This window comes from Janthinobacterium sp. LPB2021202312-11-4, from assembly GCF_037049705.1.
GTDB lineage: Bacteria > Pseudomonadota > Gammaproteobacteria > Pseudomonadales > Pseudomonadaceae > Aquipseudomonas.
In genome coordinates this window covers 1-57,671 of record NZ_JBAGKV010000012.1, presented here as the reverse complement: position 1 = coordinate 57,671, position 57,671 = coordinate 1, and the positions used below count along the sequence as shown (strand labels likewise).

The 57,671-nt window shown below is 61.4% G+C and carries 40 protein-coding genes (1 of these 40 running past the window's edge); 9 read left to right on the top strand and 31 right to left on the bottom strand.

The features are described from left to right. The 7 genes from V5E99_RS14740 to V5E99_RS14710 all read right to left on the bottom strand — a co-directional run. Positions 1–449: the 5' portion of an NADH:ubiquinone oxidoreductase subunit N gene (locus V5E99_RS14740; RefSeq protein WP_201199503.1), read on the bottom strand. 187 nt of this gene lie to the left of the window's left edge; 449 of the gene's 636 nt are visible here — the first part of the coding sequence; the start codon lies at positions 447–449; the stop codon falls past the left edge of the window. 82 nt (positions 450–531) lie between these two features. Beyond that, complete coding sequence (locus V5E99_RS14735; RefSeq protein WP_499803084.1) at positions 532–1,980, bottom strand: efflux transporter outer membrane subunit; 1,449 nt, start codon at positions 1,978–1,980, stop codon at positions 532–534. Further along, positions 1,977–2,870, bottom strand: a complete 894-nt coding sequence (locus tag V5E99_RS14730; RefSeq protein ID WP_499803083.1) for an efflux RND transporter periplasmic adaptor subunit — start codon at positions 2,868–2,870, stop codon at positions 1,977–1,979. The genes V5E99_RS14735 and V5E99_RS14730 overlap by 4 nt, the downstream gene beginning before the upstream one ends. After that, complete coding sequence (locus V5E99_RS14725) at positions 2,867–3,076, bottom strand: DUF1656 domain-containing protein (RefSeq protein WP_499803082.1); 210 nt, start codon at positions 3,074–3,076, stop codon at positions 2,867–2,869. The genes V5E99_RS14730 and V5E99_RS14725 overlap by 4 nt, the downstream gene beginning before the upstream one ends. After that, on the bottom strand, positions 3,073–5,145 hold the full coding sequence (locus tag V5E99_RS14720) for an FUSC family protein (RefSeq protein WP_499803081.1): 2,073 nt from the start codon (positions 5,143–5,145) through the stop codon (positions 3,073–3,075). The genes V5E99_RS14725 and V5E99_RS14720 overlap by 4 nt, the downstream gene beginning before the upstream one ends. After that, the gene (locus tag V5E99_RS14715) at positions 5,142–5,570 is read right to left on the bottom strand and encodes a MarR family winged helix-turn-helix transcriptional regulator (RefSeq protein WP_499803080.1); all 429 of its coding nucleotides are present in this window, start codon (positions 5,568–5,570) and stop codon (positions 5,142–5,144) included. The genes V5E99_RS14720 and V5E99_RS14715 overlap by 4 nt, the downstream gene beginning before the upstream one ends. Positions 5,571–5,699: 129 nt before the next feature. After that, positions 5,700–7,175: a Fic family protein gene (locus V5E99_RS14710; RefSeq protein WP_499803079.1), complete on the bottom strand. Its 1,476-nt coding sequence runs from the start codon at positions 7,173–7,175 to the stop codon at positions 5,700–5,702. Positions 7,176–7,406: 231 nt separating this feature from the next. On the opposite strand from V5E99_RS14710, the gene V5E99_RS14705 reads away from it, so the two are divergent. Continuing rightward, positions 7,407–7,745: a hypothetical protein gene (locus tag V5E99_RS14705; protein ID WP_499803078.1), complete on the top strand. Its 339-nt coding sequence runs from the start codon at positions 7,407–7,409 to the stop codon at positions 7,743–7,745. Positions 7,746–7,802: 57 nt separating this feature from the next. On the opposite strand, the gene V5E99_RS14700 is transcribed toward V5E99_RS14705, so the two are convergent. Both V5E99_RS14700 and V5E99_RS14695 read right to left on the bottom strand, forming a co-directional pair. Next, on the bottom strand, positions 7,803–8,048 hold the full coding sequence (locus tag V5E99_RS14700) for a DUF2789 domain-containing protein (protein WP_499803077.1): 246 nt from the start codon (positions 8,046–8,048) through the stop codon (positions 7,803–7,805). 116 nt (positions 8,049–8,164) lie between these two features. Next, positions 8,165–8,626: an aminoacyl-tRNA deacylase gene (locus V5E99_RS14695; RefSeq protein ID WP_499803076.1), complete on the bottom strand. Its 462-nt coding sequence runs from the start codon at positions 8,624–8,626 to the stop codon at positions 8,165–8,167. Positions 8,627–8,825: 199 nt separating this feature from the next. On the opposite strand from V5E99_RS14695, the gene V5E99_RS14690 reads away from it, so the two are divergent. The 3 genes from V5E99_RS14690 to V5E99_RS14680 all read left to right on the top strand — a co-directional run bounded on the left by V5E99_RS14690 (position 8,826) and on the right by V5E99_RS14680 (position 10,923). Beyond that, positions 8,826–9,359: an NfeD family protein gene (locus V5E99_RS14690; RefSeq protein ID WP_499803075.1), complete on the top strand. Its 534-nt coding sequence runs from the start codon at positions 8,826–8,828 to the stop codon at positions 9,357–9,359. A 2-nt stretch (positions 9,360–9,361) separates the two neighbouring features. Then, positions 9,362–10,120: a slipin family protein gene (locus V5E99_RS14685; protein ID WP_499803074.1), complete on the top strand. Its 759-nt coding sequence runs from the start codon at positions 9,362–9,364 to the stop codon at positions 10,118–10,120. A gap of 434 nt (positions 10,121–10,554) precedes the next feature. Beyond that, on the top strand, positions 10,555–10,923 hold the full coding sequence (locus V5E99_RS14680; protein ID WP_499803073.1) for a DUF6124 family protein: 369 nt from the start codon (positions 10,555–10,557) through the stop codon (positions 10,921–10,923). A gap of 129 nt (positions 10,924–11,052) precedes the next feature. On the opposite strand, the gene V5E99_RS14675 is transcribed toward V5E99_RS14680, so the two are convergent. The 6 genes from V5E99_RS14675 to V5E99_RS14650 all read right to left on the bottom strand — a co-directional run bounded on the left by V5E99_RS14675 (position 11,053) and on the right by V5E99_RS14650 (position 25,736). Next, the gene (locus V5E99_RS14675) at positions 11,053–11,997 is read right to left on the bottom strand and encodes a sulfotransferase family protein (protein WP_499803072.1); all 945 of its coding nucleotides are present in this window, start codon (positions 11,995–11,997) and stop codon (positions 11,053–11,055) included. Further along, the gene (locus V5E99_RS14670; protein WP_499803071.1) at positions 11,985–12,770 is read right to left on the bottom strand and encodes an aspartyl/asparaginyl beta-hydroxylase domain-containing protein; all 786 of its coding nucleotides are present in this window, start codon (positions 12,768–12,770) and stop codon (positions 11,985–11,987) included. The genes V5E99_RS14675 and V5E99_RS14670 overlap by 13 nt, the downstream gene beginning before the upstream one ends. Positions 12,771–12,785: 15 nt before the next feature. Then, positions 12,786–14,303: a TolC family protein gene (locus V5E99_RS14665; RefSeq protein ID WP_499803070.1), complete on the bottom strand. Its 1,518-nt coding sequence runs from the start codon at positions 14,301–14,303 to the stop codon at positions 12,786–12,788. A gap of 40 nt (positions 14,304–14,343) precedes the next feature. Next, the gene (locus V5E99_RS14660; RefSeq protein WP_499803069.1) at positions 14,344–22,887 is read right to left on the bottom strand and encodes an Ig-like domain-containing protein; all 8,544 of its coding nucleotides are present in this window, start codon (positions 22,885–22,887) and stop codon (positions 14,344–14,346) included. A 48-nt stretch (positions 22,888–22,935) separates the two neighbouring features. Then, a complete protein-coding gene (locus V5E99_RS14655; RefSeq protein ID WP_499803068.1) occupies positions 22,936–23,781 on the bottom strand; it encodes a sulfotransferase family protein in 846 nt (281 codons plus the stop codon). A gap of 383 nt (positions 23,782–24,164) precedes the next feature. Then, entirely contained in the window at positions 24,165–25,736 is a 1,572-nt protein-coding gene (locus V5E99_RS14650) for a glycosyltransferase family 39 protein (RefSeq protein WP_499803067.1), read from the bottom strand. A 197-nt stretch (positions 25,737–25,933) separates the two neighbouring features. Here V5E99_RS14650 and V5E99_RS14645 point away from each other — a divergent pair, with 197 nt between their 5' ends. Both V5E99_RS14645 and V5E99_RS14640 read left to right on the top strand, forming a co-directional pair. Continuing rightward, positions 25,934–26,557, top strand: a complete 624-nt coding sequence (locus V5E99_RS14645) for a phage tail protein (protein ID WP_499803066.1) — start codon at positions 25,934–25,936, stop codon at positions 26,555–26,557. 54 nt (positions 26,558–26,611) lie between these two features. Beyond that, positions 26,612–26,923 (top strand): hypothetical protein, encoded by a 312-nt coding sequence (locus V5E99_RS14640; RefSeq protein WP_499803065.1) that lies wholly within the window; start codon positions 26,612–26,614, stop codon positions 26,921–26,923. Here the strand turns inward: V5E99_RS14640 and V5E99_RS14635 are convergent. Genes V5E99_RS14635 through V5E99_RS14620 form a run of 4 tightly spaced genes read right to left on the bottom strand, consistent with a single transcriptional unit; the run spans position 26,916 to position 31,647 of the window. Continuing rightward, positions 26,916–27,434, bottom strand: a complete 519-nt coding sequence (locus tag V5E99_RS14635; protein WP_499803064.1) for a GNAT family N-acetyltransferase — start codon at positions 27,432–27,434, stop codon at positions 26,916–26,918. The two genes, V5E99_RS14640 and V5E99_RS14635, sit on opposite strands and share 8 nt — an antisense overlap. Before the next feature lie 17 nt (positions 27,435–27,451). Then, positions 27,452–29,548, bottom strand: a complete 2,097-nt coding sequence (locus V5E99_RS14630) for an efflux RND transporter periplasmic adaptor subunit (protein WP_499803063.1) — start codon at positions 29,546–29,548, stop codon at positions 27,452–27,454. Continuing rightward, positions 29,549–30,868, bottom strand: coding sequence for an efflux RND transporter periplasmic adaptor subunit (locus V5E99_RS14625; RefSeq protein WP_499803062.1), 1,320 nt, complete (start codon positions 30,866–30,868; stop codon positions 29,549–29,551). Next, complete coding sequence (locus V5E99_RS14620) at positions 30,865–31,647, bottom strand: efflux RND transporter periplasmic adaptor subunit (RefSeq protein WP_499803061.1); 783 nt, start codon at positions 31,645–31,647, stop codon at positions 30,865–30,867. The genes V5E99_RS14625 and V5E99_RS14620 overlap by 4 nt, the downstream gene beginning before the upstream one ends. Positions 31,648–32,143: 496 nt before the next feature. Here V5E99_RS14620 and V5E99_RS14615 point away from each other — a divergent pair, with 496 nt between their 5' ends. Then, entirely contained in the window at positions 32,144–32,368 is a 225-nt protein-coding gene (locus V5E99_RS14615) for a PIN domain-containing protein (RefSeq protein ID WP_499803060.1), read from the top strand. Positions 32,369–32,385: 17 nt separating this feature from the next. Then, on the top strand, positions 32,386–32,829 hold the full coding sequence (locus tag V5E99_RS14610; protein ID WP_499803059.1) for an NYN domain-containing protein: 444 nt from the start codon (positions 32,386–32,388) through the stop codon (positions 32,827–32,829). Here V5E99_RS14610 and V5E99_RS14605 read toward each other — a convergent pair. From V5E99_RS14605 to V5E99_RS14550, 12 genes are all read right to left on the bottom strand, one after another. Beyond that, positions 32,810–34,231, bottom strand: a complete 1,422-nt coding sequence (locus V5E99_RS14605; protein WP_499803058.1) for an efflux transporter outer membrane subunit — start codon at positions 34,229–34,231, stop codon at positions 32,810–32,812. The two genes, V5E99_RS14610 and V5E99_RS14605, sit on opposite strands and share 20 nt — an antisense overlap. 68 nt (positions 34,232–34,299) lie before the next feature. Continuing rightward, complete coding sequence (locus V5E99_RS14600) at positions 34,300–35,370, bottom strand: HlyD family secretion protein (protein WP_499803057.1); 1,071 nt, start codon at positions 35,368–35,370, stop codon at positions 34,300–34,302. Between the two features lie 26 nt (positions 35,371–35,396). Beyond that, positions 35,397–36,932, bottom strand: a complete 1,536-nt coding sequence (locus tag V5E99_RS14595) for an MFS transporter (RefSeq protein ID WP_499803056.1) — start codon at positions 36,930–36,932, stop codon at positions 35,397–35,399. Positions 36,933–37,129: 197 nt separating this feature from the next. Next, positions 37,130–38,050: a LysR family transcriptional regulator gene (locus tag V5E99_RS14590; protein WP_499803055.1), complete on the bottom strand. Its 921-nt coding sequence runs from the start codon at positions 38,048–38,050 to the stop codon at positions 37,130–37,132. 162 nt (positions 38,051–38,212) lie between these two features. Beyond that, a complete protein-coding gene (locus tag V5E99_RS14585; protein ID WP_499803054.1) occupies positions 38,213–39,079 on the bottom strand; it encodes an ABC transporter permease in 867 nt (288 codons plus the stop codon). 20 nt (positions 39,080–39,099) lie between these two features. After that, positions 39,100–39,960, bottom strand: a complete 861-nt coding sequence (locus V5E99_RS14580) for an ABC transporter ATP-binding protein (protein WP_499803053.1) — start codon at positions 39,958–39,960, stop codon at positions 39,100–39,102. A 5-nt stretch (positions 39,961–39,965) separates the two neighbouring features. Further along, a complete protein-coding gene (locus tag V5E99_RS14575; protein WP_499803192.1) occupies positions 39,966–40,961 on the bottom strand; it encodes an ABC transporter substrate-binding protein in 996 nt (331 codons plus the stop codon). 34 nt (positions 40,962–40,995) lie between these two features. Next, positions 40,996–41,883 (bottom strand): TauD/TfdA dioxygenase family protein, encoded by an 888-nt coding sequence (locus V5E99_RS14570; RefSeq protein ID WP_499803052.1) that lies wholly within the window; start codon positions 41,881–41,883, stop codon positions 40,996–40,998. Between the two features lie 187 nt (positions 41,884–42,070). Beyond that, the gene (locus tag V5E99_RS14565) at positions 42,071–44,617 is read right to left on the bottom strand and encodes an EAL domain-containing protein (RefSeq protein ID WP_499803051.1); all 2,547 of its coding nucleotides are present in this window, start codon (positions 44,615–44,617) and stop codon (positions 42,071–42,073) included. Positions 44,618–45,075: 458 nt separating this feature from the next. After that, complete coding sequence (locus V5E99_RS14560) at positions 45,076–46,443, bottom strand: HlyD family type I secretion periplasmic adaptor subunit (RefSeq protein WP_499803050.1); 1,368 nt, start codon at positions 46,441–46,443, stop codon at positions 45,076–45,078. Next, entirely contained in the window at positions 46,433–48,589 is a 2,157-nt protein-coding gene (locus V5E99_RS14555) for a type I secretion system permease/ATPase (protein WP_499803049.1), read from the bottom strand. The genes V5E99_RS14560 and V5E99_RS14555 overlap by 11 nt, the downstream gene beginning before the upstream one ends. 42 nt (positions 48,590–48,631) lie before the next feature. Then, positions 48,632–49,984: a TolC family outer membrane protein gene (locus V5E99_RS14550; RefSeq protein WP_499803048.1), complete on the bottom strand. Its 1,353-nt coding sequence runs from the start codon at positions 49,982–49,984 to the stop codon at positions 48,632–48,634. 359 nt (positions 49,985–50,343) lie between these two features. Here V5E99_RS14550 and V5E99_RS14545 point away from each other — a divergent pair. Then, positions 50,344–57,671, top strand: a 7,328-nt coding sequence (locus tag V5E99_RS14545) for a retention module-containing protein (RefSeq protein ID WP_499803047.1), incomplete at its 3' end; no start/stop codon positions are given.

The following is a 57,671-nucleotide window of genomic DNA, read 5'->3' as shown; positions in this document are numbered from 1 at the left end:
CGGGCGTTGTTGAGCCAGTGCCAGCCTTCTTCGGTGACTTGCTTGTCGAGGGCCAGGCATTGGGTTTTCAAGGCTTCGAGGCTTTTTTCCAGCGGCGTGCCGGTGAGTTCGCCCATGACTTCCTGGAACGTGCGCCCCGGCTGCCAGTAGCTGCCCCAGAAGTAGCGATCAAACACCGTTTCGACCCGGCGCAGCGCGACTTTGGTGTCCCAGATCAGCACCAGGGTCTTGCCTTGTTCGAGGTGTCTTCGCTTGATCCGCGTGCCCTGGACCGACGCCCAGGCCACCACCACGATGGACATCACGGCAATCAGAGCCGAGGCGCTGTCGAGGAACACCAGGGCCTTGTCGATCTGATGGGCCAGCATGATGCCGTAGAAATAGGTGGCCGACAGCAAGACCAATGCCGCAATAGCGCACCAGAAGCCGGGAGCATAAGGGTTTTTCATTATTAGAGTCCCCATGACCAACGCGAGCCTTGATTGACGGGTTCGCTGTGCGATCCCGTCAAATCAAAGCATAGCAACGGCCTCAGGGTTTGCCGGGCTGTGACGCTTGCGTTCGTCCGCTTTCCCAACCGCCACCCAAGGCGAGGAACAAATCGATCTGGCTCATCGCGACCTGGGTGTTGGCCGACGCCAGTTGCGCGGTGACATCGGTGTAGGTGCGGGTGGCTTGCAGGTCGGCCAGGAACGACGCGCGGCCGGCCTGGAAGAAGCGGTGGGTCTGGTCCGCCGCCTGTTGCGCCGATTGCTCGGCATCGGCCAGGGCATCGCGACGTTGCAGCAACGCAGAGTACTGGGCCAGACCGGTTTGGGTTTCGCGAATCGCGTTGAGTACCACGCCATCGAAGTGCGCCAGCGCGCCTTGGGTCGAGGCTTCGGCTTCGCGGATGCGCGCGCGGGAGCCGTTGGACGGCACGGTCCAGCTCAGCAACGGGCCGAAGCCCCAGCGATTGGTCTGCGGCTTGCCGAGATTTTCCAGGGTGCCGACGGTGCCGATGGATGCGCCGATGCTGATGTCCGGGTACAACTCGCCGGTGGCGATGCCGATGCCGGCGGTCGCGGTGGCCAACCGGCGTTCGGCCTGACGCACATCCGGGCGGCGTTTGAGCAGCGTGGCGCCGTCACCTACCGGCAACAATTGCGCGATTTTCGGCAGTTCGGCGCAACTGTCGGTGCCGGCCGGCAGTTGATTCAGCGGTTTGGCCAGCAACATCGACAAACGGAACAACCCGGCCTGACGCGACGCTTCATAGCGCGGCATGTCGGCGCGCAAGGATTTGAATTGGGTTTGCGAGCGGGTGACCTGGGTTTCGTCGCCGCGCCCGGCATCCCGCAGACGCTGGGTCAGGGTGGTGCTTTGGGCTTGCAGGTCGAGGGAATGCTGGGCGATTTCCCGCTCTTCGTTGGCCGCGCAGACTTGGGTGTAGGCCCGGACCACGTCCGCTACCAACGTGATGCGCGCCGTGTCCGCAGCCGCTTGGGTCGCATCGGCATTGGTCTTGGCCGCCTCGATCCCGCGCTGCAACGTGCCGAACAGGTCGAACTGATAAGAGGTGGTAATACCGATGTCGCCGACATTCGCCACCGGCACTTTCTCCGGCAGCAGGAACGCTTCGCCGGATTCCTGCAACCGCTGGGCGCCCATCTTCACGCCGCCGCTCCAGCCGCCCGCCGCTTGCGCTTCATCGACCTGCGCCCGGGCCCGGGACAGGTTCGCCGCCGCCACGCGCAAATCGGTGTTGGAGGCCATGGCCTGCTGCACCAATTGGTCGAGACGCGGGTCCTGGTACAGGCGCCACCAATCGCTGGGCACCGGCGCCGAAACGACGTCTTTATCGACCACCGCCAAATTGCCCTGAAAGTCGTCACGGTGCACGGCCGCTTCGCCCGGCAAGTGATAATCCGGCCCGACCACCTGACACGCCGACAGCAACAGGCCTAAACCGGCCACCGCCAAAGCCGAGGCTTTGCTCATTTCGCCGGCTCCTCGGTGTTGTCTTTGTCGTCGATGATCGACACCGTCGCAGTGCGCCCGGCAATCATGCGGAAATCGGCGGGCACGTCGTCGAACGCGATGCGCACCGGAATCCGCTGGGCCAGCCGCACCCAACTGAACGCCGGGTTGACGTTGGGCAACAGGTTGCTGCCGCTGCTGCGGTCGCGGTCTTCGATGCCGGCGACGATGCTTTCCACATGCCCGCGCAAACGAGCGCGATCGCCGATCACCCGGATATCCACGCCCATGCCGACGTGAATGCCGTCCAGTTTGGTTTCTTCGAAATAGCCGTCGATGTGGAACGAATTACTGTCCACCACCGACAACACCGGCCGCCCGGCGGTGACGAATTCCTGATTACGCGGGGCCCGGTCGTTGATGTAGCCGTCCACCGGGCTGCGGATGGTCGAGCGGTCGAGGTTGAGCTGCGCACTGTCCACCGCCACCTGAGCTTCCATCAGCGCCACTTCGGCGCGGGCGACCTTGGACTGGCTCTCTTCCAGTTGCTCGCCGGGCACCAGATTGCCCAAGCCACGGTTACGCTTGGCTTCACGCTGGGCCTGGGCCAGGGTTTCCTGGCGGTCGGCAACCGCCGCTTTGGCTTGGCGCAGGGCCAGTTTGAAACGGTCCTGGTCGATGCTGAACAGCACCTGACCGCGTTTCACCAACTGGTTGTCGCGCACATCCACTTGCTGGATCAGCCCGGACACGTCCGGGGCGATCTGCACGATGTCGGCGCGGATGTGCCCGTCGCGGGTCCACGGGGCAAACATGTAATACATCACCATGCGCCAGACCACGACGACGGCGAAGGACACGATCAGCAGGGTCAGCAGCACGCGACCAATGGTCAAAAAAGGTTTTTTCATGTCATCAGGTATCGACTGAGTGAGTCCACGGCGCCGAGCAGCAAAGCGTAGAGAGCCACGTTGAACAATGCCCGGTGCCAGACCAGACGGTAAAAGTGCAGGCGCGTGAGCACCCCGTGCACCAACAGGTAAAACACATACGTAATGCCCACCAGCACCAGCAGCGTGGGCAGGAACACCCCGCTGATATCCAGATCACCAATCATAAAGGCGCTCCATCGATGCCATGGGGCAGCGGTTCTTCGAGGTCAGCCGTTCCGACGAATTCAACCCCGGGCAACAAGGCCAGGCGCAACCCGCTCAAGGCGTGCAGCAAATGTAGACGGGTGCCGTCATCGCATTCGGTGGTGAGGGCGCGACGGGTGCGGTCCAGGGTCATCAGCAAGGGACTCGGCGCCGGTAAACGCTCGCCGGCCTTGAGGCAGGCCTTGAAGTACTCACCGACCTCGGCCACCACTTGCTGCAGCAGCACTTGCGCGACACCCACCACTCGCGGCGTATAGGCGAGCAAGTCGAGCAGGTTCAGCGCCACCCGCAGTTCGCGCAGGGCCACGCCGGTGTCCTGGCCGGTCAAACCCAGGCGCGGCAAGTGCTGCATCAGCCGGTCGAGCATCTGCACGCCGAGCTTGCGGTGTTCGGACAGCGTCGCCGGTTCGGTCAGGCTGACAATGTCTCGCCAGCTAAAACGGGTCAGGCGCTTGGCCGCCAGTTCCGCACCGAATGGCCGGGCAATCAGGGTCCAGACAAAGGCAAACAGCAAGCCAATCGGCCCCGCCAGGTTGGAGTTGGCGAAGCTGAGAAAGTCCGCGTCATAGGCACCCTGGATGCTGATAAACGACGAGGTGTTCACCAGCGTCAGCAGCATCCCGAGGTAAAACTGCGGCTTGACCGTCAGGGTGCCGATGCAGATGAACGGCACGGCAAACGCCAGCACCAGCATCGGGAAGTCATGCAGGTTCGGCAGCACCAGGAACAGGTACAGACTGGCAAACAACACCGACATCGCCGTCCAGAAAAAGAACCGGTAAATCTGCGGCGCCGGGTCGTCCATCGAAGCGAAAAAACTGCACGCCACCGCCGCCAGAATCACCGCGCTGCCGCCGTCGGTCCAGCCGAGCAGAATCCACAACACCGAGGCGACGATGATCGCTGTGACCGTGGACATCGCCGAATAAAGCATCAGCCCACGGTCGAGAAACGGTGTCAGGCGACCGAGGCGCCAGTGCCGATAGACCGCGCGCCAACTGTCCTGGCTGTCGCACTGGATGGCGTATTGCAGGCTGCGGCAGTCCTGCCACAAATCGATCCACTCGCCGAGACGATACAAGGCGTTGGAGAACAGCAACTGCTTGCGATCATTCAGCGCCTCGGCACTCGGTTGCAGGGCTTCGAGCTGATCTTTCAGCGCTTGCCAGCGGTCGAGGTCGGCGTCTTTGTGATTGAGCCATTCGGTGCTCGCGGCCAGCAGCGGCGCGAACTTATCCACAAGCTCAGGCGTGCGGCGTTCGAGGGCGTAGAGCGCGTCGTCGAGAGCATCGATCACCGGCAACAAGTGAATCATCCGCCCGCGCAATTCCTTGGTGTTGCGCACCGTTTGCGGCCGCGTGCCTTCGTGGGGCAACTGGCCGATCATCAGTTCCAGACTGTTGAAGGTCGCGACCATGGCGGCGCGCAGGGTGCTGACTTCCTCCGGTTTCACCTCGCGGGTGAGGAAGCGCAGGCTGTAGGTCGAGGCGTCGGCGAACCATTTATTCACCGAATCGTTGAACACCGGCGCCAGGCGCCGGGGCCAGAACATCGCGCCGACCACCGCTGCGACGGCGATGCCGAGGAAGATTTCTTCGGTGCGCGCCTCGGCGATGTCCCACACCGCCAGCGGGTTATCCAGCACCGGCAGAGCGATCAGCGGCAAGGTGTACCCGGCGAGCATCAAGGCGTAGCTGTTGGCGGTGCGCAGGTGCAGGGACAGGAACAGCAAGGTCCCGGTCCACAACGCGATGATCACCACCAGCACCCACGGGCTCTGGACAAACATCGGCACAAAAAGAACCGCCGCCGCCGCGCCCATGAACGTACCGACGGCGCGGTACAACGCCTTGGAACTGGTGGGGCCGACAAACGGGCTGGACACGATATACACCGTGGCCATCGCCCAATACGGACGCGGCATCTGCATCAGCATGGCGATGTACAACGCGGTCATCGACGCGGCGAAGGTGCGCACGCCGTAGAACCAGTCCCGCGCCGGGGGAACACCCGTCCAGAACCCGCTCAAGGAACGATCACCGACGGATGCTGAGCGGCTTCAAACGCCTTGAGCACACGCAGCGCGGCTTCCAGATCGCTCTGATCGATGCCTTCGAGCACTTCGTGGCGCAAACGCACCAACTCGACTTCAACGGCCTGCACCAACTCGCGGCCGGTGTCGGTCAGGCTCAGGCACTTGGCGCGGCGGTCATGGGCGTCTTCCGTGCGACGCACGTAGCCCGAATGGCACAGCTGATCGAGCAAACGCACCAGGGACGGACTCTCCATCCCCGCCGCCTGCGCCACCGTCACCTGCCGCACACCCTCCCCCAAACGCCCGATCATCAACAACGGGACGGCGCAGGCTTCGGAGATTCCATAGTTGACCAGCGTGGTCTGGCAGATCTTCCGCCAATGCCTGGCGGCCACCACCATGGCACTGCTGATGTTCATCTGGAGAGCGTCGAGGTTTTTTGGCACGGGGGAATGACACACTGTTAGCTTGCTAACTATCAATATCGCATTCGAGGGAAAGGGTGGTCAAGTTTTGAAACAAATTCGCTTCTAGAAGGAGACTGACGGTTATGCGTCCGTCATCAATCTCCCGGCTTCCTCCTCAATAAACGCAAAAACCTCTTCCGACACGCTGTACTGAAACTGCTTACGCCGATGCTTCGAGACCTTGCCATCGTTGTCCAGGCACATCATCACCAACTTCGACAAATCACTCCCCCGCACATCGAAACGCTGATTCACCGCTTTGATCACCCGGTCATAACGATCCAGAAACTCGGTTTCCTCACGCAGTTCAACCTCCAGCGCCCGCCGTGCCATCCGCAAAGTGAATTCGACGCAGCGGGTCGCGTCCCAGAAGCGATAGATCGAAGGATGCCCGACGAACTCGAAAGCCATTTGGTCAGCATCCAGCCAAGTGACATTCCAGAAATCACGGGCAGGTTTTGAGAAGTCCTTCAGTGCTTCGAGGTAGTTCGCCTCTTCGTGCTTCATGGCCACGGAGACGGGCAGCAGCAAACCGTTTTCCAATGCACCGGAATGGCAAAGCGTCTGATGGATCAGGAAACGTGAAAGTCGACCATTGCCATCCATGAACGGATGAAGGAAGACGAACCCGAAAGCAGCCACGGCCGCCGCCACCAGCGGATCGACTTGCCTTGAAGACTGATTGGCGAAGGCCATCAACTCTTCCATCAATTCACGACACAGGTCCGGTGCGGGCGGTACGTAGCTGACGCCTGCGGCACCACGCAGACCGTTGTGCAGGTGATTCTGTTCGTGGCGAAACAGGACAGCTTTGTCGAAAGGATTGGAAACGGTGCTGTTTTGCAGTTCGACTAAATAGTCTTCGCTCAACTCACGTCCTTCGTGAGCCTGGCGCAGCAGTTGAACAAAGCGCCGCGATTTTTCCTCGCTCGGTTCTTCTTTCTCGATGGCGAAGGAATCGCGGGTTTCGTGCAGGTAAGCCCAGTTGATGGCGCGGTCCATCATCTCGGGTGGCAGGGTGGCCATGAAGGCTTTGGCTCGACCGAGGATGTCGAGACTGAGCAGGGTTTCGAGTTCGGGGGTTCGTTCTACGGTGGCGCAGTAGTGCATGGAACCCAAGCCATTAAAATCGACGCGCCAGCGGCTATTGCGCAGGGCTGGACCCGTCACATAGCGCTTGGGATCGAATAGCGCGACAACACTGCCCCGAACCGGTATCGAATACTCAAGTTGTTGGCCGGTGAAGCTCTCCCACAAAAAGCAGGCTTTGCGAATAAATACGCCATTCGGTGATTTGGCCAACTCATCCAGCAATTGCTTAGCAGAAACAGCTTCAAGTGCCTGGGCAAGAATGCAAAGGTTGACGCCCTCGTGCTTGAGGGCAAAAAGAATATGCTCAAGCATCGAGCCTTGAGCTGGAGCCACTGCCTGTGGAACAGCCAAACAATCACCGATCAATGTGATACGAGTGACTGGCTTGATCATCGCCGCGCGTTGGGGTGCGAACGCTTTGAGATTCAGCGCATCACGTAGGTAGGCGTATCCAACGAAAGGCATGGCGAGCGTCCACAGAAAAAATTCACTTTGGCGATTAAAGCCCAGATTTTTTTACCACTCACCAGATTTTTTTACATTTCAGCCTTTTCCTTCAGATTTTTTTACACCTCCTTCTTCAACAACGCATCCAACCGAGGGGGAGATAATAAAATCTTGAAACACATTGGCGATCAGCGACAGGGGCCTCGTCGCGCATGCTCAACGCGATCAGATCAATGTGGAGATTGTGCAATGAACACCAAACCCATCCGAGCCGATAAGGACCTCACCAATGCGCTTTTGCGCATTGAGCAGTTGTGGGGAGCGGCATCGAACTCCGCCGAAGGGGATGAGCTTGAAGTATTGGCCATGTTGGTAGAAAAGTACGAAGAAGAGCACTTTCCGATTCCGGCTTCCAATCCCGCTGAATCCATCAAGTTTCAAAAACAGCGCGAGTCGCGGGAGCACGAAGCGTTTTTACAGCGAAAAGTGGACATCGCACGAGCGTCCATCAGCTCAGGTGAAAACCTGACCCATGAAGAAGTGGAAGCAGAGTTTTCCGCCAAGCGATTGAGAGTGGCTGAAGAGTAAGGGTTATTGCTCACACTTCCCGACAATGGCCACTGGAGAGTGAAAAACTCCTCAGAGTTACACCCCCCGCCCCTTCCTCATCAACACATCCAACTGATCCACCACCTCCGCCCAATCCGCGTCATCCAGAATCTCGTCCCGCAAAAAAGCGGCCTGGCTCTCGGTCCAGAAAAACGCATCCGCCAGGTGCAGTTCGGGTTTGAGGGGTGAATGGGTGGCGATGAATTGGTCGATGCTGACCGGGTCGCTGGCCAGGCCGAGTTGTTTGAACAGGGACGGCAGGCTGTGGGTTGGGGATTGCATGTTGGGCTCCTGGGTGGCTGGAAAATTGTTCGCGGGCAAGCCTCGCTCCTACGGATATTTGCGGACCTGTAGGAGCGAGGCTTGCCCGCGAAGGCGATATCACTGACACCGTAAACCTAATGACTCACCTCGCAAACCTGCGCATGCGGCACCATTTTCAGAAACTCCGGCATGCTCATGTGCAGCAGGTTGTGATGGTTACCGGCCTCCAGATAAATATCTTTCTGCCGCGTCAGCAACGGATCGATGACCATGTCCAGCCCATAGGATTCACCCAGCGCCGGCACCGCGCCGCGTTCGCAGTCGTTGAACAGGTGCGCCAGGGTGCTTTCCCGGGTGATCTGCCATTCGCCACTGCCGCGTACTTTGCTCAGGTCCAGGTGACGGCTGGCGGGGAGCACGGCCATCAGGTAATGCCCGTGGTGGTCGTCGAGGATCACCGATTTGGCCACCCGTTCGGCAGGAATGCCCGACACGCGCGCCGTTTCAAGGCTGCTGGCCGAGTGCGGGTGGGTGACGATGTCGAATTCGCAGTGGGCCCGATTGAGGCTGTCCTGCACGGTTCTTGCCATACGCATGATGCACCTCGGTGTCCGCTGCAAGCACAAACGGACGATGGTTAAACCCGTTCTCTTCCTTTGAAAGTCTAGGTCCGCCGGGGCAAACCGGTGGGAAATCTGCCCGCCGGGGTCGCCGCGACAACTGCTCAAAATTCGTACAGCCCACCGCTCAGCTAGACTGTATACAGAACCACCCACGACTCTCCCGGAGGGTCACGTGAACACTCGTTGTGGTGCCATTGCGCTGTTGTTGGCCGTGAGCGGATCGGTTTTCGCGGCGGACACCGCTGTGCTGTTGATCCCCGACCCCCTCGGCTTCTGGCTGATCGTGTTCGGCATCGCGTTTCTGGTGGCTGAGGCGACCTTGCCCAATTACGGCGTGATCGGCCTCGGCGGGCTGGTGATGTTTGTGGCCGGCGCGGTGATTTTGACCAACGCCAACATCCCTGTGCCATTGATGATCGGCCTGGGCTTGATCAGTGTCCTGTTGCTGATCGCCCTGCTGATCCGCGCCCTGAAAACCCGACCGCGCCGCGTCGTCAGTGGCGATGCCGGGTTGCTCGGCAGCGTGACGCCAGTCACCGGGTTGCAAGGGACAAACGCCTGCAGCGGCTGGGTGCAATTGCAGGGCGAACGCTGGCAAGTGCACAGCGCCACGCCGTTGCAGCCGGGCCAGAACGTGCGCGTCGTGGCCCGCAAGGGATTACTGCTGCAAGTGGCCGCGGCTGACGCGGCGCCGGTTGGAGAATAGTCATGGGCCTGCAAGTCGGTGTTGCCGCGCTGTTGCTGTTGGTGATTGCCCTGGCGGGGTCGACCTTTCGCATCCTGCGCGAATACGAGCGCGGGGTGGTGTTCCAGCTCGGGCGCTTCTGGCAGGTCAAGGGGCCGGGGCTGATCCTGCTGATTCCGGCGGTGCAGCAAATGGTCCGCGTCGACCTGCGCACCATCGTCCTCGACGTGCCACCGCAAGACGTGATCACCCGGGACAACGTCTCGGTGAAGGTCAACGCCGTGCTGTATTTCCGCGTGCTCGATCCGCAGAAAGCGATTATTCAGGTTGAAGATTTCCTGATGGCCACCAGCCAATTGGCGCAGACCACGTTGCGGGCGGTGCTGGGTAAACATGAACTGGATGAGTTGCTGGCCGAGCGCGAACGGCTGAACGTGGATATCCAGCAGGTGCTCGACGCCCAAACCGACAACTGGGGCATCAAGGTCGCCAACGTTGAAATCAAGCACGTGGACCTGAACGAATCGATGGTGCGCGCCATCGCCAAACAGGCCGAAGCCGAACGGGAACGGCGGGCCAAGGTGATTCACGCCGAGGGCGAATTGCAGGCGTCGGAAAAACTCATGCAAGCGGCGGAGATGTTGGGGCGGCAGCCGGGGGCGATGCAGTTGCGGTATATGCAGACGTTGAGTTCGATTGCCGGGGACAAGAGTTCGACGATTGTCTTTCCGTTGCCGATTGAGTTGTTGAAGGGGATGGCGGATTTGTCGTCGAAATTGTGAGGAAGATCAAAAGATCGCAGCCTTCGGCAGCTCCTACAGGGGTTACGCGTACACCCGTAGGAGCTGCCGAAGGCTGCGATCTTTTGATCTTTCCTACATTCACCAACGTCCGGCAATCCCGTCGGAGATTTCCTTCAAGTTGTAGCGGCGTTGGTGAACTTGTTCCGGCCCGAAGCCAGGTCTAGTCTGGGTTTGTCACTGAATAAAACGGTGACACGGACGTGCAAGTCCGACGAAACTGTTTAGGTCGCAATTGCCATACATCTCAATGAGCATTTATTGGCTCACTGCTTTATGGCGGCTGCGCGCAGGAGATCCTCGGATCTGCTGGGTGTCCTAAACAGTCCCGGTCTTGCACACCTGCGCTCGGCCGCCACCCTCTTCGCGTGCAAGCGAATGGTGACGGCTCCCAACTTACTGTTTAGGAATTTTATATGCACAAAGTGACTCCGAATCCTCCAGAAAACTCTGGAACCGACTCCGAAGAAGAAACCGAAAAATTCAAAGAAGCCGCCGACCGCGCCTTCGCCCACTACTTCCCTCCGGCTGACGAAAAACCAGCCAAACGCCGTAAATACCACCTCTTCGCCGTCGCCCCGGACATCAACGACCCCGAAGCCATGTTGGCCAATGCCTCCGAGGACTTGCTGTCCATCAGCGCGATTGCGGCCAACCTGGCAGATGATGTGGAAGGCACACGCCGCTCCGTCGCCCTCGCGATCAGCCGCCTGAGCGATGGCGTGCAATTGTTGGTGGAGCGGGTGCTGGATTACCACGAGGCGATGGCTGAGGCTAAGGTCTAGCCGATAAATTTTCGGCGAATTGAAGGCCGCCTTCGCGGGCAAGCCTCGCTCCTACAAGAGATTCAGGTCGGACACAAAATTTGTATTCACTGAAGATCAACTGTGGGAGCGGGCTTGCTCGCGAAGGCGTCAGACCTGCCGACGCCGTTCCAGCGCCTCATACGGCCCCCGCGCCCAACGCTCTACCCGTTCAACCAACAGCGCCGAAGCCTCGCGGCGCTTGCTCTCACTGTCGCCAACAAACACTTGCGACGGCTGTTTCGCATGCTGCCCCACCGCCGCAAACACCTGCTCACGCTGCACGTCATCCAGGCCAAAAAATTCAGCCAAACGCCCAGCCATCGCCCCCGGCAATTCACGGTAATTGACCGCCAACCCGCCAAACTCAAGGCACTGCGCCAACCCCCATTCGAGCAACCGCCCCACCCGTCGGGCGATGTAATCTTCGCGGCCATCAACGGGTAAATCATCGTCGAGCCCACTTGCCCCGATCATCCCCGGCACCATGTGCATGCCCGGCCGGCGCAGGTGTGAGACGGCGATTTCCAGCGGATCGCGGTACACAAACAGCCATGGCGTCTCAGGGAAACTCGCGCGCAACAGCGGTAATTCAGCGATGTTCCAGGCATCGAGTTTGATCACCAACCGCTGCTCCGAACCCACGCGACGCTGGCCGTAAGCGGACAACAACCCTTCGAGGGCCGCCCGTCGCTCGACGGCCGGCAAACCACTGCGCAGCAACGCGTCCAGCGGCGGCGGTTCGCTGATGACGATGTGATCATCGAGGCGCGCAAGCATCTGACTGATCAACGTCGAACCACATCGCGACGCATGAAAAATAAACGCACTCGGCGCCAACCCAGGACTCATCGCCTGCCAGTCGCCGAGAACAGACAACGGCGTTTGCCGACGAAACGCCTGGTTGAACGGCAGCCGCAACGCATCCTCCACCGCCTCGCGAAAAAACGGCTGATGCAGCGGCGTCTCACCGAACCAACACCAATCCACCAGCCACTCGCCCGCCTGCTGCCAGACCCGAATCGGCAGCCAGCCGTCCAGGTTCAGGCGTTCCATTGTTCATTCCATTGGCGGCGGCCATTGCGCATCGCGGCGCGCAGCTCTTCGCGGGAAAACACCAGGCCTCGCTCGGCCGCCAGTTCCAAAGTACGCGCGATAAAAACTTCAGTGTCCGCCAAACCCTGCAACACGTTCGAAAGCAGCGGATCACTGGCCACTAATTGCTGAAATTGCCGCAACGCCCCGTCCCCATCCGCAGGCAAAGGCGTGGTCGATAAGCCGTCGATAATTGCCCGCTCCAGCCAAACGCCGGGACGGCAATCGAGCACTAAATGAACCCGCGCCGAACAATCGCGATTGTCCACGCGATGAGGCCGCGACAAATCGAGAAACCAGCACTCACCGGCAGCCATCGGCATGCGCTGACCGTCGAGCCAAAAATCCACTTGAGGCGGGCTGAGCAGCGGAATGTGCAGGCGCAGATCGGCGTCGGGCTCGCCGAGGTCATAGTCGCGGTGTTCGTGGATCTGTCCGCCCGGCCCGAGCCGCAACAGCCGCGCCGAGACAATCTCCAAGGGCAGATCCCGCAAACCCTGCTGCCACCGCACATCTCGCCGCCAAGGTGCGCGCAATAGCGGCTCACCCGTGCCGGGAGACAGTTCGGTCAACGCATCCGCCGCCGAAATCAGCGCCACGCCGCTCCAGTCGCCGGCGTAGTAAGCGCTGTTGAAATGACCGTGCCAATCGTCCTCGCCAATCGCCGCCAACGCCTGCAACAGCAACGGTAAATTCACCGTCACCGGCAGGCGCGAGAACGCCGCTCGGCTCATCGCCAGGGCAGCGAGTTACTGGGCCGGCGCTTGCGGCGGCACTGGTACCGCGATGTTGCCCGACGCCCACGCGGCTTCACGGTTGGCCAACGCGGTGGCGATGGACTGGACTTGGGTGGATTGCACTTCGTCCGGCATCGGGTCGAGGCCGGCACTGGCGAAGATCTGACCGTAAGCGTTACGCAGATCGGCGTAGGACAAGTCCCGACGCAAGTCCGCTTGCAAGGTGTTCAGTTCGCCCTGGATCAAGTCCAGTTCGCCCAGGCCTGCCGCTTGATGACGGTTGCGCAATTGCCCGAGGATTTGTCCGTCGATGCTCGACAGTTCCTGGTTGGTCTGGAACTGATGCAGCGCTTCCTGGTAGTTGGCGTTGGCCACGTAGAGCTGGGCCAGCACTGCGATGGACATCGCCTGACGACGGGCCTTGGCCACTTCTTCGCCGGCCTTGGCCACGTTGATCGCCGCCGGGGCGGAGATCACGTTGAACAGGTTCCAGGTCAGCTTGACCCCGTAGTCGGCCCACTTGTCGTTGACCAGAAACGAGTTGCTGTCGTAATGCCCGCCGGCCGAAAACTCCAGCCCCGGCAACAGCCGCAGCATGGCTTTACGGGTTTCGGCGGTGCTGATGCGGGTCTGGTAATCCTGCTCGCGCAGTTCCGGACGGCTGGCCAGGGCTTCGTGTTCGAGGCTGGCCATGCCGACTTTCAGTTGCGGAATCGTGTAGTCGTCCGGGGTCGCCAGTTTCAGGTCGGTGCCCATCGGCAGGTTGATCAGGGTCGCCAGTTCGGTTTTGGCCAGGGACAGCGCGCGGCGCTGCTCTTGCAACTGACGGGTCGCCTCGATCAGCGAGCGCTGGTAACCCAGGGCCACCACCGGGTCGCCGATGCGTTGTTCGCTCATGCTCTGGCTGTTATTGCGCGCCGTGTCGACCCGGGCCATCAGGCTGTCGATCTGCGTCAGCAGGCGTTCGGCGGCCACCGCACGCCAGTAGGCCGAGCGCACGTCCTGGACGATGGTGTTGATCACTTTGCGCCGACGTTCCTGAACGATTAGGCGTTGGTCGCCCTGCTGCTTGGCGCTGATGTAGCTGACGCCGAAGTCGAGGACGTTCCAGACCATGGTCAGGTCGGCGACTTTGCGGTCACGGTCCTGGGAGGTCGACGGTTCCAGGGACTGGGTGCCGGTCAGCACACTCTGGCTGCTGGAGGCACCCTGGTTGTTACGCCCGACATAGCCGGCATCCAGCGCCATGCGCGGCAGCATGTCGAAACTGGCGAGGTCGAGTTGGCGCTTGGCCAAGGCCTCTTCCATGATCTTGAGCCGGCCTTCGAGGTTGTATTTCACCGCGCGGGCCATGGCCTGGTGCAAAGTCAGTGGCCCACTGAGGGGCTCCTGACCGGTGTACATGTTTTGCATGTCGCTTTTGGCACGCTGTTCACTTTCGCTACGCTCAATCGGTTCACTTTTGACTGCGCATCCGCTGATCGCCAACGCCAGTAAGCTGGCGCCGAATAACTTATGACTTTTTTTCATCCTTGGACTGCCCCTGGGTGACGCACAGAATTAAGTTTTTTCAAGCCTGCATTTCGCTGATGCCGGCCTGCATGAATGCTGCCGCCAGGCTGTCGACCTGACGTTGTTCAGTGTCTTTGAGCTGTTGCAATTGCTGGCCCAGTGTCGGCGCGCCGAACACCCCGCGCAGCCCTTGGGCCGCATCCGCGCCCCGGATCGAATGATTGCCAAAGGAATTCAGCGAATCGCGCTCGGCGCTGGTGTCCTGGTTGAACAGGCTCGACAACGTACTGCTGCCGAACACCCCGCCATCGCCACCGCCGAAACCGAGGAAGCCATGGCCCGTGCCATCGCCGCCGCTCTCGCTGCTGCTGAACACTTGCGCGATAAAGCTCGGTGCCAGCGCCCCACGGTTGATGAAGATGTCCCCCAGCGGCCGGATGCCGTTGCCAATGACCCGGTCTTCAAACAACGGGGTAAAGGTCAGCGGTGAACCCAGCGTGCCGGTTGGCGCGGCGAAGATGATCGGTTGCAGCGGCACGTTCGGTTGATCAAGCACGACCACCGGTTGCGAGACGCGGAACTCCGGGTCCGGCGACACAATCGGCGCGGTCGGCGCCGGCACGGTGTTGATCGCAAAGTTGTTCGACTGGCTGGTGCCGCTGCCGGCGTTGCCCGAACCGTCGCTGACGCCGGCGACGTTCAGGCTGATCGCGTTGTTGGCGTTGTTGAGGTTGCTGGTGGGCGTCAGCGTCGCGGTCCAGGTTTTGCCGCCGTCGTTGCTCGACAGGTTGGACAAGGTGCCGTTGGCCACCGTGACGTCGGACAGGTCGAAACCGCTCACCGCTTCGTTGAAGGTGAAGGTCACCAGTGAGGTCTGGCCGACACCGATGTTCGGGTTGGCCACCACCACCGTGGCGGTTGGCCGTTCGCCGTCGATCACGTAATTGTTGGAGACTGCCACGCTGTCGCCGCTGTTGCCCGCCAGGTCGGTGACGTTGCTGGTGTCCAGCGCAATGAAGTTGCTCGGGTCGGTGATGCTGGCGGTCGGCGTGAAGGTGCCGGTCCAGGTTTTGCCGCCGTCGCTGCTGGCCAGTTGGGTCAGTTCACCGTTGGTGACGCTGAGGTCCGACAGGTCGAAGTTGTTCACCGCTTCGCTGAAGGTGATGGTCACCAGCGTGCTCTGGCCAATGCCCAGGTTCGGGTTGGCGACCACGATGGTGGCCGTCGGCCGGGTGGCATCGAGCGCGTAATTGTTGGAGATCGCGATCCCCGCGCCAGCATTGCCGGCGGCGTCCACCACGTTGCTGCTGTCGAGCAGGATCAGGTTGGTGGTGTCGTTGATGTTGGCGGTCGGGGTCAGGGTCGCCGTCCAGGTTTTGCCGCCGTCACTGCTGAGCAGATTGGACAGGTTGCCATTGGCGACGCTGAGGTCCGACAGGTCGAAACCGGACACCGCCTCGGTGAAGGTGATGGTCACCGTGGTGGTTTCGCCGATGCCCAAACGGTTATCGGCCACGACGATGGTCGCGGTCGGCCGCGTCGTGTCGATGGCGTAGTTGTTGGAATCGGTCACGCCCACGCCGCTGTTGCCCGAGCCGTTGATCACGCCGCTGTTGTCGAGGCTGATCAGGTTGGTGGTGTCGGTGATATTGGCGGTTGGGGTGAAGGTCGCGGTCCAGGTGATACCGCCGTCGCTGCTGCTCACCGCGCTCAACGTGCCGTTGGCCAGGGTCAAATCCGCGTTGGTGAAACCGCTGACCGCCTCGGAGAAGGTGATGGTCACCAGCGAGGTTTCACCGACCTTGAGGGCGTTGTCGGCGACCACGATGGTGGCCGTCGGCACTTGGGTTTCCACTGAGTAGTTGGCGGAATCGGTGGTGCCCGCGCCCGCGTTGCCGGCCAGGTCCGCGACGCCGGTGTTGTTCAGGGTGATGACGTTGCTGGTGTCGGTCAGGCCATTGGTCGGGGTGAAGGTCGCCGTCCAGGTGATGCCGCCATCGCTGCTGCTCACCGCGCTCAACGTACCGTTGGCGATGGTCAGGTCACTGTTGTCGAACCCGCTGACCGCTTCGCTGAAGGTGATGGTCACCAGCGAGGTTTCGCCCGGTTTGAGGGTGGTATCGCTCAGCACGATGGTCGCGGTCGGACGCTGGCTGTCGATGGCGTAGTTGTTGGAGTCGGTGGTGCCGCTGCCGCTGTTGCCGGCCAGGTCCTGCACGCCGGTATTGTCCAGGCGCACGAGGTTGCTGGTGTCGGTGATGCCGGCCACAGGCGTCAACGTCGCGGTCCAGGTGATCCCGCCGTCGCTGCTGCTGACGTTGCTCAGGGTGGCGTTATCGATCAGCAGGTCGGCATTGGTGAACCCGCTGACCGCCTCGCTGAACGTGATGGTGACCTGCGTGGTTTGACCGACGCCGAGTGCCGCGTCGGCCACCACGATGGTCGCGGTTGGGCGCGCGGTGTCGATGACAAAGTTATTGGAATCGGTGGTGCCCGCCCCAGCGTTGCCCGAGGCGTTTTGTACACCGCTGTTGTCCAGGGTGATCAGATTGGTCGTGTCGGTGATGGCGTTGGTCGGGGTGAAGGTCGCCGTCCAGGTGATGCCGCCGTCGCTGCTGCTCACGGCTGTGAGTGTGCCGTTGGCGATGGTCAGGTCGGCGTTGCTGAAACCGGTCACCGCTTCAGAGAAGGTCACGGTCACCAGCGAGGTTTCACCGATGTTCAACGCGGTGTCGGCGACCACGATGGTGGCGGTCGGCAGCAAGGTGTCGATGGTGAAGTTGGCCGTGTTGGTGATACCGGTGCCCGCGTTGCCGGCCAGGTCGGTCACGCCGCTGTTGTTCAGGGTGATGAGGTTGGTGGTGTCCTTGATGCCGACGGTCGGCGTGAAGGTGGCGGTCCAGGTGATGCCGCCGTCGCTGCTGCTGACCGCGCTCAACGTACCGTTAGGCACGCTCAAATCACTGTTGTCGAAGCCGCTGACGGCTTCGCTGAAGGTGATGGTCACCAGCGAGGTTTCACCGGCGCTCAGGGTCGTATCGCTCAACACGATGGTGGCCGTCGGCCGCAGGCTGTCGATCACGTAGTTGTTGGAGTCGGTGGTGCCCGCGCCCGCGTTGCCGGCCAGGTCTGCGACGCCGGTGTTGTCCAGGGTGATGACGTTGGTGGCGTCGTTGATGCTCACCGTCGGCGTGAAGGTCGCGGTGTAGGTGATGTTATCGCTGGTGGTCAGGTTGCTCAGGGTGCCGTTGGCGACCGAGAGGTCTGCGGTGGTGAACCCCGTCACTGCTTCGCTGAACGTGATGGTGACCAACGAAGTCTGGCCCAGCGCCAGCGAGGTATCCGCCACGACAATCGTCGCCGTCGGACGCACGGTGTCGATGGCGAAGTTGTTCGAGTCGGTGCTGCCGCTGCCGACGTTGCCCGAAGCATTTTGGACGCCGCTGTTGTCCAGGGTGATCAGATTGGTCGCGTCGGTGATGGCGTTGGTCGGGGTGAACGTTGCCGTCCAGGTGATGCCGCCATCGCTGCTGCTCACGGCTGTGAGTGTGCCGTTGGCGATGGTCAGGTCGGCGTTGCTGAAACCGGTCACGGCCTCGGAGAAGGTCACGGTCACCAGCGAGGTTTCGCCGATGTTCAACGCGGTGTCGGCGACCACGATGGTGGCGGTCGGCAGCACGGTGTCGATGGTGAAGTTGGCCGTGTTGGTGATACCGGTGCCCGCGTTGCCGGCCAGGTCGGTCACGCCGCTGTTGTTCAGGGTGATGAGGTTGGTGGTGTCCTTGATGCCGACGGTCGGCGTGAAGGTGGCGGTCCAGGTGATGCCGCCGTCGCTGCTGCTGACCGCGCTCAACGTACCGTTAGGCACGCTCAAATCACTGTTGTCGAAACCGCTGACGGCTTCGCTGAAGGTGATGGTCACCAGCGAGGTTTCACCGGCGCTCAGGGTCGGGTCGGCCAGGACGATGGTCGCGGTTGGGCGGACCGTGTCGATGACGTAGTTATTCGAATCGGTGGTGCCGCTGCCGGCGTTACCCGCCGTGTCGCTGACCCCGGTGTTGTCCAGGGTGATCAGGTTGGTCGCGTCGTTGGTGCTGGCGCTTGGCGTGAAGGTCGCGGTCCAGGTGATGCCGCCGTCGCTGCTGCTCACGGCGGTGAGTGTGCCGTTGGCGATGCTCAGGTCGGCGTTGGTGAAACCGGTCACCGCTTCGCTGAACGTGATGGTCACCAGCGAGGTTTGGCCAATGCCCAGCGCGGTATCCGCCACCACGACAGTCGCGGTTGGGCGCACGGTGTCGATGGCGTAGTTATTCGAATCGGTGGTGCCCACCCCAGCGTTGCCCGAGGCGTTTTGCACACCGCTGTTGTCCAGGGTGATCAGGTTGGTCGCGTCGGTAATGGCGCTGGTCGGGGTGAAGGTCGCCGTCCAGGTGATGCCGCCGTCGCTGCTGCTCACCGCTGTCAGTGTGCCGTTGGCGATGGTCAGGTCGGCGTTGCTGAAACCGGTCACGGCTTCGCTGAAGGTGATGGTCACCAGCGAGGTTTCGCCGATGTTCAGCGCGTTGTCGGCCACGATGATGGTCGCCGTCGGCGCCAAGGTGTCGATGGTGTAGTTGCCGGAGTTGGTGGTGCCTGAGCCCCCGTTGCCGGCCAGGTCAGCTACGCCGGCATTGGTCAGGGTGATGACGTTGGTGGCGTCATTGAGGCCAGCGGTCGGGGTGAAGGTCGCGGTCCAGGTCACGCCGCCGTCGCTGCTGCTGACGGCGGTCAATGTGCCGTTGGCAATCGTCAGGTCGGCGTTGGTGAAACCGGTCACCGCTTCGCTGAAGGTGATGGTCACCAGCGAGGTTTCACCGGCACTCAGGCTCGGGTCGGCCAGGACGATGGTCGCGGTTGGGCGGACCGTGTCGATGACGTAGTTATTCGAATCGGTGGTGCCGCTGCCGGCGTTGCCCGCCGTGTCCGCGATCCCGGTGTTGTCCAGGGTGATCAGGTTGGTCGCGTCGTTGGTGCTGGCACTTGGCGTGAAGGTCGCGGTCCAGGTCACGCCGCCGTCGCTGCTGCTCACGGCGGTCAGTGTGCCGTTGGCGATGCTCAGGTCGGCGTTGGTGAAACCGGTCACGGCTTCGCTGAAGGTGATGGTCACCAGCGAGGTTTGGCCGATGCTCAGCACGGTGTCCGCCACCACGATGCTGGCCGTTGGGCGCACGGTGTCGATGGCGTAATTGTTGGAGTTGGTCGAGCCTGTGCCGGCATTGCCGGCCTGATCCTGTACGCCGGTATTGTCGAGGGTGATCAGGTTGGTCGCGTCGTTGGTGCTGGCGCTTGGCGTGAAGGTCGCGGTCCAGGTGATGCCGCCGTCGCCGCTGCTCACCGCTGTCAGTGTGCCGTTGGCGATGGTCAGGTCGGCGTTAGTGAAACCGGTCACCGCTTCGCTGAAGGTGATGGTCACCAGCGAGGTTTCGCCGATTTTCAGCGCGTTGTCGGCCACGACGATGGTCGCGGTCGGGCGCACCGTGTCGATGGCGTAGTTGTTGGAGTTGGTCGTACCGCTCCCGGCATTGCCGGACAGATCCTGCACGCCCGTGTTGTCCAGGGCGATCAGGTTGGTGGTGTCATTGATGCTGGCGCTCGGGGTCAGCGTTGCGGTCCAGGTGACGCCACCGTCAGCGCTGCTGAGCCCGGTGACCGAGCCGTTGGCCACGGTCAGGTCGGCCGTGGTGAAACCGGTCACCGCTTCGCTGAAGGTAATGGTCACCAGTGAGGTTTCGCCAATGCTCAGCGCGTTGTCGGCCACGACGATGGTCGCGGTCGGGCGCACGGTGTCGACCGCGTAGTTGTTGGAATCGGTGGTGCCCGTGCCGGCATTGCCCGCCGCGTCACTGACCCCGGTGTTGGCCAGGGTGATCAGGTTGGTGGTGTCAGTGATGCTGGCGGTTGGCGTGAAGGTCGCCGTCCACGTGATGCCGCCGTCGCCGCTGCTGACCGCACTCAACGTGCCGTTGGCGATGGTCAGGTCAGCGTTGGTGAAACCGGTCACGGCTTCGCTGAAGGTGAAGGTCACCAGCGAGGTTTCACCGATTTTCAGTGCGGTGTCCGCCACCACGATGGTCGCCGTCGGGCGCTGGGTGTCGATGGCGTAGTTGTTCGAGTTGATCACACCGAGCCCGGCATTGCCGGACAGATCCTGCACGCCGGTCTTGTCCAGGGTGATCAGGTTGGTCGTGTCAGTGATGCCAGCGGTCGGGGTGAAGGTCGCGGTCCAGGTCACGCCGCCGTCGCTGCTGCTCACAGCGGTGAGTGTGCCGTTGGCGATGGTCAGGTCGGCGTTGGTGAAACCGGTTACGGCTTCACTGAAGGTGATGGTCACCAGCGAGGTTTCGCTGCTGTTCAGCGCGTTGTCCGCGACCACGATGGACGCCGTCGGCGCCACGGTGTCGTGGATCACGTAGTTGTTGGAGGTGCCGGAACCGGTGCCGACGTTACCCGCCAAATCCTGCACGCCCGTGGTGTCGAGGGTAATGGAGTTGGTCGGGGCGTTGATGTTACCCGCCGCCGTCAGGGTCGCGGTCCAGGTAATGCCGCCGTCGCTGCTGCTGACTGCGCTCAGGGTACCGTTGGCCACGGTCAGGTCGGCGTTGGTGAAATTGTTCACGGCCTCGCTGAAGGTAATGGTCACCAGCGAGGTGCCGCCGGAGTTCAGGTTGGTGTTGCTGACCACGATGCTGGACACGGTCGGCGGGGTCACGTCCGGTGCGTAGTTGGTATTGATCACGCCGCCGTCGTTGAAGATGTTGCTTACTGCGGCCGGGGAGGCACCTGTCGCGCCACCGCCCAATGCCGGGCCACCCGTACCGCTGCCGCCGACATTGCCGGTCATGGCGCCAAAGTTGGCCGCCGTCATCAACAGGGTGCCTTTGTTCCAGATCGCGCCGACGCCTTTGCCGCCCGCGCCGCCAGCATCGGCTGAACCGCCCAGGCCGCCACCGCCACCGCCGCCACCGCCGGCCCCGACGTTGTTGGAGATAACCGAAGTACCGACAACCGTCAGGGTGCCGGTCGATGCGTTGTAGATACCGCCAGACGCCGCAGCGCCGGCCCGACCGGGCTTGTCCCAACCGGAGCCACCGCCACCGCCACCGATGGACAGGGTGCCGTTGTTCGCCGTGCCACCGGCGGCGCCGCTGCTGTAATCGGCAGCACCGACGCCGCCTGCGCCGCCCGAGGAGCTCCCCCCTCTGCCGCCCATGTAATTGGGGTTGTACCCCCCGCCATTGCCGCCCTGGTTGGCCGAGCCACTTGTGCCGCCATAAACGCCAGTGCCGAACCCCGAAGTGCCGCCGTGACCACCGGCTTGACCACCCAGCGCACCGCCACCGCCACCGCCACCGCCGACTGCACCGCCGACGTAAGGTGAGGTCACGCCGCCACCGCCGCCGCCGCCCGAAGCCGCGTTTGAGGTCACCGTGACGTTTCTGAGGGTCAGGTTGCCGGCGTTGGAAATACCGCCACCCATGGAGGCGGTGCCGTCTGTGCCCGCCGCCGCGCCCGCACCGGTGACCAGGCCCTGCTTGATGATCAAGCCGTCGAAGGTCGCAGTGACGCCGGCGCTAACCTGCACCACGCGGGTTTTGTACTGGCCATTGAGGGTGACATCGGCGACGCCGTCGTCATTCAAGTCACCATCAATCGTGACGTTCTTGGTGATCGCCAGTTGCGAGTTCAGCCCGATAATCATGCTGGTGCTGAAGGTGACGGTGTCACCGGCCACGGCAGTAGACAGGGCGGTACGCAAAGAACCCACGCCGCTGTCGCTGTTATTGAGCACGGTCAACGTCGCCAGGCTGTACTGGTAGCCGGCCATGGACGCGGAGGACAACACGCTGCGGCTTTCGATACTGCCGGTGGCGATTTCCAGGTTCCAGTCGCCGCCCACGCCGGTCCGGTTGGTGGACGCGGCGATATCGCGGCCGGTGAGTTGCGCCAGGGAATCGACAAAACTCACGCCGCGCTCCCCGGCGCCGGTATTACAGGCGTAGATCAGGATGTCGCCACCGACGTTCATGTCCTTGCCGATCTGCGCCAGTACGTCGCTGCGAGCGGCGACGTTGTCGGCCGACAGGTAGCTGTTGCCCAGCCACAGGTCGCCGGCACTGCCGTGGGCGATGATCTGCACCGAACTCACACCCTGGTGGGTGTCGAGGTAAGCGGCGATCTGCTGCAAGCCGTCCTTGGTGGCGTCCAGCGTCACCACTTCGGTGCCTGGCGCCACACCTTTGAGCAGGCTGTCGGTGTCTTTGATTCGCGAATCGACGAACACCACGCTTTGGCCGGGTACGGCGGTGGGTGTTGCCGCAGGTGCGGGGGTCGCGGCGGAGGTATTGTCCGCTTGGCCATGGGTGTCTTTGCTGGCGGTCGCATGATCCGCCGCCGGCGCCTTGGCGGCGTCAGCCGTGGGGTGACTGTCGGGCTGGGCCGCATCGGCCACGGTGGCCGCGACCGCGCCGTCGAACAGCATGCGCGGTTCCAGGGACATGATCATCGGCGATGCCAGTACGCGCGCGCCCTGGGCCTTTTTCGACTTGCCGTTGCTCCACCACATACTGCTCACCCGAACTCGAACTTTATTACCGCAATTAAAAAGCCGCGATCAATTGATCGCGGCGTCGGATTTCATACGAATGACATTGGCGGCGCTGGAGGACCCATCGTGCCAAAAGGACAGCTCTGCATATTTGTCGAACAGGTCCGGCGGCAGGATCGTGCGCCGATTCTCCAGCGCCACTTGGCGCTTGACCCGATGCAACCCCGAAACACCCAGTGCCTGGTCAAACTCCGGCGCGTCGTAGACGAGGTTGTTGAAATCATGCTCGAACCACGGCTCGCCGATGAATTCGTAGACCAGTCGCAGCACCCGCTCGGGCGCCTGGCTGAGCAGGTCGTAATCGACGATCAGCAGGGAGTCGGCGTTTTCGCCGTAATAGGCTTCCTTCAACGCCGTCCAGGCAAAACCCACCAGGCGATTGCGCTGGGCCAGGGTTTCACAACGGCTGTAGACGGTGTTGCGTTCCACCTCGTCGTTGAACAGCTTGGTGTTCTCGAACGGGTTGGCGCGGTACAGGCGTTCAAGGCTGTCCATCACCCAGGCGACGTTGCGCACACAGGCAATGGTTTTGGCGGCGGGGAAGAGTTCCTTCAACGCAGGCAGACGCGAACACCACTGGCGATTGGTATCGAAGATGACGGGTTTATTGGCCAGGTCGGCGTAGTAGGAGTCGAACAGGCCGCGCAACAGGCGACGACGCAAGGGCGTGTCGATCACCGCACCGAACTCGCTGCCGGCGCTGCACTGGTCGAGGACGCTGGTAAAAAGCGAACCAACCGGGCTGGTCATGCCGGCATGAAAACGTGGGTTTTGCAGCAATATGGCCGACAGCAGGGTGGACCCTGAGCGTGGCAAGCCGGAGATAAAGTGGAACTGCTGCAATCCCTTCACCAGTCGAAAGTCCTTTTGTAGGACAAAGCGTAGTCTATGTAGGGGGATTCGACTAGTGGTGTTTTGATATCAAATCGGAGCTGAAACGATAAAAACCGCGACGAAAATCACCGTACTGCAGGTGAAGCGTTTAAGCGGCCGGTAAAAGGCCGACCAACGGTCGGGGTGGCTAGAGCAGCCGAGATACCGCTATGCCGGCCACGATAACGGTAAGCGCCAGCACGGCTGCGATTGGTGGTGGGCGATCCATCTCTTCAGCCCGCGCGGCAACAGCCCGGTGTAATTACTCAATGCTGGCTCGATCCGAAGGTTGTTTAGGCATATTGGCTTCCTGCGGGGGGGCACGGGTCGCGGTGGGGAGTAGGTCTCACCCTACCCAACCCTCACGGCCGCACAAACAACCGTGCCCGAACATCCCCAACCCGCTTCTCGCTGAGGTTTTGCCAGCCGGCGGGCAATGACGGGAATTCATCCGGCATTTGCGCCGAACCGATCAGCCAGACGCGGCCTCCGCTTTTAAGCAAATCACCGAGACTGTCTACGTAGACATCACTCGCCATTAACGTACCGAAACCATAGGCATTCGGCCGGCTCGATGCACCATCGGCCAAGGGCGGGGTGTACAGCAGGGGGTTGGCGTCGGTGCGGTTGTAATAGACGTAAACGAGGTACCAGAGCATGTCGCCCGTCACAATCTGGTCCCCGGGGGCGAAATGCTGATTGACGTAGTCGACCATCACGCTGAATTGTTCGTCGGGAGTGGCCGAAGCGTTGTTCTTGACCCCTACCAGTTCAACCCCGATGAACAGCAGCAGAATGGCCAGCGCCAGCACCCGGAAACCTGCGTACAAACGATCAACCGCCAGCGCCACCAGCATCGGCAAGCCGAGTGCGAAGGCGGTCAAATAACGTTCAATGAACACCGGCGAGACGAACGACACCGCGAACACCAGCAGGATCGGCAGCAGGCTGAACAGCGCCAGCAGGACGCTGCCGCGAACAACGCTGCGATCCCGGGCCAGCGCCACGCCGATCACCGCCAGCAACGCTGCCGGCACTGCGAAGAACAACCAGCGCGGCAACGTACCGCCGTCGTCCTGGGTCAGGAACGACCAGATCATCGACGGTAACGAACTCAACGTGACAGGGTCTTCCCAGCCGACATCGCCATTGGCCTTGAGCGCATCCATGTGCTGCACCAGATCGATCAGGTTGGGTACCCATGGCAAGTACAACAGCACAATTGCCAGGTTCGCCAACCACCAGGCCGGACGCTGGATAAGCCGCTGGCGATTGTCCGGCCACAGGCGCAGCACGGCCAGGTACAACCAGTGGCTGATTACGCACAGTGCCGTGAAGTAATGGGTATAAAACGCCGCTGCCATCAGCAGCGTATACAGCACCAGATAGCCGTTACGCCGGGGCTGCCGAATCCAGTACACCAGCGCAATCGTGGCGCCAATCAGCAGCAGGCCGAGCAGGGAGTACATGCGCACTTCCTGGCTGTAACGCACGGCGGTGGGAAACAGCGCCAGCAGGACCCCGGCCAGCATCGCCGCGCGCCGGGTGGCAAGCAGGTCCACCAGCCACACGCCGAGCCCGACCGTGATGACTCCCGGTATCGCGCTCAGGGTACGGATCGAAAAAATGCCGTCGCCGAAACAGGCAATCCAGCCATGCAGCAGCATGAAGTACAGCGGTGGGTGCACATCGTGGGCGGCATGCGCCCAGATTTCGCTGAATGAGCGCTGGCTCAACAATAGGCTGGAACCTTCGTCGCCCCAGATCGCGGCGGCCGTCAGGCCGTAAAAACGCACGACTGCGGCCAGCAGCAGAATCAGCCAGAAGCCGTAATCAGCCAGCCATTGCGGCAGTGCCGAGAGCGCTGTGGCGCGCGCGCGACCGGCACCTCCATCTGGCCTGCCGGCCAGTTCTGTTTCCCTGCGGTACTTCATGACATCCACGCCTGGTCAAAAAAAACTGATCACTCTTGGAGCCTGGGGCACGCCGGGAGTTCTGGCTCGATGCTGACCTCATCTCGGCCATAACGCAATCCGGCGACTTTCACACCAGCGTCTACGCTGACAACTGGCTTGAGCAGTAGCGTCGAGCCAGTACGGCCTCCTCCAAAAACCACATGGATGAAATAGCTATGGACGTGTTTCTCGGAACCATTCTTCCCTTCGGCTTCTCCTACGCCCCCAGCGGCTGGATGCAAGCCAATGGGCAGACACTGCCCGTCAACCAGTACCAGGCGTTGTTCGCCTTGCTAGGCATCACCTACGGCGGCAACGGGTCGCAAAACTTCATGCTGCCCAACCTGTGCGGGCGCCTGCCCATGCACCAGGGCCAAGGCATCAACCTGACGAACCGGGTGATCGGTGAAGTCATCGGCACAGAAAACACCAACGTTCTGCTGGCCAACCTGCCGCCCCACGCACCCGTCATCACCGCCACGGCCACGTCGGCACTGACGGCCACGACCACGGTCAATCTGGCGAGCGCACCCAGCACGCCCACCACCATACCGTCGAATGACAACGCCTACATCGGGGCCTCTGCGGCCACGGGGCCGAGCTCCGCCGCGATCTTCTCCACCGCACAGGGCGCCAATCCGGTCGCGCTCAAAGGCGTCAGCAGCACCGTGGGCGGCACCGTCAACGTGACCGCCACCGCGCAAACCCTCGGCAGCGGCACACCGCTGGGCATCGTCAACCCGGTGCTGGTGCTGAACTTCTGTGTGGCCCTTCAGGGGCTTTTCCCTTCGCGCAACTGACCTGGGTGTCGGGGCCCCAGGGCCCCGAACCTCTACTTTTCAGGGAGCAGATTCATGCTTGATCAGATTACCGGCGACCACTTCCGCCAGTTGCTCGGCACCGCCAAGCCGCTCTACCTCAGCGATGGCAGCGAGATACCCGTGGTGATCGTGTCCGTGGTGGACAAACCCAATGCCCGCATGTCGGCCACCGGGCGCATGCCGTTTGGTGTTGAGCTGAGCAGCCCGGCGAAAACGGATTTTATCGATGGTCCGTGCGCCATCGAGTTGCCGGAGCTGGGCCGGATCGAAGGCATCGTCGTGTCTCGCACCCCGGAGCTGGGGCGCGACGCCAGCCACATTTACTTCGACATCACCGTCAATTGACCACCGCCGACTGCGGCTGGCCGGGATACCAGACCAGCCGCTCGGCGGCGACGTTGCTTTCTTCAACCTGAAACCCCAGCGCCAGATAGTGCCGGCGCGCATGGGGATTGTTGGCCCAGACCACCGTCGCCACCGGGCAGCGCACTTGTTCGGCGGCTTTCTGCACCCCTTGCAACACCGTGCGGCCATAGCCTTTGCCCCGCGCCGGCGGAATAAACGCCAGGTACAGCACGCGAATTTCGTTGGTGCCGAAATCGGCGGTCAGCGCGCCAATTGGCGTGCCGAGTTTTTCCACGACGAAGTGCATCGCATTGGGGTAGGACTCCCCGGTGCCCTGCTCCTGCACCTTGAATTGCTGGGCGATCACTTCTTCCACCAGCGCCTGCTCGCCATCGATCCATTGCAGATCGGGCCGGGCCGCGTGGTAAAGGCTGTGCAAAAACGGTCCGTCGGTGGCGCAGGACGGACGCACCACCAAGTCGCCCACATCATTGGAGTTGTTGTTCAGCATTGCGATCTCTCCCTGGGCTAAAAACCACTCTCCCTCACACCCAACGCCGCCATCCGACGCCAGGCTGTTCCCAGCAATGACTCACTGCGACCTTGTACCACCACCACACCGCGCAAAGGCTGGGTCGGGGTGACGATGCTGTCCAGCGGCGTCAGGCGCACCGCGTACTGTGCCTGCACCGGCTCCGGTCGTTGGTTCTGGTCACGGCGCACGGCAATCGGCCCGTGGTGGTCGGACGTCAGCGCTTCCTGCTCAATGAAACCCGCGCCGTTGGCGTCGATCTCGCTCAGTTGCACGGCGACGGCCGGGTGCATCGGGTCCTCGGCGATAAAACGCCCCGTGGCGCCGGGCGCGACCCGCCATAATTCGGCCTCGGCCAGATAACCGCGCAAACGCGCACCCTCCTCGACCACCCTGGCCAGCGGCTCTTTGGGCGACAACCAGCGTCCGGCGTTTAACTGCGGCAACAGGTCCCGCACCTTGCCGGTCTGCGGCGCGCGAATCAGCAAGCGCTCCCGTTGCGCGGCCAAACCGCGATACTCGGCCACGGCTTCGGCCAGACGCTGCTCGACAATCCCGGCATCGGCCACGGTTTCGCTGCGACTGGCCTGACGGCGCATCTGCAATTGCTGGATCTGGATTTCCCGACGGACGATGGCCTGGCGCGAATCCAGGTCTGGGGATTCCAGTTCAATCAACACGTCGCCCTGGGTCACCGACTGACCATCGCTGACATTCACCTGCTTGACCCGCGCCGCCACCGGCGCATGCAACGTGCTGACGCGGCCCGCTTCCAGCATCGAAGGCACTTCCACCGCGCTGCGCCACGGCACGGCCAGCAGCAAGACAATCGCCGCCAACCCCAGCGTACTCAGCAACACACGCGGTGCGTGGGCCTGATCACGGCGGGTCCACCACTCGCGCCACTCACGCACGATCGGCAGAAAGATGAACCACACCAGTTCGACGAACATCAGGAAGATGCCCAACAGCTTGAAGAACAGGTGATACACCGCCAGGGCAATCCCGAAAAACAGCACCGCGCGCCACAGCCACGAACCGTAGCCCCAGATCAGCAATCGCCGCTGCATCGACGGCGACCAAGGCTCCGGCGCCGGGGCACCGTAGCCGAACAAGGCCTCGCGCAAACGCCAGCGGCACAAGGCAAAGGCCCGGCCCTGGAGGTTGTCGACTTCCCAGAGATCACTGAGCAAAAAGTAACCATCGAAGCGCATGAACGGGTTGAGGTTGATCACCAGCGTGGTGATCCACGTGGCACTGGCGAGCATAAAAGCCGCCGTGCGTGCGGGGCCGTCAGGCAAAAACGACCAGGCCAGCAGCGCGATGCAGGCCAACAGCAATTCCGCGAGCACGCCGCCAGCCCCGATCAGTAGCCGGGCGCGCCGATCATTGACCCGCCAGGCGTCGCTGACATCGGTATAAAACATCGGCAGCAGCACCATGAACGCCACGCCCATGCTTTGCACCCGGCACCCGGCGCGCTTGGCCATAAAGGCATGACCGAACTCGTGGCACAGCTTGGCGAAGAACAGCGCCACGCCAAACGACAGGGCGCCGCCGAGGCTGAACAAATGCGGAAACGTCGCGATAAAGCGCTGCCAGTCCCGGGACACCAGAAACACCCCGAGCCCCAACGCGGCCGGCAATCCGTAGCGCAAGGCGCGCGGGCCGAAACGCTCCAGCCACGGCCAGGCGCGATTGAGAAACGCGTCCGGGCGCCACAATGGAATCCGGAAAAACAGGTATTGATGCAGCAGAATCTGCCACAGCGTCTGGCGCTGGGCGGCGGCTTTGAGGCTGTAGCTGCCGCGCTGTTGCGGGTCGAGGGCGCTGATCAGGTCATGGCCGCGCAGGAACGTCAGCAATTGCTCAAGCTCGGCGCCATCCAGCGGCAGGCCTGGCTCGCGATTGGCGGCGCGCAGGACTTGCTCGGGATCGCCCAGGGACCAATGACGCAGCAAGCGCATCGCGGCGGTGCCGAGTTTGAAATAGCGCCCGCGCACCGGATCGGCCAGGGTCCAGCGCGGCGAGCCGTCGAGGGCCGGGGCCGCCGCTTGCAGTTGCAGGTCTGCCCGCAGGCTCGGCAGGCTCATCTACAGGCCCACGCTTTGACGCAACCCGGCCAGTGGCCGGCGCAACAGGTACAACGCCAGCGGCGCACGGTCGCCAAAGATTTTTGCGGTGCCGCGTAAACCAATGCGCGGCGGCGCGGCATCGAAATTGGCGTCCAGGCGATAGGCCAACTGCCCACCCGCCGTGGGCTGCGCTTCGTAAGCCGAGCGTTCGAGTTTGGCCAGATGCCGTTGCAATGGATCGCTGTCGAGGAACAGTGACACTTCGGCTCCCGGCTCCAGCGCAATCGCATCGCCCACGGCCAGTTCGATGCGCAATTCAGCCTGATTCGGGTCGGCGATTTCCATCAAGCGTTCGCCGGTCTGCACCGGTTTGCCGGTCCAGCGTTCGGCGTCGGCAAACACCGCGATGCCATCGCGTTCGGCGCGCACTTCGCTGCGTTTGAGCAGCTCGCGGGCGTAATCCCGTTCGGCGCGTTTCTGTTCGACCCGAGCAGCCAGCAAATCGATTTTCGAACTGGATTCGGCGTCCGCAAAAGAGCGCTGGGAGTTGGCCTTGAGTTCGGCTTCGGCCACGCCCAAGGCGCGCTCGGACACGTCGGCCTGAGCCTTGAGGGTGGTGTTTTCGAAACGCAGCAGCAGGTCGCCGGTTTTCACCGTTTGATTGGGTTTGACCAGGAACTCGGCAATCACCCCATCCAGCGGCGCCGCCACCACGCGGCCACCCAGTGGCACCACTTCGGCCGGGGCCAGCACCGATTGGCGCACCGGGATCAACAGCGCGAGCAGCGCCACCGCCACCAGTGCCACCTGGCGTTTACGGGTCCAGCGCAAGCGCCACGGTTTGCGCGGTTGCAGCGCCAGCCAGGCGTGGCTGTAGGTATCGCCCAATTGCGAGAGCAGGACTTGTTCGGAAGGGTTCCAGGGATTGTCCCGGGCCAGCCAGAGACCGCCGAAGACTTCGCCCTGATGATCCACCAGCGGCAACCAGAACACCTGCGCGGCCGAGAGACTTTGCCAGTCGTCGCGGATCGACTCGCTGACCACTTCGTGGGGGATCACCCGCGCCTGCTTCAGGATGTCGAGCTTGAACAGCTGCGCCACCGCTTGCTCGACGAACGCCACGAACGGCGCATTCGGGTCCACCGCGCTGACACCGGTCACGGCATGCACCTTCCCGGCAATCAACAGCGCCGCATGGCGAAAACCGAACAGTGCCTGACCGTCATTGACCAGGCTGTAGGCCAGTTGCGCGGGGGTGCGCGCCGCGCGGGTCTGACGTTCGAGGTCAAGAAACCGGGCGAACACCTGTTCGGCGCCGCCCGTTACCGGGGCGTTCACTTGAGCTCCGCGAAACGCGCCGTTCCGCTCATGCCGGCCAACAGGCCCGTGGCGTTGGGCAGCGTCGCCACCAGCAGCAAGGTCTGGCTGCCTTCATCGATGCGCGCGCCCAGGCGCTTGACCGTGGCGTCCAGTGGCTGACCGGTTTCATCAGGCACAAAACTGAAGGTCTGGCCGGGCTTGAGCTTGCCCATCCAGCGCGACGGAATCAGTAAATGAATTTCCAGGGTGCGGTTGTCCACCACATCCAGCAACGGCGCCCCGGCCGCCACGCTTTCATAACGCTGGACCTTGCGCTCGACGACCTGGCCATCGAACGGCGCCAGCACGCTGCAACGCTTGACCTGCACCTGATAAACCTGGGACTGCGCCTGGGTCTCGCTGACCTTGGCCTCGGCCCGCGCCACTTCAAAACGCCCGACCGAGTTCAGTGCAGCCAATTGCTTGTTGTGCGCCAACTCTTCACTGGCCCCACGGCTGGCGGCTTGCGCAGCATTAAGCTGCGCCTGAAAACCCGAGCAATCGAACTTCGCCAGGGTATCGCCCTTCTTGAACGACTCGCCTTCGCTGAACGGCAACTCGACCACCCGCCCCGGCAACTCGCTGGCGAGTACGGCCTGATCCCGAGCCCGCAGCACGCCACGGGCCTCGCTGCTGGCCTGCACAGTGCCACCGACCGCGCTGTTTTCCAGCAGCGGATCGTCTGGCGCAGGCGTTTGAGCCTGTACTGCGCACGTTACAAAGGCCAATCCCAAAACCCAACTTCCAAAACGCGGCATAACCGTGACTCCCTGACGGATGGTCGGAGTCTACGACAGCGGGGGTTTGCGTCAAGCGAATAGCCATCATTGGGTAGAAATGCGTTGTTTCAAAACGGACAAAATTTTCAAAGCATTCGATTGTTCTTACGTTCATGCGGGGCAGGTACAAAATCCCACATAAATTTGGGAAGCCCCATTCAGACAAAAGAGAGGGAGGTGATAGACGTCTTTCGTCTTCATGTATTCACCCTTGCATCGCCCCTCTCACCGCAACAATCGCTAATAGATGAGACGAATTACAGCTTGACCATTGGACAGGTAATTACACAAATCTGGCTCGCCGGCGTGGGATAGCCTTCGGTCGTGCAGAGCCGCTCAATAGATCATTGACGAGAGTGGCGAACACGACTTAGGATTGCCCCAACTCAACCCCGTACGCAGCGATTAAGTTCTCTGGCAGTTGGGGTGAAGAAACCGGCCCAGGCCGGTTTTTTCGTTTTTGAGGATTGAGTTTGTGCGCACCGCTTTTTTTGTTGATGGCTACAACCTGTTCTACGGGTTGCTCGCGGGAACGCCCTATAAGTGGCTCAACCTAAAAAGCCTGCTGGCCTACGTTGCCCATATCGAAAACCCGCAAAGCTCCATCATCTCTGTGGATTACTTCACTTCATCCGTCAAACCAGCGCCACTCGGGGCCGAACCTCCAAAGAGGCTCAAGACGCCTATGTTCGGGCGCTAAAAGCAACCAAAGTATCAGTGCACTATGGCCGCCACTCACTCGCACCCGCAAAAGCTCCGCGCTTCGTAGACAAGAAAACAGGCGCCTCGCGCCAAGACAAAGTCGACATTTGGAAGCTTGAAGAGAAAGAAACGGATGTTCACCTCGCGATTAGCATGTATCGCACCGCGACCAGACAAGCCGCTTTAGCGGCTCACGAGCAAATTGAACAACTTGTGCTGGTATCCAGCGACACCGACATGACGCCGGCGCTGAGAGCTCTTCGCGAAGATTTTCCTGCCATCACTGTCGGGATTATTCTTCCTCATCGAGCCGAATTGAACTGCCCTTCTCCCGGCTCGCTAAAAGAACACTCTCATTGGATGCGACGAGTCATTTCCACAGAAGAACTACAGTCACATCAGTTTCCAGACCGGGTCCCCACCCATAAGGCACCGGCCATCAAACCGGATTATTGGTAACGACTGTTGCCATCGGATAAACCGACTCCCATCCCCCGCCCAACGCCCTGTACAACCCCACCATCGCCAGCGAAACCCCGGTCGAGCTCTCAACCCACTGCTGTTGCGTCGCCAACAATTCACCTTGCACCGTCAGCACGTTGACGAAATCCACCACGCCTTCCACGTATTGCTGTTGCGCGGTGCGCAGGGCGATCTGGTTTTGGCGCACGGCTTCGGCGAGGCTGTCGCGGCGGCGTTGGCTGGCGTTGTAGGCGCTCAGTTGATCGTCGATTTCGTGCCAGGCGCGCAGCACGGTTTGCTGGTAGGCCAGCGCCGCTTCTTGCTGTTGGGCTTCGCGCAGGTTGAGCATGCCGCGCAGTCGGCCGCCGTCGAACAGCGGCAGGCTCAATTGCGGGCCGATGCCGAACGAGCGTGAGCCCCAGGAGCCGAAATCGCTCAGTTGCATGGCTTGGGAACCGATGTTGCCGGACAGGGTGATTCGCGGATAGAAATCACCCTTGGCCACGCCGATGCTGGCCGTCGCGGCATGCAGGCGCGCTTCTGCCTGACGGATGTCGGGGCGACGTTCGGCCAGTTGCGACGGCAGACCGATGGCGACCTGACGCGGGGTCTGGGGCACCGGGCCGTCTGTGGATAACTCGGCTTGCAACGCTTGCGGCGGCTCCCCCATCAACAAGCTCAGGGCATTGATCAGTTGTGACTGACGCTGCTCCAGCGCCGGCAGGCGCGATTCGATGGCCGCCACTTGGGCGGCGGCTTCGGCGACGTCCAGGTCCGTGGCCACACCATCGGCCAGACGCAGTTGCGAGAGCTTCAGGCTATGCCGGGCAACGTCGAGGTTCTGCTCTGTGACGGCGCGGGTGTTCTGCACGCCGCGCAGTTGAATGTAGTCCTGTGCCGTCTCGGCCAACACCGAGAGCAACACGCCACGGCGATCGTTTTCGGCGACTTCGAGGGTCGCGTCGGCGGCTTCGGTTTCGCGGCGCACGCGACCCCAGAAATCCAGTTCCCAGGAGGCGGAGAAACCGGCGTCCCAGAGGTTGAACGCCGAGTCGCCGTTTTTCCCCGACGGGTCGCTCAGGCCTTCACCACTGTTGCGTTCACGCCCGTAACTGCCAGTGGCGGCGGTGTGAGGGTAACGGTCGGCGGTGATCACCTGGCGTACGGCGCGGCTTTGCTGCAAGCGGCTGCTGGCGAGTTTCAGGTCGAGGTTATCGGTCAAGGCCCGCTGGCTCAGGGCCGAGAGTTTCGGGTCGTGGAAGACCTCCCACCAGCGTTCGTCCATGGGCTGGGCGATGGCTTGGCTGTCGGCAGGCTTTGAGGGTTTCGACCATTCGGCGATGGGCTGTGGCTGGGGTTTGAGGAAGTCCGGGCCGACGGTGCAGGCGCTCAGGGACATCAGACTCAACACAATAACGGCTGGCTGAATGAAGCTCCCTCGCCACTGGGAACAGTGATTATCAACATTCATCGTTGGCTCACCTCTCGCATTCTGGGACCCGCGCCCGCCGTATCAATACTCGCCTCCACCGACATCCCCACCCGCAACCGCTGCGCCAATGGCTGCCCGGCATCCAGCACGATTTTCACCGGAATCCGCTGCACAACCTTGGTGAAGTTGCCCGTGGCGTTATCCGGTTTGACCGAGGCAAACGTCACCCCGGTGGCCGGCGCAATGCTCTCGACGCGACCGCTCAAACTCTCGCCGCCAAGGCTATCGACGCGCACCTGCACCTCCTGCCCCGGCTGCACATCCCGAAGTTGCGTCTCCTGAAAATTGGCGACCACAAACGCCTGGGCCAGTGGCACCACCGCCAGAATCTTGCTGCCCGGGGTCACGTAAGCGCCGACCCGCACCGCCCGCTCACCGACCATGCCGTCCTGCGGCGCGACGATGCGTGTGTACGACAGCTCGTAACTGGCCATTTCCAGCGCCGCTTGCGAGCGTTTCAGCCCACCGTCGGCCGCATCGCGCTGCGCGGTGAGGATCTCCACCTGCTTGCGCTCCGCCGCCAGCACCGCCGTGGCATTGGCCAGCCGAGCGGTGGCCTGATCGATGCGGGTCCGCGCCTGTTGCGCGCTCTGCACCGTGCCGGCCCCCACGCCCGCGAGGTGGTTGTAGCGGTTCAGTTCATGGGCGGCGAAGTCCATTTCAGCCTTGGCCGAGACCACCGTGGCCTGGGCCTGGGCGATCACCGAGGCCTGACGCTCCAGGGTCGCCCGGGCGTTTTGCAGTTGCGCCCTCGCCACCAGGGTTTCGGCGTCGGCGGCCTGGGCGGCGGCGCGCAGATCCCGGTCATCGATCAATGCCAGCAGTTGCCCGGCCTTGACCTGCTGGTTGTCTTCCACCAACACCTCTTTGATAAACCCGGCGACTCGCGGCACCACCAGGGTGAAGTCCGCCGAGACAAAGGCATCGTTGGTGCTCTGTTGCGTGCGTTTGCCGAACAACCCCGGCGCGACCAGGTACATCAACACGCCGACGGCGATCGCTGCGGCAACGCCGACCGCCACTTTTTGCTTTGCATGAGTCGTCATAAAAACCTTCTGTTTCAGTGAAGCGTTCAAGTCGGCGCGCGGGGCGGATAGATCCGCGTCGGCAGCCAGAAAATCAGCAGGATCAGCGCCATCGCGACGCCGGCCATGCACAGATAAAGATCCGAAGCGGTCAGCACCACCGCTTGTTCATGCAGCCGATGGGCAAGGCCTGCGCTGTCGCTGTCGGCCAGGGGCGAGTTGCCGAGGCTGTCCACCAACATGCTCGAGTGAAAATGCAACCGTGAGGTGGTCAGCGTATCCAGTACGCCGGTGGCGATGACGGCGGCCAGGCCTTTGACGGTGTTGAACCAGGCCGAGGCGAACGGCCCCTCCATCGGTGTGATGCTGCCGGTGGAGAGCATCAGCAGCGGCAACACGGCCATGGGCTGACCGAAGATTTGTAGCAGTTGCAAAAGATAGAAATCGTCGCGAATCCACGCCGAGGTCAGCTGCGACCCACCGATGCAGGACAACGCCAGCATGCTCAGGCCAATCCCCAACACCCAGCGGCAATCGACCCGGCGCAGGTTGCACAGCGCCGCCACCAACGGCAGCGCGATCAATTGCGGCAGGGCCGCGAGCAGCATGATCGGCGCGGTCTGAATCGGCCGATACCCCTGGACCTGCGCCAGGTAACTCGACGGAATGATCACCACCGCCAGCAGCACCACCAACACCCCGGCCAGCGTCATCAAGGCAAACGACAGGTCGCGGATACCGAGCATTTGCAACTTGAAAAACGGAATCGGCTGCGACCATTCATTGATCAAAAACAGCACCAGCAACAGCAAGCCGCCGCCGAGCAAGAAACTGATCAGGCTTGATTCGAACCAGTCCAGCCGATTGCCCTGCAGGAGGCCGATCACCAGCATGCAGATCGCCGGGAAACCCAGCAGTAATCCACGCCAGTTGAATTGCTTGAGGCGCTCCAGACGCACGGGGTCCTGAGGCAAACCGTAGGCGACCGCCGCCATGGCGATCAGACACGGCACGATGATTTGCCAAAACGTCCATTGCCAACCGACGTACTCGGTCCACAGCCCGGCCAGCGGCGTGCCGAGGCCCGGGCCGAAAGTTGCGGTCAGGGCATAACCGGCCAGGCCGTAGAGCTTGACGTTGGCGGGCAAAAATCGCAGCGCCACAGTCATCAACATCGGCGGCAACGCCCCGCCCGCCAGGCCTTGCACGATGCGCATCAGCAACAGGCTTTCGTAATTCGGGGCAAACGGGCACAGCACGCCGAGCACGGTGAAGACGCCGATGGCGTAAAGGGTGAAACGCCGCAACGAAAACGTCACCGAGCACCACGGCGCGAACGCCATCGCCGCCACCGAGGTCGCGGTGTAACTGGCGACCAGCCAGGTGCCTTCGTCGTAACCGATGGCCAGCGCGCCGCGAATATCGGCCAACGCGACTTTAGTCACCATCTCGTTCAGGCCGGACACCAGCACCGCCAGCAACACGCCCACCAGGCCGATGATGATTCGCGGGCCGAAAACCGGCGGCGTGACGGCGGTTGGGCTGGCCGAGGCGAGAAGGGCCGGGGCCGTGAGGGAGGTCATGTGGTGCAAGCTCCGGAAGGGAATACCGGAGCATTTTATGGAGCGCGGGGCGTTACGAAAATTGACTTATTGACAGCTTATAAGTGCGCCAGGCGCAGCAATCAAAATACAAAATCAAAAGATCGCAGCCTTCGGCAGCTCCTACAGAGTTTTGTGTCCACCTGTAGGAGCTGCCGAAGGCTGCGATCTTTTGATCTTCAAACCGGTTGCGCCGCCAACCAGGTTTCATCGCAGCAGGCTTTGAGGGTTTCACGCATCCAGCGGTGGGCCGGGTCGTTGTCGTAGCGAGGATGCCAGGCCTGAGTCAGCATCAGTGTCGGCAAAGGAATCGGCAGGGTAAACGAGCGCAGCTTCAGGCCCAGACGCCGTACGCTCAGCAGCGCTTCTTTCGGCACCGGCAGCAGCAGATCGGAATCGGGCAGGGCAAACATCGCCGCATGAAAACTCGGCGCAATCACCGCCACCCGCCGCTCCAGCCCCAAGGCATTGAGCGCAGTGTCGATCGGCCCGCGAGCAATCCCGCGCCGAGACATGCTGATATGGGCAAACCCGGCGTAGCGCTCGGCGGTGATTTCCTCGTCGAACAGCGGATGATCTTTGCGCGCAAGGCCGACGAAGTGGGTGGAAAACAGGTTCTGGACCTTCACTTCCGGCATCACCGGGCGATTGTTGCTGATGTTCAGGTCGATCCGCCCTTCGCGCAGCGCCTCATCGTCGCCGTCGCCCTCCGGGACAAAGCGCAGCTCGCAATGCGGGGCTTGGCGCTCCAGGGTGTCGAACAGCTTGCCGCCGTAGACGCCGACGAAAAAGTCATTGGCGCGAATGCTGAAGCGACGGCGCAAGGTGCCCAATTCCACCTCATCGGCCGAACGGAACAGCAGCGCGGCCTGCTCCACCACGTCCCGCACCTGTTCGCGCAGCGCTAATGCCTTGGGGGTTGGCACCAGTCCTCGACCGGCGCGCACCAGGATCGGGTCGCCAATGGCTTCGCGAATGCGGGTCAGGGTCCGGCTCATGGCCGCCGGGCTGAGGTTCATCCGCCGCGCGGCGCCCACTACACTGCCCTCGTCGAGCAAGGCGTCGAGGGCGACCAACAGGTTCATGTCCGGGAGCTGCATGGGAAGCACTCATGGTTGATCAGGATTGACTCAGACGCAATGCTAGCAGCGAACCCGCCCCGTAGGAGCAAAGCTTGCTCGCGAAGAACGATAACTCCGTCTGCCTGAGACACCGCGGCGTCCCCATCGCGAGCAAGCTTTGCTCCTACGGGGTGTGGCGTTTTAGCGCTGCATGCCCCAGCGCTTCACCGTCACTCGCTCCAGGGTGTCGAACACCAGGTTCTCCACCAGCAACCCGATCAAAATCACCACCGCCAACCCGGCAAACACCTTGTCGGTGTACAGCTCATTACGGTTCTGAAAAATGTACCAACCCAACCCGCCCTTGCCGCTGGTGGCGCCGAACACCAGTTCCGCCGCGATCAGCGTGCGCCAGGCGAAGGCCCAGCCGATTTTCAATCCGGCCAGAATCGACGGCAACGCCGCCGGGATCAGGATAAACAACACGAAACGCATGCCCTTGAGGCCATAGTTACGCCCGGCCATGCGCAGGGTTTCCGAGACACCGAGAAACCCGGCGTACGTGTTAAGCGCCAAGGCCCAGAGCACCGAATGCACCAGCACGAAAATCAGGCTGTTCTGCCCCAGGCCAAACCACAGCAGCGCCAGCGGCAATAACGCGATCGCCGGCAGCGGGTTGAACATCGAGGTCAGCGTGCTCAGCAGATCACGCCCGAACTGCGTCGAGACCGCCAGGGTGGTCAGGGCAAACGCCAGGACGATGCCGATCAGGTAACCCTTGAGCAACACGACCAGGGAAATCCACACCTTGCTCAGCAATTCGCCGCTGAGCAAACCGTCGTACAGCGCGCTGCTGGTTTGCAGAAAACTTGGCAGCAGCAGGTCGTTGTTCTGGAGGCGGGCAACCACTTCCCAGAGCACCGCAAGCAAAATCAGGATCAGGCTTTTACGAATCCAGCCCTGTTGCCACAAGCGCTGACCGAGGGGTAATTCCCGCTCCAGCGGTACGCTGGTCAGGGGCTGTAAAACGGTTTCGAACTCTTGACGCGCAGATGATAACTGGCTCATCGGGCAACCCTCTCAATGGCTCAATAAGCGATGCGAATGTCGGAAAAATCCAGCTCGCGTTCGCTTTCCGGGGACTGACCTTCATCGAACAACAACCGATGAATCCGCCGCGCCGATTCCTGGAACGCTACGCCACCGAGGCTATGCAAGTCGTATTGATGGCTGTGGACTTCCGCCCGCACCCGCCCCGGATGGGGCGACAGCAGCAGGATGCGATTGCCCACCACCAGCGCCTCTTCGATGGAGTGCGTGACAAACAGCAGCGTGAAGCGCACCTCTTCCCAGAGCAGCAGCAACTCTTCCTGCATCTTGCGCCGGGTCAGGGCGTCGAGGGCGGCGAAGGGTTCGTCCATCAGCAGGATTTTCGGCTGCATGGCCAAGGCCCGGGCAATCGCCACCCGCGCCTTCATACCGCCGGACAAGATGTGCGGGTAGGCATCGGCAAACGCCGCCAGCCCGACCTTGTCCAGATAGTGCAGCGCCCGCTCCTCGGCTTCTTTACGCTTGAGGGTTTTCGACGCCAGCAGCGGGAACATCACGTTCTGTTTGACGGTTTTCCACGGCGGCAGTTGATCGAATTCCTGGAACACCACGATCCGGTCCGGGCCCGGCGCGTGCACGGTCTGGCCCTGAAGGCGAATCTCGCCCTCACACGGCTGGATAAACCCGGCCACCGCTTTGAGCAACGTCGATTTGCCGCACCCGGAGGGACCGAGCAACACAAAACGGTCCGCCGGATCGATCTCGAAACTGACTTGATGGGTGGCTCGAACCACCCGTTGCGGTGTGCGGTATTCGAGGCTGACGTTGTCGACCGACAGCAACGCCTGGGCTGCCGAGGTCGGGTTGCTGGCCGTGTGGCCTTGCAAAGGGGCGTTCATGTCGATCAGCTCCCTTGCAGCGGTTTGGCGTCCTGGAAGAAGTAGTCCTTCCACGAATCCGGTTTGTTTTTGATCGCGCCGACGCGGTAGAGAAATTCGGCCAACGGGTAAGTGTTTTTCGGCGTGACGCTGAATTCGAACTGCGGGTTATCGATGATTTTCAGCAGCGCCGCGCGGTCGATTTTCGCTTTGGTCACGCGGATGTAAGTGTCGGCCGCCGCGCCCTTGTCGTTTTGGGCGAACTCGGCGGCTTCGGTCAGGGCTTCAACGAAGGCCTTGTAGGTTTTCGGGTTCTCGTCGCGGAATTTCTCGGTGGCAAACAGCACTGTTGGCGAGTTCGGGCCGAGCAGGTCGTAGGTGTTCAGCACCACGTGCACGTTGGGGTTTTCCAACGCCTGATCCTGGAACGGCGGGTTGGAGAAGTGCCCGGACAACTCGGTGCCGCCCGCGATCAACGCAGCGGTGGCATCGGGATGCGGAACGGCGACGGTGTACTTGTCGAGGCGATTGAATTCCTTGTCGCCCCACTGCTTGGCCGCCGCGTATTGCAAGAACCGCGACTGCACCGAAACCCCGACCGCCGGCACCGCGATGCGGTCCTTTTCGGTGAAATCGGCGATGGTTTTGACGTTCGGATTGTTGCTCAGCAGGTAGTACGGAAAGTTACCCAGGGAGGCCACGGCTTTGACGTTTTGCTTGCCATGGGTGCGGTCCCAAATGGTCAGCAGCGGGCCGACCCCGGCACCGGCAATGTCGATGGAACCGGAAAGCAACGCATCGTTGACCGCCGCACCGCCCGAGAGCTGGGTCCAGTCAACCTTGATGTCGATGCCTTCCTGCTTGCCGTACTTCTCGATCAGGTTCTGATCGCGCACCACGTTAAGCAACAGATAAACAATGCCGAACTGCTCGGCGATGCGGATTTCACCTTCGGCGTGGGCCACGGTGGGCGCCACCAGGCTGCCGGCGATCAGGCTGAAACCCAGGCCAACGGCGCAAATGGAAGACGTTTGGACATGATGGATCTCCGGCAAATCAGAAAGGCGCGTCGCCCTGGATGGTGGTGCGATACAGCTTGCGGCGCAGGTAGCTTGGGCAACCGGCGGCAAGGTGAATCAGCGAGCGGTTGTCCCAGAACACCAGGTCATGGGGCTGCCACTGATGGCGGTAGATGTTCTGCGGCAACACGCTGTGGGCGTAGAGCTCGTCGAGCAGTTGTTTGCTCTCGTCCTCCGGCAAACCGACGATGCGTGTGGTGAAGCCTTCGCTGACGAACAACGCCTTGCGACCGTTTTCCGGGTGAGTGCGCACGATCGGGTGCACGACTTCCGCCACCTGAGCCAGTTGCTCGGGGGTCAGGGTCGGGCGCCAGTTGCCTTCGAATTTGGTTTCGCTGTAGCGCGCCGTGTAGGAATGCGCGGCCGAGCGCCCTTCAACGGCTTTACGCAGCGCGTCGGGCAAACCGTCCCAGGCTTTGTGCATGTCGGCGAACAGGGTGTCACCGCCCTCGGACGGCAGTTCCTGGGCGTGCAGCATCGAGCCCAGGCTTGGCAATTCTTTGTAGGAGAGGTCGGAGTGCCAGAATTTGCCGGCGTCACCGAGGCCCACGGACACGCCGTTGTCGATGATATTGGAAACAATGAGGATTTCCGGGTGGCCGGCCAGCAGGAATTGCTTGAGCACATGAATCTGCAACACGCCGAAACGGCGGCTGAAGTCGATTTGCTGCTCGGGGGTAATGCGCTGGTCGCGGAACACCACCACGTGATGATCCAGGTGGGCGCGGTGAATACGCGCGAAGTCCTGGTCATTGACCGGTCGGGACAGGTCCAAGCCAATGATTTCGGCACCGACGGCGCCGCTGAACGGGCGGATATCAAAAATTTGCGGTGCGATGCTTTGAGAAGTCGAAACGGCTGACATTTAAATCACTCCCACGCACGGCACGCTCAAGGGCGCGCGCGTCGATCAGAAACTCACGGAGGTCCCGTGTTGGTTCGTGTCGTGCGGCGCGCCGATTGGTCGGCAGGTACGCAGGGAAGTGACTTTATAGGTATAAGAATCGAAATTTAAATACCGTTAGCGAATAACGATATGGCTTTCAATGCGTTCAGCCGAACGCGTAGCGTTTTTCCAGCCAATGACCCAGATCCTCCGCCGCCAAGGGCCTGGAAATCAGGAATCCCTGAGCGATCCGGTAACCCTGATCGAGCAGAATGCGCTGTTGCTCCAGGGTCTCGATCCCCTCGGCCACCACCCTTAAATGCAGGCTTTCGCCGATGCGAATGACCGCCTCGCTCAATGCCTGGCTGGTGGCGTCGTTTTCCAGGTCATGCACAAAGCTGCGATCGAGCTTGAGCTCCTGGATCGGCATCCGCCGCAAATAACTCAGGCTGGAATAGCCCGTGCCGAAATCATCCATCGCCAGGCTGACCCCAAGTGCGTGAACCTCTTCAATCGTGGTCAAGGTGTCGGGGTTGGTGTCCATCAGCACACTTTCGGTAATCTCCAGCGTCAGGTCTTTTGCCTGCAAACCATGCTGTTCAAGGGTCCTGGCGATGATGCTGGACAGGTTGCGATTATGGAAATTGGTCGGCGACATGTTCACCGAGACGGTCGGAACCCGCAGCCCTTGTCGCCGCCAGCTCGCCAGTTGACCGCAGGCCTCACGCAACGCCCATAAACCGAACTCACCGATCAAGCCGCACTCTTCCGCCAGCGGAATAAAACACGTGGGCGAGACTTCGCCCAATTGCGGATGCGTCCACCGCGCCAGGGCCTCAATGCCATACAGCACGGATTCGCCAAGGTCGATCTGCGGCTGATAAACCAAATGCAGGGCTTCGCCATCAATGGCTTCACGCAATGCCGCTTCCAGGCGTAAACGCCCTTGCGCCAATTGGTCCAGACCGTCACTGAAGAAACAGACCCGCCCACGACCACTGGTTTTGGCCTGATACATCGCCATATCGGCACGGTGCAACAACACTTCCATCGTCCGACCGTCATCCGGGAACAGGCTGACGCCGATACTCACCGACGGCTTGAGCGTCACGCCCGAGATCTGGCACGGAGCGCTCAAATGCCCTCGCAACTGTTCAATCAAATCGGTGGCATGCGCCAACGTGCACTGCGGCAGGACCAGAACGAACTCATCGCCCGATAGCCGGCTGACGATATCGCTTTCCCGACGACGTTCGGACAATCGATTGGCAATGATGCGCAAGAACTCATCCCCGGCTGGATGGCCGAGGGAGTCGTTGACCTGTTTGAACCGATCCAGATCGATAAACACCACCGCCAGGCTCGATTGATGGCGAGAGGCTTGGGCGATGGCCTGTTCCGCCCGGGCATGCAGCAAATTGCGATTGGCCAACCCGGTCAGGTCGTCATAGAACGCCAATTGGCGAATGTGCAGGCGCGACTCCTCCCGCTCCAGTGCCAAAGCGCACAAATGAATGCACGCATTGACCAGCAAATGGTGCAGCGGACTCGGCTCGCGGCATTCACGGTAATAAAACGCAAACGTCCCCAGCACTCGCCCGTCGCTGGATTTTATCGGCGTTGACCAACAGGCCTTCATACCGATCGGCAATGCCAGATCACGAAATCCATCCCAGAACGGGTGAGTGGCGATGTCACTGACCATGACTGATTCGCCACGGAACGCCGCCGCCCCGCAGGAGCCGGACTCGGGACCGATTGGCGTGCCATCCAGCGCCCGGGAATAAGACGACGGCAGGCCGGGGGCCGCCAAGGTGTGCAGCAACCCTTTGCCATCGACCTGCAACACCGTGGCAATCACGTCCGGTGCGATGCGCTGCACTTCCACACACGCCAGGTTCATCAGGGTTTGCAGTGACTCTTCGCGAACCATCGCCTCCAGCATCTTGTGTCGCAGCACTTCATGCATGCGTGTGTGGGTCACGTCGACCATCACACTCACGGTGTTGGTCAGATTGCCGTGGGCGTCGTGGACCGGGTAGGTGGTGACGTTGCACCAGACACGCTGGCCACCACGGTCATAACCGAATTCCTGCCCGTGGTAGGCCTCACTCTTGGCGAGCTGACGGTGGATCGCGGCGATGCGCGAACGCTCGAAGTACGGCGCCAACACGTCGATCGGGGTTTTGTTGACGACCTCTTGCGCGCTGTATCCGAACATCTGGGTGAAGCCGTCGTTGACGTAAATAATCGCCCAGGACGCGTCAGTGATAATGATCGCGTTCTCGGTGGTGTCGACCACCAACGACAACAGATACAGCCGACGCTGTTCTTCATGTTGCCGGGTGATGTCTTTGATAAACGCGGCGTAGAGGATCTGCCCTTCGGCGTCGATCCTGGAAATGGACATCGACCCCCATCGCCGACTGCCGTCCTTGCACTCGATCAACACATCGCGACTGGTCCCGACGATTTTATTGATGCCGGTGCTGCGGTTCGCTTCGATATAACTGTCGTGCAGGGGGCGAATCAGTTTCGGCACCGGTTTTTCGACATTGCGCCCCAAGACCTCGGCACTGCCGTATCCCCAGAGCTTTTCCGAGGCTTCATTAAACAGAATGACCCGGTTTTGACTGTCGATGACCACAACGCTGTCAACGCTTTGCTCCAGGGTCTGGATGAAGACTTGCGAAAGATCCTTACGGTTCGGCATGGCGCTGATCTACTGATGGGAAAACGGTGAGGGACTGGGTTCCTTCCCAAATACCGGACGCTCGGCGAGGCAAACCCAGCCGGCATCCGGATGCGGTCGAGTCAATCGTAATGAAGGTCAGAAACGGAGTCGGAATAACCCGCCGAATAATTTGAAGCGTGCAGAAGGGCTCTGCGGAGACAATTGAAAAATCTGCATGCGGGCATGTCTCTTTATCAGGAGAAATATTGGTTTTATACCGATATCAATATGCCGCTACTGGGCCTCTGCCTGCTTGATTCAAATCAATGGAAACGTTGAAGACTGATAGGTGTTTTGACTAGTGGTGTACTTGAGGCCGCCTTCGCGGGCAAGCCTCGCTCCTACAGGTTTTGTGGCGTTCACACATCGGCGAACAACAGCAATCCCTTGTAGGAGCGAGGCTTGCCCGCGAAGAGGCCACCAGCCCAGGCCGAAGACTACCGCTCGTGCAGCGCCTCGGCCCGCGCCCGGATAATCGGCTTGAGCAAGTAGCTGAGAATGGTCTTCTTGCCGGTGATGATGTCCACCGACGCCACCATCCCCGGGATGATCAGCAACGGCTTTTCATCGGTGCCGAGGTGGCTGCGATCGGTACGCAGCTTGATGATGTAGTAGGTGGTTTTCTTGTCTTCATCGGTGATGGTGTCGGCGCCGATCTGCTCAAGCTTGGCTTTGAGGCCACCATAAATGGTGTAGTCGTACGCGGTGAATTTCACCGTTGCCTCTTGGCCCGGGTGCAGGAAGGCGATGTCTTGCGGGCGGACTTTGGCTTCCACCAGCAAGGTGTCGTCCAGCGGCACGATTTCCACCAGGTCAACGCCCGGCTGAATCACGCCACCGATGGTGTTCACCAGCAACTTGTTGACGATGCCCCGCACCGGCGAGGTGACGAGCGTGCGGCTGACCCGGTCTTCCAGCGCCTTGCCGGTGGCCTGGGCCTTGTTCAGGTCGGTGCGGGCTTCGTTGAGTTGGGTCAGGGCTTCGCTGCGGAATTTACCCCGGGTCTCATCGATCTTGCGCTGCACTTCCTTGATCGCCGATTCGGCGCGGGGGATCGCCAGGGTGGTCGCGTCCAGTTGCCCACGGGTTTCCACTTCGGCGCGTTTGAGTCGCAGCACTTCAACCGGCGACACCGCGCCCTGGGCCACCAGCGGCTCGGACATGTTGATTTCCTGGCGTTGCAACGCCAGGCCACTGCGGTACTGCGCCTGCTTGGAGGTGAACTCGCGCAGCTCTTGCTGACGCTGGATCAACTGCTCCTGCAAACCGCCGATCTCGTCGTGCAACTGCTGACGACGGCTGGTGTACAGCGACTCTTCGCTGCGGGCCTGATTCGGCACAGCCTTGAGCACATCGGCGGGAAAATTCAGCGGACGGTCATCGACCTCGGCACTCAAGCGCTCGACGCGCAGCAGCATCGACAGACGATCAGCCTCGGTTTCGCCGACGTTGGAAGCAAACCGGGTGTCGTCCAGACGAATCAGCGGCGCGCCGGCCTCGACGATCTGCCCTTCCTTGACGTACAGCTCGGAGACGATACCGCCCTCAAGGTTCTGGATTTTCTGGATCTTGGACGATGGGATCGCCTTACCGTCGCCCTTGGTCACTTCGTCGATGACGGCGAAGTTGGCCCACAGCATCAGGAACACGAAGAAGCCGATGATCGCCCAAATGGTCAGCCGCACCACACGCGGTGCATCTTCGATCAGCGCTTTGTTCACTTCCGGCAACGGCTGGCCTTTCAGCGAGGCGGAGCCTTTGAAGTAGCGGCGGATAGAGTCCTTGAAACCCGACTTAAGCAACACTGATCTGCCCCTTCTTCAACGCTTCCATCACAACGGCTTTCGGGCCATCGGCAAGAATTTGTCCACGGTCGATCACCAGCAGGCGATCCACCAGCGACAGCAACGACGCACGGTGCGTCACCAGCACCACGGTTTTATCTTCAATCACCGCTGCCAGGCGTTGCTTGAGGCGTTCTTCGCCGGTGTTGTCCATGGCGCTGGTCGGTTCGTCGAGCAGCAGGATCGGCGGGTTGAGCAGCAGCGCACGGGCCAGGGCCACGTTCTGGCGCTGGCCACCGGACAGGTTCTGCCCACGCTCGCCGACTTGCAGTTCATAACCTTGCGGGTGCAGACGGGCGAACTCGTGCACGCCGGCCAGTTCGGCCGCCTGCAGAACAAGCTCGTCTTCGACATAACGCGCACCGGACACCAGGTTGTCGCGCAGGGTCCCGGCGAGCAATTGAATGTCCTGGGGCACGTAGCCGATGTTGTGGCGCAATTCGCTGACGTCTATCTGGCGGATATCAACGCCATCCACCAGCAAGGCACCGTCGTCCGGCTGATACAGACCCACCAGCAGTTTGGCCAGGGAGCTTTTGCCCGAGCCGCTGCGACCGATGATGCCGATTTTTTCGCCGGGCTTGATGATCAGGTTGATGTTCTTCAGCGCGGCGTTTTGCTGATTCGGGTAGGTGAAGTTCAGCTGACGGCATTCAATGGCGCCTTGCAGCACCTTGCGGCTCAGTGGACGCTCTTCGAAATTGCGCTCCTGGGGCAGCTCCATCATCTGATCGACCGAGGTCATGGTCACCCGCGCTTGCTGGTAACGGGTCAGCAGGCCGGACAGTGAGGCCAACGGGCTGAGGGCACGGCCACTGAGCATGTAGCAGGCAATCAGGCCGCCCATGCTCAGGTGACCGTCGATGATCTGGTACACGCCGAAGACGATCATGATCACCCCGGCCAGTTGCTGGATCAGCAGGGTGATGTTCATCGCCAGGCCGGAGAGCATTTTCACTCGCAGCTCGAGGCGGCTGAGGGTGCCGATGGTCTGTTCCCACTGGTATTGGCGTTCGCTTTCGGCGTTGTTGACCTTCACCGCATCGAGGCCGGCAAGGGTTTCGATCAGGCTCGACTGGCGCTCGGCGCCGAGGGCCATGGTCCGCTCCATGGTCGCGACCAACGGCTTCTGCAAGGCGTAGCCAATCAGCAGGGCAATCGGGAACGCCATCACTGGAATCCACACCAGGTGCCCGCCGAGAATGGCGATGACCAGGAAGATCAGCAGGGTAAACGGCAAATCGATCAGGCTGGTGAGGGTCAGCGACGCGAGGAAGTCCCGCAGGCTCTGAAACTCGTGGATGTTCTGGGCGAAGCTGCCGACCCGGGCCGGGCGGTACTTCATGGCCATGCCGACGATGCGCTCGAACAGCGTCGCCGAGATGATCAGGTCGGTTTTCTTGCCGGCCAGGTCCAGGCAGAGGCTGCGCAGGCTCTTGAGGATCAGGTCGAACAGGTAGGCGCCAGTGATGCCGATCGCCAGCACCCACAGGGTCGATTCCGCCTGGTTCGGCACGACGCGGTCGTAGACGTTCATCACGAACAACGGCGCGGCCATGGCGATGATGTTGATCAGGAAACTGGCGGCGATGGCGTCGGCGTACAGCCAGCGCGAACGCTTGAGGGTGTCGCGGAACCACGAACGCGCACGCGGAATGAGCGTGCCGTGATTCACATCGAATTTATGCTGGGGTTGAGCGAAGAAGACTTTGCCGATGTAGTCGTCGGCCAGCAGTTCACGGCTGACAACGCTTTCGCCGCCATCGGTTTCGCTGAGCAGCACACGGGCCTGGTCTTCACCTTGCCAGCCCACCAGGACCGCACTGCGACCGTCCTTGAGCAGCAACAGCGCCGGCATCGCAATCGCCGGAATATCTTCCAGCTTGCGTTGCAGCACCCGGCCCTGCAGACCGGCGCGAGCGGCGGCGCGGGGCAGCAACTCGACGCTCAGCCGCTGCTTGGGCAGCGGCAGGCCGGTGGTCAGCATTGCCGCGCTGGCCGGTTTCTGGTGCAGCGTGCACAGGGCTAGCAGACCATCCAGTAACGGATCGTCGTGCAGCGCGCGCGGATCATGAATGAGATGAACTCGACTGACTTCTGATTCCACGCTCGGCACTCTTGGCTAACAATTGAACGATAAAGGTCCTGCTCAGTTCATACCGGGCAGTTGGACCTTTGGCTTCACGTCGTTTTGCACAACGGATGCCAACGGTGCGACCACTCCCTGGCTCTTGAGCAACTCGCCCATGGTCGCCTTGATTCGGTATTGAGTAAATAACTGAGTGTTTTTAATGTCCGCCAAACGACGGGACGCCGTGAACAGTTCGTTTTCACTGTCGAGCAAGTCGAGCAGGGTCCGCTGACCGAGGCTGAACTGCTTTTGATAAGCCGTGCGCACTGCGGTGCTGTGATCGACATATTGCTGGGCGATCGGCACTTGGGCGTTGGCGTTATTGAGGGCGTTCCAGGCCAGGCCCAGCTCTTCGTTCAATACGCGCAGGGCGTTGTTGCGGATATCCAGCGCCTGAGTGGACAGGTAGGACTTGGATTCCAGGTCAGCCTTGTTGCTGCCACCGGCAAACAGGTTGAAACGCATGCGCAGCATGGCTTGCCATTCGTTGCTGTGACCGTTCTGGCCGTCGAGGTCGTTGTCGGCGGTGCGGCCCAGTTCAGCGTCGAAACGTGGGTAAAACGTCGACTTGGCGGCTTCGTACTGCTTTTCGGCGGCGGCGATATCGGATTCAGCCGAACGCAGGACCGGGCTGTTTTCCAGCATCTGCTGACGGGCTTCATTCAGGTTGGCTGGCAACAGTGCCAGGAACGGCGCAGGACGCTCAAGCTGATCAGGCATTTGGCCCACAGCACTGAGGAAGTTGGTTTCGGCGTCGGCCAGGTTGGTTTGTTCGGTGATCAGGTTGTTGCGGGCCTGGGCCATACGCGCTTCGGCCTGATCAAGGTCAGCGCCGCTGCCTACACCGCGCGAGGTGCGCAGTTTGATCTGGTCGAAAATACGTTCGTGGCTTTTCAGGTTTTCGTCGGCCAGGCGCACGAATTCGCGGCGGGTTAGCACGTCGAGATAAACCTGGGCCACGGTCAGCGCGGTGCGCTCCGACGTCCCCAGCAAGGAATAAGCGCGGGAGTTAACGGTGGCTTGTTGACGCCCCACTTCGCTGGACGTCGCAAAACCGTCAAAAACCATTTGCGACAGACGCAAACTTGACTCGCTGCGGTTCAGGGTTTCCCAGTGATTGCTACCGGTATCGGCCCGAGTGGTGACGTTATCGGTGCCTTCACGACCATAACCGCCGAGCAGATCGACCCGTGGCAGGTATCCACCTTTGGCGGCCTTTAACTGATAATCCGCAGCCAATCGACTATTAACGGCGGCCTGGATTTCCGGATGGACATCCAGTGCCTGCTGCATGGCTTCCGGCAAGGATTGTGCTTGGACAAAACTGGCGGCGAGGGCGAAGGGTAAAGCCTTGAACAGGTACGAACGCATGTTGGAAATATCCCAGGACTTCTTGTCTTGAATCACAGCAATTGTGGGTGCTGCGTCGGATGATGGTGACCGGAATGACCGTATGTCGGAAAGTTCAAAACAGGAACTGGATCACACGCTTTAGGACAGGTCGCCGCTTAAATATCAATGTGACATTACTGGGGCGATTGTTTAGGATGGCACCCAGAAGGTCAATAGTTTGGCATAAAGTTAATAGCGAAAGAATATAGCCAAATTATTGACGAATCCTAGCGTCAAGCTTATGCGCTAAATTTCTACAAAGTACGTCCAGACTGCTTTGGCGAGTTCGCCATCAGGTCCATGGAAGTCAACTGAACGTGACACCCGGAGAGTCTTCAATGAGCAGTGTTGTTGCCATCGTCAAAAGCATTGTTGGTCAAGTTTTCGCGGTGTCCCCAGAGGGCGTCCGTCGCGTACTCGTTGAAGGCGACCGGCTGTTTGTCGGCGATCAGGTAGACACCGGTGCCGCTGGCGCCGTCACCCTCGAACTGGCTGATGGCCGGACCCTGGACCTGGGCCGCGACACTCAATGGAGTGGCAGCGCACCGGACTCCAGCACCGACCTGGCAGAAGCCACCGCACAAGCCGCGCCATCGGTTGAAGAACTGCAGCAAGCGATCGCGGCCGGCGCCGACCCGACCAAAGACCTGGAAGCCACCGCCGCAGGCCCGACTGCTGCGGGCACAGGCGGTGCGGCCGGCGGCGGCCACAGCTTCGTCGTATTGGACGCAACCGCTGGCCGGGTAGACCCGACCATTGGTTTCCCGACGGCGGGCATTGGCTCTGCGGCGCTGGCCACACAGAACACCGTCGGCGGCCAGACCACCAACAACGCCAACATCGTGCAGGCATCGACCCTGAGCCTGAGCGCCACGCCGACCATCACCGAAGCCGGTGGCGTGCTGGTTTACACCGCGACCCTGACCCAGGCACCGACCAGCGACCTGACCATCACCCTGTCCAACGGCTCGGTGATCGTGATTCAGGCCGGCCAGACCACCGGCACCGTCAACGTGCCGCTGGCGCCGAACGACACTGTTTATAACGACGCGACCCAAATCGACGTCACCGTCACTGGCACCACCGGCGGCGCCGGTATCGTAATCACCCCACCGACCGCGCCAGCCACGACCCAAGTCACCGACACCATCGACACCACGACCGTCACGCTGACAGCGGGCGGCACCGTGACTGAAGGCGGTCAGATTACTTACACCGCGACCCTGACCAACCCGGCTCAGACGCCGGTAACCGTGACCCTGTCCAACGGTTCGACTATCACCATCGAAGCCGGTAAAACCACTGGCTCGGTGAACGTCGATACCCCGGTCAATGACGTTTATCAGAACGGCAGCACTGTCAGCACCACGATTACCGGCGCAACCGGTGGTAATTTCGAGAACCTGGCGCCGAATCCAGCGCCGGCGGTCACGACTATTACCGATTCGATCGACACCACCACTGTCACGTTGACAGCGGGCTCGACTGTGACCGAAGGCGGCCAAATCACTTACACCGCTACGCTGACCAACCCAGCGCAGACGCCGGTAACCGTGACCCTGTCCAACGGTTCGACCATCACTATTGAAGCCGGGAAAACCACTGGCTCGGTGAACGTCGATACCCCGGTCAATGACGTTTATCAGAACGGCAGCACCGTCAGCACCACGATTACCGGTGCAACCGGTGGCAATTTAGAGAACCTGGCGCCGAATCCGGCTCCGGCGGTCACGACTATTACCGATTCGGTCGACACCACCACTGTCACGCTGACAGCGGGCTCCACCGTTACTGAAGGCGGTCAGATCACCTACACCGCGACCCTGACCAACCCGGCTCAAACGCCGGTAACCGTGACGTTGTCCAACGGTTCGACCATCACCATCGAAGCCGGGAAAACCACTGGCTCGGTGAACGTCGATACCCCGGCCAATGACGTTTATCAGAACGGCAGCACCGTTAGCACTACGATTACCGGTGCAACCGGTGGCAATTTCGAGAACCTGGCGCCGAATCCGGCTCCGGCGGTCACGACTATTACCGATTCGGTCGACACCACCACTGTCACGCTGACAGCCGGCTCCACCGTGACTGAAGGCGGGCAGATTACTTACACCGCGACCCTGACCAACCCAGCGCAGACGCCGGTAACCGTGACGTTGTCCAACGGTTCGACCATCACTATTGAAGCCGGGAAAACCACTGGCTCGGTGAACGTCGATACCCCGGTCAATGACGTTTATCAGAACGGCAGCACCGTCAGCACCACGATTACCGGTGCAACCGGTGGCAATTTCGAGAACCTGGCGCCGAATCCGGCTCCGGCGGTCACGACAATTACTGATTCGGTTGATACCACTACTGTCACGCTGACAGCCGGTTCGACTGTGACCGAAGGCGGTCAGATTACTTACACCGCGACGTTGACCAACCCGGCTCAGACGCCGGTAACCGTGACGTTGTCCAACGGTTCGACTATCACCATCGAAGCCGGGAAAACCACTGGTTCGGTGAACGTCGATACCCCGGTCAATGACGTTTATCAGAACGGCAGCACCGTCAGCACCACGATTACCGGCGCAACCGGTGGTAATTTCGAGAACCTGGCGCCGAATCCTGCGCCAGCGGTCACGACTATTACCGATTCGGTCGACACCACCACTGTCACGTTGACAGCGGGCTCGACTGTGACCGAAGGCGGCCAAATCACTTACACCGCTACTCTGACCAACCCGGCGCAGACGCCGGTAACCGTGACCCTGTCCAACGGTTCGACTATCACCATCGAAGCCGGGAAAACTACTGGCTCGGTGAACGTCGATACCCCGGTCAATGACGTTTATCAAAACGGCAGCACCGTCAGCACCACGATTACCGGCGCAACCGGTGGTAATTTCGAGAACCTGGCGCCGAATCCAACGCCAGCCGTGACCACCATTACCGATTCGATCGACAACACCGGCCTGAGCCTCACCGCTACCGGCACCGTGGTCGAAGGCGGTCAGATCACCTACACCGCGACCCTGACCAACCCGGCCGGCATGCCGATGACCGTGACCTTGAGCAATGGCTCGGTCATTACCATCGAAGCGGGCAAAACCACCGGTACCGTCACCGTCGATACCCCGCCGAACGACGTCTACAACAATGGCAGCACCGTCAGCACCACGATCACTGGCACCAGCGGCGGCAACTTCGAGCAACTGACCCCGAGCGCCGAGCCGGCACTGACCACCATCACCGACTCGAAAGACACCACGGGCCTGAGCCTGTCGGCGTCCCCTGATGTCGCTGAAGGCGGCTCGATTGTTTACACCGCGAACCTGACCAATGCCGCCGGCACTCCGGTGACCGTGACCCTGAGCAACGGCGCCGTGATCACCATCGCTGCCGGCGCCACCAGCGGTTCCGTGACCGTCGCCGCTCCAGCGGATGACGTCTATAAAGACGCCGGTAAAGTCGAAGCCACCATCAAGGACGCCAGCGGCGGCAACTTCGAAAACCTCGTCACTGACCCGGCTGCGGCCGTGACCAACGTCAGCGACACCATCGACACTTCGCTCGTCACACTGACTGCGACCTCGACCGTGGCTGAAGGCGGGACCGTGGTTTACACCGCGTCCGTTACCGCTCCGGTTACCGATTCGCCAGTGGTCGTGACCCTGTCCAACGGCCAGACCATCACCATCCCGGTCGGCGCGAGCAGCGGTTCCGTGAACTTCGTTGCGCCGAACGATGCCTTGGCCGGCGGCGGTTCCCTGAGCGTCAAGATTGATGATGCGAAGGGCGGTAACTACGAGAAGCTGGACATTGACGGTAAACCGGCTGAAACCTCGGTTACTGACACCCAGGACACTACAACCCTCAGCCTGAGCGCGACTGACTCCGTGGCTGAAGGTGGTCAAATTACCTACACCGCGACCCTGACCAACGCGGCCGGCACTCCAGTGACCGTGACCCTGAGCAACGGCGCAGTGATCACCATCGATGCCGGTAAAACCACCGGCACCGTCACCGTCCTGGCCCCGGCGGATGACGTTTACAAAGACGCCGGCAAAGTTGAAGTGACCGTCAAAGATGCCACCGGTGGCAACTTCGAGAACCTGGCCACTAACCCGGCGCCAGCGGTCACCAACGTCTCCGACACCATCGATACCTCGACCGTCACCCTGACCGCGACCACCAGCGTCGCTGAAGGCGGCACGGTTGTTTACACCGCTTCGGTGGGCGCTCCAGTCACCGGTTCGCCAGTGACCGTGACTTTGGCTAATGGCCAGACCATCACCATCGACATCGGCAAGACCAGCGGTACCGTTAACGCCGAGGCACCGAACGATGTGCTCAACGGTCACGCACCGCTGACCAACTCGATCACCGACGTCAGCGGCGGCAACTACGAAAACCTGGTGGCCGACAAGACCCCGGTTTCGACCACTGTCACTGACACGCCAGACACCACTACATTGAGCCTGTCGGCTACCGATTCGGTCGCCGAGGGTGGTTCGATTGTTTACACCGCTTCGCTGACCAACGCGGCCGGCACTCCAGTGACCGTCACCCTGAGCAACGGCGCAGTAATCACCATCGCCGCCGGCGCCACCAGCGGTTCCGTGACCGTCGACGCACCGAAAGACGACGTCTACAAAGACGCCGGTAAAGTTGAAGTGACCGTCAAAGATGCGACTGGTGGCAACTTCGAAGACCTGGCCACTAACCCGGCGCCAGCCGTCACCAATGTCACCGACACCATCGACACCTCGCTCGTCACTCTGACCGCGACCTCGACCGTGGCTGAGGGCGGCACTGTCGTCTACACCGCTTCGGTTACTGCACCAGTGACTGATGCACCAGTGGTTGTGACTCTGTCCAACGGCCAGACCATCACCATCCCGGTCGGCGCGAGCAGTGGCTCCGTGAACTTCGTTGCGCCAAACGATGCGTTGGCGGGCGGCGGTTCCCTGAGCGTCAAGATTGATGATGCGAAGGGCGGCAACTACGAGAAGCTGGACATCAATGGCGATCCAGCCAAAACGACCGTTACTGACACCACCGACACGACTACCCTCAGCCTGAGCGCGACGGAAACTGTGGCTGAAGGTGGTTCGATCGTTTACACCGCTTCGTTGACCAACGCGGCCGGCACTCCGGTGACCGTGACCCTGTCGAACGGCGCAGTAATCACCATAGCCGCCGGTGCCACCAGCGGTTCCGTCACCGTCGATGCGCCGAAAGACGACGTCTATAAAGACGCCGGCAAAGTTGAAGTGACCGTCAAAGATGCCACCGGTGGCAACTTCGAAGACCTGGCGACCAATCCGGCCCCAGCCGTCACCAACGTCACCGACACCATCGACACCTCGCTCGTCACTCTGACCGCGACCTCGACCGTGGCTGAAGGCGGCACTGTCGTCTACACCGCTTCGGTGAGCGCGCCAGTGACCGATGCACCAGTGGTTGTAACCCTGTCCAACGGCCAGACCATCACCATTCCGGTTGGCGCGAGCAGCGGTTCCGTGAACTTCGTTGCGCCGAACGATGCCTTGGCGGGCGGCGGTTCCCTGAGCGTCAAAATCGACGACGCGAAGGGCGGTAACTACGAGAAGCTGGACATCAATGGCGATCCAGCCAAAACGACCGTTACTGACACCACCGACACCACCACGCTGAGCCTGTCGGCTACCGATTCGGTGGCTGAAGGTGGTTCGATTGTTTACACCGCGAACCTGACCAATGCGGCCGGCACCCCAGTCACCGTCACCCTGAGCAACGGCGCAGTAATCACCATCGATGCCGGCAAAACCACCGGCACCGTGACCGTCGATGCACCGAAAGACGACGTCTATAAAGACGCCGGTACCGTTGAAGCGACCATCAAAGGCGCGACCGGTGGCAATTTCGAGAACCTGGTTACCAGTGACACTCCGGCGGTCACCACCGTTAACGACACCATCGACACCAGTACCGTATCGCTGACGGCCACCGCAAACGTCGCCGAAGGCGAAACCGTGGTCTATACCGCGTCCGTTACCGCTCCGGTGACTGGCGCACCAGTGGTTGTGACTCTGTCCAACGGCCAGACCATCACCATTCCGGTCGGCGAAAGCTCCGGCAGCGTAAACTTCATCGCACCGAACAGCCCACTGGCGGGCGGCACGTCCCTGAGCGTGAAGATCGACGGCGCCACCGGCGGCAACTACGAAAAACTGGCGGTTGACGGCAAACCAGCGGATACCGCTGTCAGCGACACACCGGACACCACCACCCTGAGCCTGAGTGCGACGGATACCGTGGCCGAGGGCGGCTCGATCGTCTACACCGCGACCCTGACCAACGCCGCCGGCACTCCGGTGACCGTGACCCTGTCGAACGGCGCGGTGATCACCATCGCTGCCGGCGCCACCAGCGGCACAGTGACCGTCGCGGCCCCGGCCGATGACGTTTACAAAGATGCCGGAAAAGTTGAAGCGACCATCAAGGACGCCAGCGGCGGCAATTTTGAAACCCTGGCGACCAATCCGACCGCTGCCGTGACCAACGTCACCGACACCATCGACACCTCGCTCGTCACCTTGACCGCGACCTCGACTGTGGCTGAAGGCGGGACTGTGGTTTACACCGCGTCCGTCACCGCTCCGGTTACCGATTCGCCAGTGGTCGTGACCCTGTCCAACGGTCAGACCATCACTATTCCGGTCGGTGCGAGCAGTGGCTCCGTGAACTTCGTTGCGCCAAACGATGCGTTGGCCGGCGGCGGTTCCTTGAGCGTCAAGATTGATGATGCGAAGGGCGGTAACTACGAGAAGTTGGACATCAATGGCGACCCGGCCAAAACGACCGTTACTGACACCACCGACACCACCACGCTGAGCCTGTCCGCTACCGATTCGGTCGCTGAAGGCGGTTCGATTGTTTACACCGCTTCGCTGACTAACGCGGCAGGCACTCCAGTGACCGTGACCTTGTCGAACGGCGCCGTGATCACCATCGCCGCCGGCGCTACCAGCGGTTCCGTGACCGTCGATGCACCGAAAGACGACGTCTACAAAGACGCCGGCAAAGTTGAAGTGACCGTCAAAGATGCCACCGGTGGCAACTTCGAGAACCTGGCGACCAACCCGACCCCAGCCGTCACCAACGTCACCGACACCATCGACACCTCGCTCGTCACTCTGACCGCAACATCGACCGTGGCTGAAGGCGGGACCGTGGTTTACACCGCGTCTGTTACCGCTCCGGTTACCGATTCGCCAGTGGTGGTAACCCTGTCCAACGGCCAGACCATCACCATTCCGGTTGGCGCCAGCAGCGGTTCCGTGAACTTCGTTGCGCCGAACGATGCACTGGCTGGCGGCGGTTCTTTGAGCGTCAAAATCGACGACGCCAAGGGCGGCAACTACGAGAAGCTGGACATCAATGGCGACCCGGCCAAAACGACCGTTACTGACACCACCGACACCACGACCCTCAGCCTGAGCGCGACGGAAACTGTGGCTGAAGGTGGTTCGATCGTTTACACCGCTTCGTTGACCAACGCGGCCGGCACTCCGGTGACCGTGACCCTGTCCAACGGCGCCGTGATCACCATCGCCGCCGGCGCTACCAGCGGCTCCGTGACCGTTGATGCACCGAAAGACGACGTCTACAAAGACGCCGGTAAAGTTGAAGT

What these genes read in the sequence shown, in the direction of transcription:
- V5E99_RS14735 (WP_499803084.1), bottom strand. Translation starts at nt 1,980, where the DNA reads ATGAGCAAAGCCTCGGCTTTGGCGGTGGCCGGTTTAGGCCTGTTGCTG.
- V5E99_RS14730 (WP_499803083.1), bottom strand. Translation starts at nt 2,870, where the DNA reads ATGAAAAAACCTTTTTTGACCATTGGTCGCGTGCTGCTGACCCTGCTG.
- V5E99_RS14725 (WP_499803082.1), bottom strand. Translation starts at nt 3,076, where the DNA reads ATGATTGGTGATCTGGATATCAGCGGGGTGTTCCTGCCCACGCTGCTG.
- V5E99_RS14715 (WP_499803080.1), bottom strand. Translation starts at nt 5,570, where the DNA reads ATGAACATCAGCAGTGCCATGGTGGTGGCCGCCAGGCATTGGCGGAAG.
- V5E99_RS14710 (WP_499803079.1), bottom strand. Translation starts at nt 7,175, where the DNA reads ATGCCTTTCGTTGGATACGCCTACCTACGTGATGCGCTGAATCTCAAA.
- V5E99_RS14705 (WP_499803078.1), top strand. Translation starts at nt 7,407, where the DNA reads ATGAACACCAAACCCATCCGAGCCGATAAGGACCTCACCAATGCGCTT.
- V5E99_RS14700 (WP_499803077.1), bottom strand. Translation starts at nt 8,048, where the DNA reads ATGCAATCCCCAACCCACAGCCTGCCGTCCCTGTTCAAACAACTCGGC.
- V5E99_RS14695 (WP_499803076.1), bottom strand. Translation starts at nt 8,626, where the DNA reads ATGCGTATGGCAAGAACCGTGCAGGACAGCCTCAATCGGGCCCACTGC.
- V5E99_RS14685 (WP_499803074.1), top strand. Translation starts at nt 9,362, where the DNA reads ATGGGCCTGCAAGTCGGTGTTGCCGCGCTGTTGCTGTTGGTGATTGCC.
- V5E99_RS14680 (WP_499803073.1), top strand. Translation starts at nt 10,555, where the DNA reads ATGCACAAAGTGACTCCGAATCCTCCAGAAAACTCTGGAACCGACTCC.
- V5E99_RS14675 (WP_499803072.1), bottom strand. Translation starts at nt 11,997, where the DNA reads ATGGAACGCCTGAACCTGGACGGCTGGCTGCCGATTCGGGTCTGGCAG.
- V5E99_RS14670 (WP_499803071.1), bottom strand. Translation starts at nt 12,770, where the DNA reads ATGAGCCGAGCGGCGTTCTCGCGCCTGCCGGTGACGGTGAATTTACCG.
- V5E99_RS14665 (WP_499803070.1), bottom strand. Translation starts at nt 14,303, where the DNA reads ATGAAAAAAAGTCATAAGTTATTCGGCGCCAGCTTACTGGCGTTGGCG.
- V5E99_RS14660 (WP_499803069.1), bottom strand. Translation starts at nt 22,887, where the DNA reads ATGTGGTGGAGCAACGGCAAGTCGAAAAAGGCCCAGGGCGCGCGCGTA.
- V5E99_RS14650 (WP_499803067.1), bottom strand. Translation starts at nt 25,736, where the DNA reads ATGAAGTACCGCAGGGAAACAGAACTGGCCGGCAGGCCAGATGGAGGT.
- V5E99_RS14645 (WP_499803066.1), top strand. Translation starts at nt 25,934, where the DNA reads ATGGACGTGTTTCTCGGAACCATTCTTCCCTTCGGCTTCTCCTACGCC.
- V5E99_RS14640 (WP_499803065.1), top strand. Translation starts at nt 26,612, where the DNA reads ATGCTTGATCAGATTACCGGCGACCACTTCCGCCAGTTGCTCGGCACC.
- V5E99_RS14635 (WP_499803064.1), bottom strand. Translation starts at nt 27,434, where the DNA reads ATGCTGAACAACAACTCCAATGATGTGGGCGACTTGGTGGTGCGTCCG.
- V5E99_RS14630 (WP_499803063.1), bottom strand. Translation starts at nt 29,548, where the DNA reads ATGAGCCTGCCGAGCCTGCGGGCAGACCTGCAACTGCAAGCGGCGGCC.
- V5E99_RS14620 (WP_499803061.1), bottom strand. Translation starts at nt 31,647, where the DNA reads ATGCCGCGTTTTGGAAGTTGGGTTTTGGGATTGGCCTTTGTAACGTGC.
- V5E99_RS14605 (WP_499803058.1), bottom strand. Translation starts at nt 34,231, where the DNA reads ATGTCCCTGAGCGCCTGCACCGTCGGCCCGGACTTCCTCAAACCCCAG.
- V5E99_RS14600 (WP_499803057.1), bottom strand. Translation starts at nt 35,370, where the DNA reads ATGACGACTCATGCAAAGCAAAAAGTGGCGGTCGGCGTTGCCGCAGCG.
- V5E99_RS14595 (WP_499803056.1), bottom strand. Translation starts at nt 36,932, where the DNA reads ATGACCTCCCTCACGGCCCCGGCCCTTCTCGCCTCGGCCAGCCCAACC.
- V5E99_RS14590 (WP_499803055.1), bottom strand. Translation starts at nt 38,050, where the DNA reads ATGCAGCTCCCGGACATGAACCTGTTGGTCGCCCTCGACGCCTTGCTC.
- V5E99_RS14585 (WP_499803054.1), bottom strand. Translation starts at nt 39,079, where the DNA reads ATGAGCCAGTTATCATCTGCGCGTCAAGAGTTCGAAACCGTTTTACAG.
- V5E99_RS14580 (WP_499803053.1), bottom strand. Translation starts at nt 39,960, where the DNA reads ATGAACGCCCCTTTGCAAGGCCACACGGCCAGCAACCCGACCTCGGCA.
- V5E99_RS14570 (WP_499803052.1), bottom strand. Translation starts at nt 41,883, where the DNA reads ATGTCAGCCGTTTCGACTTCTCAAAGCATCGCACCGCAAATTTTTGAT.
- V5E99_RS14565 (WP_499803051.1), bottom strand. Translation starts at nt 44,617, where the DNA reads ATGCCGAACCGTAAGGATCTTTCGCAAGTCTTCATCCAGACCCTGGAG.
- V5E99_RS14550 (WP_499803048.1), bottom strand. Translation starts at nt 49,984, where the DNA reads ATGCGTTCGTACCTGTTCAAGGCTTTACCCTTCGCCCTCGCCGCCAGT.